The organism is Caballeronia sp. LjRoot29 (assembly GCF_964252755.1).
In the GTDB taxonomy this organism is placed as follows: domain Bacteria; phylum Pseudomonadota; class Gammaproteobacteria; order Burkholderiales; family Burkholderiaceae; genus Caballeronia.
Map to the genome: position 1 here is coordinate 1 of NZ_CAXUPU020000032.1, position 57,671 is coordinate 57,671.

Here is a 57,671-nt window from a genome sequence, read left to right on the forward strand (position 1 = left end):
GAAGCGACGTTCACTGGGAGACGCAGTTGGACATTCGAGCGTCCGTAGTACTTTAGAAGCGGCCTTAAACCTAGCAGAGTCGATGGCAGTTCATCGGCCTTAGCTGCCATTGGGCCGGGCCGGGTTCTACGTCGGCAATACGGCGGACAGCTGACGATGGCGGCATCAAGCAACTCGACGGCAGCTTCCTGCATTAGCGAACTCACACTCTCGACCCTGAACCGCCCTTCAGGCCATCGTACCCCAACGACCGCTTTCGAAGTCCAGCAGGCAACCGTTCATGCGGACTGCCCCAGCCGCTCTTCGGCCTTCACGACGATCCATCTGGCGCGCAAGAAGCAAACTCATGGACAAGATGGTCGAGAGCGTCCGGCGAAAAACACAGGCATCGCCGCGCTGCGTCACGCTCTCGGGCGCGAGCGGCCTACGGTTCGAAAAAGATCGGCCAAATCCCGCCATCCTTTGGCAAACGCTGATAGAAGCCGTGTGATCAGAGATCGGTCCCGCGCTTCCACGCTGCGTCCGGTCGAGCTATAGTCTGGCGCGCCGGTCGATCTTGGCTGAATGCACATCTTCCTGTCGGAAGCGACCTTCGTTTGCCTGTTCTGAAATGCAAAAACAACCCGAACAACATTGAAAATTTTCTATGTCCTTAGCGAATCTGGATCCGAGCATCTTTGACGAGTTTAACAAGCTGGCGCAGGACGGCATCGCATCCGCAAACTTGCCGGCCGAATCTTGGATAGCGGAGCAGACCGCAATCTTCCGCGACAATTTCGGTCCCGCCGTATTGGAGCGATGCGACGGTGAGACCCTTCTGCAATTGATGCACGGCCGCCAGAACAAGGGCACGCCCTGCATGGCATACTGGCTCGAGTTCAAGCACGACGAACAGTTCAAGGGCAACGAGTTTGGCGGCATACGCGGAGGTTCTGCGTTCAAGTTCGGCATTTATCAGCGCGATGTCGACGGCGTCTGGATCACCGGCTCGCCGCAAAAGCAAGAGGTTCTTTCGCAGGAGCGTGCGACCGATATCGCACGCTCACAGCGCGACGAGCTCATCGCAGGCGCGGACGTGCTCGATCAATTTGATCCCGCAGACGCCTCCGATGCCGTCTACGAGCGTCTCAACAGGGACATGCGCGTTGTCGCGCCGACGTTGTACCGGTCGGGCTGGGCGCACAAATACTGGTTCCTAATTTTCCCCGAGAAACTCGACGGTTATCACTCGTCGCGCATTCAGCGCTACCACCTGCTCAAATTGTTTCAGTTGCCGCCAGACGGCGTCGGTCTTCGTAACGACGATGGCGCTTCCTTGTTCGTCTGCGCGGGACGTTTCGTGCAGATCGCGCGCGCGTTTTCCATGCCGGTAGCGACGCTGTGCGTTCTGCTCAACCAGCGTAACGGAGGCTTTCACCGCTATTGGAGAGTCGGCACAACGGTCGGCAGCACGGGCGACAGTCAATGGACGGACATGCGCGACGGTGGGTTCGTCTCTATCGGCTGGCTGGATGAGGTGCCCGATCTGACACTGGATCTGTCGTCGATGAAAAGATCCGAACTGAAGGAGAAAATCAGGGGCCTGCTGCTGCCTCATTCGGCCAACTCGGGTACGGCAACGCGCAAGGCGGGCGAGATCGCAAACTTTGCGAGTGGCGTGAGCGAAAACGACATCGTGCTTGCGACCGAGGGCAATGCGGTACGCGGCGTCGGGCGTGTCACCGGCGCGTATCGGTATGACGCCAGGCTGAGGTTCCCGCACACGCGCGCTGTCGAATGGCTTTCGCTCGACGAATGGAGCTTGCCTGAAATAGATGGTCCGCGGACCACGGTGTTCGAACTCGGCAAGAATCCGAACAACATCATCAAGATCGAAAAGCGTCTTTCGGAGCATCCGCTCGTGGATGTGCCCGCGACGAGGACACAGTCGAGCGCCGAAACGGACCGACCACTCGCTCCGCTCGATCCCTTCGCGACGCGGATCGACGGAATTCTCCGGCGGAAGGGTCAAGTCGTGCTTTACGGGCCACCCGGAACCGGAAAGACCTATCGCGCGCTTCAGGTCACGCGCGAACTCGCCGCGCGTCATGCGTTCAGGAAAACGTGGAGCGCGCTGAGCGATGCTGAACGCGAGCGCATCGACGGCGAGCATGGGTTGGTGCGCATGTGCACCTTCCATCCCGGATGGGGTTACGAGGATTTCATGGAAGGGCTGCGTCCGCGCGTCACCGAGAGCGGCGCGATGGTCTTCGGGCCGGAAGACGGCGTATTCAAGCGTCTGTGCGGACATGCCGCGGCGGCACCAGACCAGATTTTCTTTCTCGTCATCGACGAAATCAACCGAGGCGACTTGCCGCGCATCTTCGGCGAGCTGCTGACGACCATTGAACTCGACAAGCGCCGAACACGCGTGACGCTGCCCGTCACGCGGGCACTGTTCGCGGTGCCTCCGAACGTGTTCATGGTCGGGACCATGAACACGGCCGACCGTTCTATCTCGCTTCTGGATGCCGCGCTGCGTAGGCGCTTTGGTTTCGTCGAACTGATGCCAGACAGCACGCTGCTAAAAAATCGCCGCGTCGGCAGACTGGCTCTCGACACTTGGCTCGATGCGCTCAACAAGCGGCTGCGCGGTCACCTCAAACGCGACGCGCGCAATCTGCAAATCGGCCACTCGTATCTCATGTCGGCGACAATGACCTCGGTGGGGGACTTCGCTCGCGTGCTGCGTGACGACATCATTCCGCTGCTCGAGGAGTATTGCTACGACGACTTTTCCACGCTGAAAGACATCCTCGGCCACGAACTCGTGGATGTCGAAAATGGTCGAATTCGCGAGGAGCTATTCCTGCCGAACCGTGATAACGATCTCATCGACGCGCTTTCCTTCTCTGAGATGCAATTAGGCGCACTCGGCGAGGAAGACGAGGACCCGCTCGAGAACGACGAGGGCGAAGCCGATGCAGCGGATTCCGAGTGACGAAGAGGCGGGTCTCGGCAGGCTTACGATCGAGCTGAACGAATGGAGCGAGATCGATCCGGGGCGCAATCCGAGACTAAAGAATCTCTCATTTGAAGGCCATGCGGACTGGCGCGCGCTTGCCGAATCGCTGCGCGGGAAGATCGAAGTCTACGAGCGCTACGACGGCATCTCCATCAAGACGAAGTCCTTTGTCGGGCGCGTGGATGTGGGGCCGTTGCACATTGTGGTGCGTCCGAAGCTGCCAGCTATGCCGCTCACACGTCTGCTGCGCTATGCCTACGGTCTGCGTGATCTGCGTTTGATCGAGGAGACCCGGTCGCCTATGCACGAAGCCGGAATGCATGACCTGTTGGTCGCGCTCCTCGCGGGTGAGATCGAAGAGCTTCTGTATCGCGGCTTGTTGCGTCGATACGTTGCCACCGAGGAGCGACTCACGAGCCCGCGCGGGCAGATTCTGGTGGACAGGATCATCCGGCGAGGCGGCGTACTCGAAGCCGCGTTGCCTTGCCGCCACCATGATCGTCGCAAGGACTGGAGTCTCAATCGTGTTCTACGTGCCGGCCTGGATCATGCCGCGCGCATGACCGAGGATCGCGAGTTGCGCCGACGTGTGCAAAAGCTGACGGCCCTGTTCGGCGATGTGGGCGAAATGGCGCGGCTGAAATTCGAGGACGTCGACCGGGTCGAGAGCGCGCTGACGCGCATGACCGAGGCCAGCCAGCCCGCGCTGACCCTGATTCGCCTTCTGCTTGACATGCAGGGCGTCGAGTTTGAAACGCGGGTCGGGTCAAACAAAACGCCGGGCTTCCTGTTCGACATGAACCTCTTCTTCGAACGCTTGCTATCGCGTTTCCTCGGCGAATATGTCACCGATGCGAGGATGCTGGATCAGCAGGCTATTCGAGGCATGTTCGTCTATGCGCCGGAATGGAACGTGGCAGGTCGCAAGGCGCCGTCGCCGCGTCCCGATTACGCGCTGTTGCGCGGGAAGGAATTGCTTGGCTTTTACGACGCGAAATACCGCGAGCTATGGCGGCAGACGCTGCCGCATGAATGGCTCTATCAGTTGACCATCTACGCTCTCGCTGCGCCGTCCGAGCGCAGCGTGCTGTTATATGCGTCGATGGAGCCCGCTGCGCGTGATGAGAAGATTGAGATTCGACGTCCGTTGGCCGGTGCGAGCAGGCGCCTCGGATCGGTGATCCTACGCCCCGTGTCATTACAAACGCTCGCAGCGCTACTCGCTCCCGGCGGCGATGCCGAACGTCTGCTCGCGCGCAGGCGTTTCGCCCAGCGGCTCACCAGCGCGTCGGTCGAGGGTGAGCCTAGGCGTTGAGCCACCAAGAAATCAATGTGAAAGTGGCCGTTGCTGATCATCGGTGTGTTGGCTTCGATGCACTGAACCTTGCGTCCCCCAAGGTAGGACGGCAGGAGGGCTCGATTTCACCCATTCACCAGTTTGGCAGCCCCCAGTCAGCGTGGTCGCACGACTTATCGCCGGTCCGGATCGTTGAACGGCTGTCTGAGCGTCGATCGCGAACTTCAGCAAAGACCGAGAAACCGATTCGGCTTTGCGTAATCGAATGGCCGCTCACTGGGGCGGACCCGTCTCCCAAATGTTCGAGCGACGCACCCTTCAAACGTCGCCTTCTGGCCGAGAGCACCAGTTCCGTGGATGTTCCACGTAGCCAACATTGGAGTAGTCAACGGCAGCTTTCCGACGAGGTGGGTGAATGCGTACTGCCGGCCAAGAAGGGACTTTCGACGGGTTCCGCGCACGGACTTTGAGACGACCGCGCCACTCAGCAAGCAGTCATTCGATCGTCGAGGGCTGGCGCCGGGGTCGTCGGCCTTTGCAGACGCTGGCCGATCGGCGCCATGACGGCAGCTCAATGCTCTCGACCGGCCATAAGTCGCGCGATGGCGTCGAACGGTAACTACATGTCGCAACAATAGCGCCGCGAAGAGGCGTCGCCGCTGCGCCGGGCAGGAGCCCGGCCCCGTTTTGCCTCAGACGTGACCTTCTGTTGCGCGATCGTCTTACGATCAGGCAGCGATTTCGTCGCATGCGAGCAACGCATAGTCCAACGTCATGTTTGCCGCAGGTCGCTGCTTCACCGTCGTGACAACGACAGGCTTGATCAACGAATTGGCATAAGCTCTCCGGTTCGGTGCGGCGTGCAGCAGTTCGAGTGATTTGTGTGTCAACGACTGATCCAGATTGGCGCGGATGGCTTCGATCTCGTCGGCCGTCAAAATAAAAGTGTGCGCCAGATATTCGATGTGGGATTGCAGAATCGCGAGCATCTTTTGACGGTCGTCTTCCATGAGCGCACCGGCGATCTTGTTCGAGAGCGCGGCCGCAGCCATGCCGCCGGCGATACCGCCGAGTGTGCGGCCGACGAAAGCACCCACTGGCCCGACCATGGCACCTGCGGCTCCGCCAACGACTGCCCCGATCACCCCGCCCGCAACACCTGAGGACACCACGGCAAGATTCTTCAGGAACTGCGCTTGAGACATGCGTCCACGAATCATTCGGATAAGGTCCGGCCCAGTGGTGACCGCGATCACGACGATCGACGTAACGATGGTGCCGCGAAGCGCCTTCGAGAGTGCGTTGCGGCCCGAGACGCCCATTCCCGCCTCGAGAAAATTAGCGACCGCGGGCGAGAAACTCCGCGCGTCGACGACGTTCAGGAGGATTTGCACCCCAGCGAGTCGGTGCAACTGTTGAGCGCCAACATAGACGGTCATGGTCTTGCAGAACGTCTGTGCCCCTTGAATCGCCGCTACGCGCGCGGCCTGCTTCGCATCCTTGGTGTTTAGATAGAAGATGCAGGCCGTAACGCCAAAGCTGATACCACCCGCGCCCAAACCGACGATCGCACCTTCATAGGCATCGAAGGCGAGCGATTCGAAGGTTCCGAACTTGACGATATTTCGCGCTTGTTCGTACGTCACATGCCCCTTGACCAACAGATCTTTCGCCGGCGTTCCTTGGGGGATGTTCGGCACCTTGCCACTATCAATTTTATTTTGAAGGATTTTCAGGGCCGCCTCATACTGATCCTTCGGCACCTCGAGTTGCATTCGGACGCCCGTCTCTTTATCGACGTATCGATACGCATTGGTCTTATCGGCAAAGGCCGAGTCGACACTTCCTCGTGCCGTGTTGTGGTATTTGGTCTGGATCATGCGACTGTTGACCAAGCGGTCTGCACCATCTTTGCCGTTATCGTCGCCAAGCAGCGTCACATCCTTTCCAAGGAGTTTATCGATCTCGTGGTTTGCGCGCTCTGCGGCTACACCGTGGCCTTGTCCTCCAGCACCGAAAAGCCGATGGTTCGCATCCCAGGCGTGGCCACCCGCCACGAGCACCAGACCGGCGGTCGCCGCGTCCGCGTAAAACTTCTCGTCCGGAGTGGCGTGAATCGTCTCGCAGAGAATCTCGGTCTCTCGACACAAGTCCGTGCAGAACCAGTCGCCACGATCGAACTGTTCATCGTTGGCGCTCGCCGCGCTGCCGCAACTCGCGCACGTCTTCACCAGCGATGTGTGAAGATGATGCACAACATAGTTGCCCTCCGGAAACGCATAGACCCTCGCAGAGGGCAGGTGTTGGTCGATGTAGTCGTCGGCTTCGGGGGCGGTAAGTGTCAGATGCGACTGCACCACGCGATGCGCCGCGTCGTAAGCGTGTCGGTCCAGCGCCGCGAGATATGTGTCCACGGCCGCGCACTCGCGGTCAAACCACTCTGCGGCGAAGAACCAGGTCTTGCCGCCAAGTTGCTTTTCGACAATACGCCCATCGAAAAGCAATTTCACGACAACGCTCTTGTAAATGGCCTCATAGCGCGCCTTCGTGAGACTGCGATTCTTGGCCGTCTGGCTGAAGAAGTCGGCACCGTCTAGCTTCTTGCTTGTGGTGAACGCAGCGTGGACGCTCCTGATCCGCTTGGCCATGACGTGTTCGGTTGAACCCCAGAAAATCTGCGCGAAAATGGCAATTGCTACGTAGCCGTAGCCCACAAACCAGAACCACAGCCGGACACGCAACATCTCGGGATTGATGAACACCGCAGCGATCAGATCAAGGAAAAGCGCTGAGAAGTACACCCGGAAGAAAGTGATGTCTTGCTGCTCGTAGAAAGTCGACGGCTCTGCGAGCTTCTGTGCCGCGACCCGCCGGCGATGCGACACCAACATGAAGATGAAGCCGAGGGCCGACGCCCCGAACGTCAAGGCCGTCATTTGCACGGCCACGTTCTCAGGATCCTTCGAGAGCGTGTCGAAGTAGCTCATCGTCACTAGCCCAACCACGAACGGGGCGAGGGCGCTCAGGACGAGACGGCACCGGATAGCGCGAAGCAGTCGTTCCGTTGCGTAGCCAACCCCGACCGGAATGCCAGCCACGACGACAAGCGCAAGTTGCAGGACAACCCCAACAATCTTCGCGCTTAGTTGAATCAACTTGATGGCAAGACCCAGAAGCATCAAGCCCACGATGATGTACAGAATAACTGCCAAATTTGCTCCCCTCATTATTCTGGCTCTGAGCGCGGCTTTCGCCTGCCGCTCCCCTGCGCCTTCCGCGCAGGTCAGCGGACGAATGTCTCAATTGATGGACCAACGCGCTGTGACCCATCTGGTGTTTATCGGCATTCGCTTACAAAAATTGAGGCAAAAGTGGATAACATAAATTGGAATTCGGCGCGTCGACCGGTTGGGATTGTAGGAGCGGACGACACTGATGTTCGCTGTAACAAAATCGGGAAACAGCATCGACTAGATCGATCAACCTGGACGCGTCTCAGGTAACAGGGGACGCCGCAGAGCCGTAGGTCCATTCGTGCGTTACGGATACGCGCCAGATCAGAAGATCCGGCACCGTGAATGTCCGCTACTGGGTGAATTGGAAGTCGCTTAAGGGTTGACCTGAGCCGGTGGCCGTCGAACCGGGTGGCGATCTGTGAAAATCGAGATCAATTTCTGGTCCGTATTCATTCGGTTCGCAACAAGAAAACAACTTTCGAGACCCGCTAATTTCGAATGTGGCGAACAGTCAGGCTGAAAATGAGTTGTTCAGACCTTCCTTAACCTGCTTTATCGGCGTGCCCATCGTCCCTTGCGCAGCCGACCACGGCAGTTCGCGGCAACGATTTGATCGGCTTTTTAGCGGCGATCTTGCGCAAATCGTACCGTTATAACGTATGAGCAGACGGACTGGACGGCGGTAAGTCTTCATCCGGCATCGACTTCACGCCAAGGGCGGGATCAGGTGCATGGTCTTGACCTGCCGGTGTCGGCTTTGCTGGCGCGTCGCGCCCGCGTGAGCGATCTTTCGATCCCGTCTCAAGCGCTGTCGCACGATCTGCGATCAACTCGACGCGCCGGGCTTGCATGATGTCGTTGAGCAAATTGTCGGAAAATTCCACATATAACCCCGTTTCGGCGGCGACTCTCGCTGCTTCCCGCTGCATCTCCACGGGCCCTTGCAACTTAAGTACGGGTCCGAACTTCGCTTGAGAAAGGCGCAATGCCGCTTCGATGGCTGCAGGATTCGTTTTCAGCACGCGTACAGCAGATCCGTGATCGCGAACCACGCTGCGCCCATCATGTTGATAGGTCACGATGCCGTCCCGATGCACTTCGTAGCTCAAGTGCGGCGCCCGGTAGATGATTTGGTTGTCATAGCCGGATTCGCTCGCGTCTGCTTTGTCCTCTGCGGTGGGCGCTTGTCGCTTCCCGCGCACGTGCTCCTCGCCCACTGGCATGATCCAGTTTTCTTCGGGCTGAGGTGGCTCCGGGGTCGTCGGCCGCATCCGGCGCAGCTCGACCAATGCGCGGGTGTCGCCGGCTTGTGCACGTGCCTGCAAGAACTCGCCAAACGACGCGCCTTGACGCGGACCGTACTTCGCTATCAGCGCATTGCGCTCGAGTTGAATCTGACCGCGCAACGTTTGTTCTGCGTCTGCCTTAGTCATTCGGGCGATCGACACCAGTGCGCGTCGGCCGGACGGTGGCAAATCAAGATTGTTGCGAGCTGCGTCGCGAGTGATATTGAAGGTCTGCTTGATCTGAGCGCGGCGTGATTGTTCGCTGGTTTGCTGTGTCGCCATGGCGTCCTGTCGCGCGCGCCTGAATACGTTCCGGTCGGTCGTGTACTCGCGCCAGAGGGCGGCCCGTGGAAGCTCGCGAGCCATGGGGAGGGCCGCGCCTGAAATCTGGCGCTGGTACGAAGCGTGGAGAATCTCGGACGCGTCGCGCCAGGGCAGGTGAAGTTCCTTGGTCAAAAAATCCGAGACGTTTAAATGTCGTGCGCCGGCGCGAATCCGGCCCGCACCATCTCGACCCTGCGTAATCCCGTATTTCTCCGGCCGCACGCCGTGGCTGTGCGAGAGCTCAGCAAGAAGACGACGCGGATCAAGGTTCAAGCGAATGACCGAATACTCGTCGCCGGCGGACCGCTGCACGATCCGTTCGCGCTCGTCGCGCATACGCTGGGACAGCACGCTATCGGCGCGTCGGCCGGTTTTCCTTACGCCTGCTCGCTCGCGATCGCTATTCCGTCGCACGCTATCCGATGGTACGGCGCGTTCGTGCTCCAGCTGGTGAAGTGCATGATCCGGCACCAGCACTGCACGTCGTGGGGTGAAGCGGTCCACAGGGACGCCGGACATACCTCGCATACCGTTGAGGGCCGGGGCCGCCGTTCCTTGGGAATCTGGGAAAGCGCCATGCTGCTGGCGTTCGGTAGCGCCGCGTGGTTCGCTTCGGACGTCGCGACGGGCATCGGGCGGGAGCCCCCCGGGGCTTCCTGATCCGGGGCCGCGTGGGTATTGGGCATCACTCCCGGCATCGAGCAGGGGATCGACTCGAGATCTGATTCTAGGACCTCGGTCGAATTCATGTAGTCGTCCATCGCCGCGAAAACGTCGGTCGCCGGCGCCGTGTTCGTCGACTCTTCGCGGACTGCCTGGTGTACTTCCGCCGGATGCGCTGCTTGGCGTGCCACCTGATCGTCCGCTTGATGGTCGTTCTGATCCTGACTCATGATGATCCTCCAAATGTTTTGAATAGAAAGCGTCGCGGCGTTGCTCAAGCATGGCCACGCGTTCATCGACGGACGCCGCCTGATACGCCGGGAAGCTTTTGGTGTTGCCGTTATTCAGATATTTCACTTCGAGCGCGCGGGTCATATGCCACCGCGCGAGCGTTTCGAGAATCGCCGGCGCCGTATCACGCGAAGTACCGCTCGATTCGTATTTAGGTTCAATATCGGCCGACAGGTGCAAAAGCTTGTCAGCGGTCGGCAATTCGACGAACGCGCGGGAGAACACGTGATCTTTCAAGTTCACGCCTTTCAACGCATCGGCCACCTTGACGTTCGGATACTCGTTTTCGCGCCCCCGGTTGCGCAGGCGCGTCTGCCCATGCTCAGCGAGCAACGCCATGAAATCGTCGTACTGCTCGATCTTCCTGTCGAGCATCGAATCCAGGAGCGTCTCCCTAAGTTCACGGCTCGAACCTTTAAAAAGATCACCCTTGTATCGACTGATCATCTCGGACGCGTCCGAGAATTTGATACGACGGTTATCTTTCGGGCTGGCTAGACCATATTTCGCGTTGATGTGCTCTTGAAACGCATCAATGAAATCGATGTTCGACTTAACGAAGCCCAACGGTTCAAGATGACCGCCAGAGATGAGATTTGTTTTCGGTATCACCACATGGATATGCGGTTTGCGCTCAACAAGCTTTCCCGACGCATCATCGAGATAGCTTTTGACCTTCGGCAAATGGGCTTCAGCGTAGAAATTGATTTCGTCCGGGCGATAGGCGGCAGAAACGAACGCACGAAATTCCTCGGTGATTGCGAGAAGTGTTTCGCGACTCACTTCGTCTTCCTTGAAGCTCAAGGTGACAGACAAATACCGGTCAATATTTGACGCGACGTTGATCGACTGAATGATCGAATTGGTTAGATCGAGATCGCCGACGAGAATGACGCGCTCGTCCATCTCATCACGTTCTAGCTCACGGCCGAGCTTGCGCCCATCCTCAAGATATTCTTTCACGCCATCGTGGCGTCCTTGCGGTCTAATCAACATTCTTCAGGTGTGCCCGTAGCAGCAATTCGATGCTTTCCAGCGTATCGAGCGCGGCCAGATACGTGGTCTCAGAAGCACTTTGATCAAGTCGGGCAGCGTTCAGCACGTGGGCGATCTGGTTCAAATTATTTCCCGCCTTGTTCACAACAAATACAGTGCGATTTCGATCAATGCTAGGAGCAGCTCGTGCGATAACCTTCGTGCGGTTCGTGAGCACGCATTGACGAAAGAACTCAGCCTGCGTTAATCCCGACTCATGAACCTTCGCGAGAAAAGCATCACGATCCGCAAGTGGCAACCTGAAAGCGATTGGCTTATCGAACTTTGTTTCTTTGCGTGGCCGACCGCGCTTGTTCTCAGCCGTCACTCGCTCAGCCGTCACTCGCTCAGCCGTCACTCGGTCAACCATCACACGCGCCCCATGTTGACTTCACGAATACCTTTGGCGTCGCGCCGAGCGATCGCTGCAAGATTCATCCACTCTCGCAAAACCTCGACATCAGGCATGCCACGCAAGATCCATCGCGGATGATTGACGTCGCTGCTCTCGACAACCAGCGTCCCGAAGCCCATTAGCCGTTCCCACCAACTGCTCACGCACTCAACGTTCTGGACCCGGTACATCTCAACGCTTGCGACGCGTCGGCTCAAAATGCCATAGCGCATGGTCATGCGAACGCTATCTATCACGATCTGTGTTTGCGCTGTAGTGGCCGCACGCACGCCAACAGCGATAGCGATCCCGACCGTCCCCGCCATCAACAGAAAGAGCGGAACGAGCGTGGGCCACGCGGCTGACTTCCAGACAACCGCCAAACCAACGATCAAGGCCGATGCGCACTTCAAATAGAATGGAAGGTTCACGGCCCAGCTTGGCGATCCATGAAACTCGACCACTCCGGGCTGATCGATCGACAGCGGGATTGCGATAGCGCGAACGTTTGAGCGACAATCGTGGTGTGTGCTTTTCATCTTTTATCAGTCTTCAGATATGAGGATCAGCGCCCGCCACGACGGTGGGTAATCGACCCCTTGATTCCAACGGCTCTGCCAGTGATCGAGGAACACCTTTGCGGTCGCAGGGCAATTCCAGATCGCCACTGCGTTTTCACTGTTGCGCCGTGCGGGCGAGTCGCTGAAGTTGTACGAGCCGGTTTCGACGGTCTCCCCGTCAACGACAAAATCCTTGTCGTGGGCAATGCGATAAGCAGCCAGCGTCCGAGTTGGAATGCCAGCGGCAACCAGCACATTGAGCGCGCCATGAGCGCGGCCCAAACGGTGCTCCTCGATGTTGCTGCGTTCATCGACCACTACTGCGACATCAACGCCACGGCGCTTTGCATCGATGAGCCGGCGCACAACCTCACGCGAGGTGAACGAGTACGCCGCCAAGCGAGTCGAGTGCTGCGCGCTTCGGATTCCGCGATAGACCCATTGCTCGGCACTTCCTTCTGGCGAGAAGCCCGAGTTAGAAAACCAAGCAGGCTTATCGGCGGCCGACACCGGCTTTGAGACGGTGGCCGCGCGCCAGTCCGAATAGCCCCCTATCCGCGCAATGCCTTGCCCGGTCGCCGTGGTCCGATGCGCTACACACGCAAGCACTGCACTGACACGGAATAGGTAACTCTTCACTTAGCGATACCCGGAGATAACTCCGCTTCGTCGTACGCACGAACCCATTCGTCTTCACCGCTTGGCATCGGCGCGCCCGCAGTGGTTTCTCCTTCAGGGTTTGCTTGACCACGGGGTGCGCCAATCATTTCGAGCGATTCGACAACGATTTCGGTGGTGTACCGGTCCTGGCCATTGCTAGACCACTTGCGCGTGCGCAGACGACCATCGATATAGATCCTGGAGCCCTTCACTAAAAAGTCTCGGGCGATCTCCGCGGTGCGCCCGAAAAATACAAGGCGGTGCCATTCGGTCGCCTCCTTCATAGTGCCGCTCGCCCGGTCTTTGTAGTAGTCAGTCGATGCGAGCCGACAATTTGCTATGACGCCCGCGCTGAGGTCTTTCACGTCCGGGTTGGCGCCCAGGTGGCCAGTCAGCGTTACTCGATTCACCATGATTTGCTCCTTTTGTAACTAGGTTGGAAAGCTACTTTCGCGCGGTGGCGATATCTTCCTCACGCGGTTCTACCGAGTCCGGGATTGCCCACTGCGACAGTGGTGCATTCACGGTCCACGGTTGCGATTCAGCGTATGTGCTGAACTGTTTTTTGGTAAAACGGGTCGTCCAAAAGTCAAGCTCCGGGCGCAGCTGACGTATGTAGAGGTACGTCAGGAACCAACTGTCTCCGGCGCGCGCCATATCGGCCCATGGGCTCGCGTGGATATCCGATGAGTACGCTTCCCACGCCACGCCCACCGCATCCACGCCCCAACCTTCGATGTCGGCGTGAAACGCCTGCAGGGTGGCGATCGTGGCGCGTTGAGCGACCGACCATGCGTGACCCAGGAGGGCCTGCGCGTCAAACTCGAATCCCGCGCGCGTCGCATCGAACTGGAATGGCATAGATGGGTGCATTAACGAAACATCATCCAGACACCGGCAAGCGTGCCGGCCAGCGTGATCGCACCGGTTGCGACGGCGACCACCAACAGTTCGAGGAAGCGCCGTTGTGACATCTCGGCGGCTGTGCGGGGCACGTCCTGCAACGTGTTTTCAAGCTTCCCGAGTAGCGCGCCCATCGACTCCTTGAACGCTTCTTGCGCTTGAGTGCGCGCTTGCAAGGCGATTTGCGCGAACGCCGCTTCACGGGCGTGGGAGAGCTCACTACTGATTGCGCGCAGCTCCACGACGCGGGTGGCGAGCCGCTGGTCGGTGTCGCTCACGATTGACGAAAGATCTTTCACGGATTTGTGCAAAGTGAGCACATCGCCCAAGAGTTCGCCAATCAGCGCATCCTTCTGCTGCTGCGATAGCGCTGTCGGACTTTTCGTGTCGTCGGAACCCGATGGAAAGGCGCTCATGGTCAGTCCAGCAGGGCGAGGTAAGCGCGATCGATTTGCGCACTAACGCCAGCGGCGAGAGCTGAGTCGGCAAGCAACTGAGTCCACTCAAACCGCTCGTCGGGATCAGTAATCGTGCTCAGCTTCGACTTCAGTTCATCGCGGCTTGCAGCGAGTTCACTCACTGTTTTTCCGGCAGCGCCCGCCGCACTGTAGGCGGGGCTTTGCATCAACACGGCTTGCTGGTTCAGTACAAACGTGCGCGCACGCTTGTGGTATTCGAACAGAGGTGCGAATTCATCGGAGAGCACACTGTTTTTCTTCGCCCGATTAAACAGGAGACGAATTTTCGAAGGCTCGACATCAAATGCGGCAAGCTCTTCAATCGTCGAACGCGTGTCTTTCTGTTGCTTCGCATCGGGCACGGTCGGCACGACGTACAAGTCGAATATGTCCTGCGATCCCGCATAGTCGGACATTAGCCCAATGAAATCCTCTACGTTGGATGCGCCGACATCGACCACGGCGTGGTCTACCGACAGCAACCATGCGTAGAGCTTTCCGAATTCTTCACCACGCAGCGTTTTTTGAGTCCCATCCTTCGTCTCATCTGAGTTGATTGACTCGATCGCACGCACTTGCGCGTGCGGCATACGGGGAGCAAGCATGTGACGTACGACGGTGCTTTTGCCGACGTTTCCAGAGAAATTGATCACAGCGATTTTCATTACATGTTTCCTCGTTAGCCAGGCGCCAGAGCTATCTACAGTTGCGCCCGGCGATCATCGGGATCAGCGAGCGACGCTCGGCGCGCTTTGTTTGGCAACGTCGCGCTCTGGGTTGCGTTTTGGTTTGGGCACTTCGGTGACCATTTGACGAGCCTCGCGGTCAACATCAACTTGCGCTAAGCGCGTGTCGATCGCAGGCTTTAGGTCCTGCGCGGCAGAGCCGGCTTTTTGGTGCTCAGCCTGCACCGCAACTCCGGCCTGTAGGCGTTCTGCCAGCCGGTCCATCACTTCGCGCACGACGTTATCGGGCTGACCCGCAAGCGCCTTCTCGACTTGCTCGCGCAAGGCTGCGACGTTCATCGCGACGGCGGCTGGCTCCTGGCTACCGGAGAACTGCTTTTCTTGCTTCTGTATCTCCCAGACGTTCAGGCGCGTATCGATCTGATCGATTCGGATGACCTTTCCGTCGACATCCTTGACTGGCCGGTTGACGGTGACGGGGCGGGAGCCAAGATTTTCAAGTGTCAGTGCATCGCCTGGTTGCACGCCTGAGTCGCGGACTGCTCGCTCCAGATCCTTGCCCCACACGGTCTTCGTTGCCCCGTCGGGATCGCTATAGGAAACGTAGTAGCTGTCAGCGTTGTCCTTGTCATTTTTATATGGCGCGGCACCATGCCCCAACAGCACGCTTTGACCAACTTGCTCTGGCGCGGGGGGCGTCTGCGCAGCGGTGCGGCCGACGGGCGCTTCAGGAACGAATGCCGGCGCTGCCACTGCTTGCGATGAATGAGCCACAGGAGCCGCAAGAGTTGCAGGAGAAGCAGCAGCGGGCGCGGCATCAGTTGATTGCCGCTCCGGAGATATCGCCGCTTCGGATGTGGCTACGGCTGGCGCGACATTAGAGGGTCCGCTTTGTGCGTTGTCCGCGGCCTGTTTCGGCGACGGAGTGGGTGTCGGTGCAAATGTTGCCGGCGACAGCGGCTGGGGGACCGGGGGCGAGCGCTTGCCGGCCGTGATGATCAGCGCGTCGCGTTCACGCCGTGCTTCTTCGAGCATCGCCCGATCCTGCCCTTGAGGCTCAAATCCGCGCGTTTTCATGCCAGCCAGTGTGGCTTCCATCCACGCGTTACGGCGAAACGCTTCGCTTCCCTTAAGCGTGACCTGTTGCCAGCCCTTCGCTTGCGCTACGGTCACCATGTCAGCCGCTGTACCCCGGTCCTCTCCACCAGTGGCTAAGCGGGGGCCTTTGTCGGTGAACTTCGGTTTGTGGTTATCGGAGTTACCGGGATCCTTTTCGTCGAATCGCCAGAAATCGCCATCGCGCACGACGTATCGCGAGGCAATAGCCTCAGGTATGGCGTAGCCGTCCTTAGTCATGACCGCCGGCGACGATATTTCGTTACCGCTGTCCGGGCGGTCACGACCAATAAGCGAGCGCGTAAAAGCGTCCAGCAAGCGCGCTCCAGCATTGCGACGCGACGCCTTGTCTTCCACCTCACGACGCTTCTCAGCGTCTGACACCTCATTGGGTGACTGCTCGAGCTTCGGTGCCGGTACCGTCTCTATGGCGTTTTCTTCGACTGCCTCACTGGTGGCCGCGGCCGGAGATCCGCGCGGTATTGCTTCCGGCGTCGCATCTGTGGCATTAATCGCCTGCAAATCCGCTGGGACGTCGACAGCTGAGACGGGATCGGAGGACGCGACGACCGCGACCGGTTCAACCTCCGGAGCGCTCGCGTCTGGTGTCGGGGTTTGCGTTGCTGGCTCCGACAGTACACCGCTCGGCGTCGTGTCCGCCACTGCGCGGGTTGCCTGGAATGGCGCAACGGGTTCATTCGAGTCGACGCTGGGCACACCACCGGGGGCGGCCGTAGCAGGTGCTTCCACAACGCCGTCGATCCCCAACGCCCGTCCTTCAACATCGACTTCGCTGCGTGCGTTGAACGCCCGCAGTGCCTCGCGCTCAAGACCATAATCGACCAGCGACAACGCTTCGCGGTATTGCGGTATACGCATGTTGTCGACAATCGTTTCAAAAGCCATCTCGCGCGCTTGCGGATTGGTGATCGCCTTCAGATCTTCGGAGTCCCCTGATGCCCACACCCGGTAGGCTCTTTCTTCGCCGAGGTCCGATAACACACCGACGGCCAGCAAACCGTCGCCGCTATTGCGCGAAGCGATCCGCTCCTGTGGAGCCGCGATAGCGCCCGGCAAGCCATTCTGACCAGTTTGGCGTGCTGGCTGAAGCGCTGGTGTGACATGCGAATCATTGGGGGCTGCGCTTTCAGGTGCTACGCGGCCGTCGCGAGCCCTTGCAAAGAACGCTTCGCGGGCATCCCTCACAGCGACCATTTCGGGCGTTTCAGGTGTGGTAGCCGTTGCACCGGTAGCATCGTTGCCTTCTCTCGATGCATCAACGGACTTGTTTTCAGCCATGAGTCAGTTCCTCTTGAATAGGCGAACGGGCGCCATCAGGCGCGCTCGCCTGGCTAGCTGTATCCGCAAAGTTAAATTGAATGCCGGTCAGTTCCAGCAGGTCGGCATAGATTCCATTCGCAAGCGCGGCCACGAGCGCGACCGACACATCTGCATCACGCATCGCAGCCAGATCCGTCGCGCGCGCGACTCGTGTACCGTCCGCCCGCCGTGCCGCGGTCGCGGCCCGGCGCTTGGCCTGCCATTCGACCGGATCGATGATCGGCACATCACTCGTGCAGAGCTCGTTTGCGCCGGCCGCCGCCTTAAGTTGCGTCTCGGTAGGCAGTTTCTCGTCCAAGGCACGCAGCGATGGGCTCATCTCCTTGAGCCGGTCCACAAAGAGGGGATCGGTGTAGTAAAAAGCTTTCTGACAGCGGATTGGCTTGCCGAAGCCCATCAGGATCTGTTCGTCTTGCGACATCTCCTCAAGCTCTTGGGGCATCATCAATGCGCGTCGCTGATCCGAATGGTTTTCGCCGCGCGGCTTGCCCGGGGTTCTGCTTTTCGATACCGAGGTCTCTGTGAAAAACCCAAGCGCGTCGGAAAGGTCCTTCGCTTCGCCGTGATCCTTGGGTGGATAGACGACCTTCGCGGCATGGTTCACCACCAGCGTGCGCGTTCCTTCTTTGCCATACAACGAGGGCCGCTCCATCTGCGAAATCGCCTGGATAATCGTCAGCAGCCGCAGGTTAAAGCCCGCGATAAAGGCGTTCGATGTATCGATGACGTTCACCTTGCCGATCGCCGTGAACTCGTCGAGAACCAGCGTGCACTGGTATTTGAGCGATGGGTCGTGCTCTGGCAGGATCGACGTGTTCAGATCGATCAGCTGCGAGAAGAACAGGTTCACTAGCAACGCGGCGTCTTCGAGTCGGTTCGGCTGAATGCCGATGTAAATCGTCATGCGCCGGCGGCGCACTTCGTTAATGTCGAAGGACGAATGGCTGGTTGCGGCGTCGACGATTGGGTTATCGAATATCAGCAGCGGCGCATTGAAGGTCGATAAGATTGACGACAACACCTCATCGCCAGATGCCAGGAAGCGATTCAATGCACCGGTGCACGCCTCCGACAGGCCCTTTGTAGCTCGCAGCTGCGCGATATGCTCTTTAATCGGCTTACCCATGCCCGATGACTGGCGAAAGATCTCGCCGAGGGTGCAATAACGCTCTCTGGTCGCGGTCTCCATGAGATACAGGCTTAAGCCCACGAACAGATTGCGTGCGAGGTCATTCCAGAACTTGGTTTTCGCCTCCACATTGGTCGGATAAAATTTCAAGCCGATCGCCTGCACATCGCCAATACGAAGATGCTCCGGCCGATTAGCAATCGAGTCGAATACGTTCCACCCGTGCGACTTACCATCTTCCGCAAAGGGAGCCCACAGGAAAACCTTCTGTCCGTACTTTTGCCGGTAGGCGGATGTGTATTTGTAGTTCTCCAGCTTCAAGTCAAGGACGACCATCGAATCCGGATAGGTGAGGAGATTCGGGATCGCCACTGCCACGCCTTTTCCCGACCGCGTAGGCGCGGCGAGCATGACAAATTGCTGGCCCGGAAAAGTCAGATATTTGCCTCGATACTTGCCGACGATCAGCGCGGGCTTGCCGTCTTCGCCATCGAGTAATCCGGTCTTGCGGATTTCATGCGCCTTCGCGAACCGGGCACTGCCATGAAGCTCGCGTTTGGCCGTACCGAACGCAGCAAAGCAAGCAGCCGTGATTGCACCAACGGGAATGGCCATCGACACAAACGTACATGCGGCAAGCGCTTTCTTGACGGCGGGCACATCGCCATAGGCATGCCAGTAGTCGCGCAACGTAAAGATGCCAACCACCGACGACGGCAAGTGCTGCATTTTTGCGAAGAGCGCAGCGCCCGCGTACTGGCCGCCCACCGCAACGGCCGCAACGCCGGCGGCTGCAAAAGCGCTCACGAGGATCTTTGATTGAATCGTCATGTCCTTGACCCAAACGCAGCTGGCTGCATCGCCGGGACCAAACATCCGAGTGGTCCAGTCACCGGGTGCGACCAACCCGGACGCAGCGTCAATTGGAAACAAGGGCCTATCGCATCGGTCATTTATGCGAGCCCCCGCAAGAGCTTCCACTTCTCCACGGGGTCGTAATGGATCTGGGTCAGGCGCTTTTTTTCCATGAAGAGCACCAGATCGATGGTCGTCTTCACCTCGTGCAGGATGTAGCTCCAGTCGAGCGTCTGGCCAACCTGGCTGGCCTTGACCAGTGTCGCGATCCGCGAGAAGGCAGACGCACAATCGTTCGCATGCACGGAGGTCATTCCGCCATCGGTACCGGTATTGAGCAGCGTGAGGTAATCCCACGTTTCATCGCCGCGCAACTCGGTGAGAAACACGCGGTCGAATTTCATGCGCAGCGTCGAGCGGACGATTTCTTTCGCTGGCAAGCTGTCGCTAAAGAACATGTGGACGTGGTTGGGATGGTTCGGCAACGACAGTTCGTGCGTGTCTTCGATCGTGCCAATGCGCGTGGTGGGTGGCACGAGATCGGCCAACATTTTCATGAGGGTCGTCTTGCCGGACCCGACACCACCGACCGTCACGATGTTGAGCTTGTGCTTGATCGCCAGTTCGAAGAGCCGCGGGACGTTCCGCGCCGCTTTAGCCGCAAGCATATCCAGCTCGAAGGGCGCAAGCGTGACGCCAGCCGGCACGAAATCGATGGGTGCAGCATCCTGAACACCGTTCTCGAACAAGCCAGGGAAACGGCGTACAGCGGCCGATGCCGAGAGCACCGACGGCGATACATCAACGAACCCCGTCAGCGTGCCCGCGCGAACATAATCGTCCTTAGAAAAGCGAACCGTGCTTGGGATCCGGATGGTCATGGAGACTGTGCCTGGCTCGCACGCGGGCGCAGTCATGACCTGGCCACGTTCGCCGTCGGGCAAGCGCACGGGCTTAATTGGCGCGAGGGCTGACAGAGGCGGGGTCGCCTTGTTGTAGATGGTCAGCGCGTCGGCTAACTTCTTACAAAGATCGAACGTGAGGGCGGGCGCCGCATGTTGCTTCCATCCATCTACGGTCTCGGTCCAGATCTCATGGGGACGATTAACCGTCACTTCCGTGACACCTTGTGTGACCATTTTTGCGGTAATGCCGGTTGACCCGAGATAGCTGCGGACGGTTTTGCTCGAATCGAAATGGGTCGACGCAGCATGGGTTGATACGGCATGAGTCGACAGAACACTACTGCTGCTGTTCGAGGTCATAGACGCTCCTGAAGTCCACATCGCGCGCCACGAAAATGTTCAACGCGGAACCCTGATTCGAGTACGCGGTCGGCGGGATATCGATGGTGTTTTTGAGGGTGTCGTCAGCCAGGCTTTGCCCAGCCGACGAGGTGTTGGAAAACTGAATCTGGTTGTTGCCGCTGCCAAGCGACCGGTTGCTCGCGGCCTGCCCAAAGTCGCCAATGAGGCTCACCATGATGGCGCCGCCGAAACGATCCCAGAAATGGGTATCGACGTAGGCATTAAGTCCGCTTGCGCCTAGCGAATCCGAGCCCGGCGAGTCCAATGGAATGGTGACGCCATTGGGCATATCGATGCGTGACCACAGCACGAATATGCGCGCCTGACCCTGCATGAGCGAGGTGCGCTGTTCACCGGTAGCTTCGCTGCCACGCTCGATCAAGAGTGTTCGACCGTCTGCCGAATACACGTCCTTCGTGACGATGCACGAGGTTGCGCCGGGATAGGTCGTGACGATTTTGGTTCTCTGAGCGCACGGGATGATGATCCCGCGCTTGAGCAGATAGTCCAGATCGGGGAGAAAGCTCGCTTTGACGCTGGGTAGCGCTGAGGGCGTGAGCCGGTCATCCAGACCGCCAGCAACGCCGCGCGCGACAACAGGGACGAGACCCGCGCTCTTGCCGTCGCTATTTCTGCTGCCATTTGGAGCGCTACCTTCGCCACTATTCAGCAATACATCGCCATCGAGACGTCGCTCCTCAACGGTCTCGACGTGTGGCGCGGGTTGGGCTGCCGCGCCCCCACGCGCGCCAGTGCTTGTTACCGCGACAGCACTCGCGGGCACGCCGCTCGGCACGGGCATCGATGCAGCTGACTGCGCGGCCGCAATAGATGCTTGTTCTGCGGCCGCCGCTTTTTCGCGCTTCAAACGGTCCGCATCCACTGCAAAATCGTGTCCAGTATCAGCGCCCATTTCTTTCGGTGCTGCGCGCGAATCAGCCTTGGCCTGGTTGTGCTGGTCCTGCAAACGCTTGGCAAACATCGCACCGCCCAATGTCACGGTGGCCAAGGCAATCACGGCAATCGCCACGGCGGTTAACTTGTTGACGTTCGCTTTCTTGCGCGTCTGCTTAAGGTTCGGCATCCCGCGATCGCCGGTCATTCCCGCTGCGGCCGCGCCCGCCTCGCTGGATATCGACGACATCCCGGACTCGCTGCGTTCATCGCCATTGCCTCCGCCGTCATGTCCTTGACCTTCACGCCCCGAGCCAGATTCGATTCCGCTCATTACTGATGCTCCTTCGTGATCCGCACGGTGCCGGGAACCGTGGTGCCGGTCGCGTTGAACTGCCCGTCGGGCGTGTAGTTGTTGTTGCGCACCCCCAGCACTGACTGCCCGAGGCGCAACATGAATTTGGCCGCTGTTTCGTGCGCGACAACCGTGTCACCATCCACATGCGAATTCACCAACGCTTCCGACCCGTCCGGAAGCACGCGGTTAATGTCCGGCAAATCACGCGTCGTCGCGTAACGGAAGTACGTGAAACGACCGTCGTCCCACATCGACGTGGGCGCACGTACGGTATCGCCCTGCATGTCGTAGTTCTCGTTCGCGTGAAGGGACGTCGCCGCGCTGCTACGCGCGCGGTCGGCGGCCAGCGCCTGTTTCTTGGCCGTCGCCTGTGCTTCACGCGCTCGCGTGTCCGGATACGTGAAATTCAGCGACCAGACAGCGGCTTCGCCCCGCTCAGCGGTGACCAGTTCGACCGCATAACGCCGGCGGTCGGTGACCACAATCAAATTGGTATCCGCATGCGCCTGCGTGGGTTTGAACAAAATCCAATTGCTCTTCGCACCCACTTTCCAGGCCTTCGAATCGCCCATACCCATCCCGGATGCGGGACCATCGATCACCTCGCCGGGCTCCAGCTGGATAAGTGTTGCGGTACCAGCCCGAAACGGCACGCGATAAACTTCCGTCGAATCGAACACAGCACAGCGAATATGGGCGTCCGTGCCACACGGTCCAGGTGTCGTCAACGCGTGAGCAGGGACCGCGCACACAGCGGCCGCGATCGCAGAAGAGGTGGCCAACGCATGTCCGCTGCACCCCAACTTCAATTTGAACGTCATTGCGCGGTACCTCGCTGAACGGCAGCGCCGGCGGCCGCGGGTGACACTGGTTGAACGCCTGACTGCGCGGGAGTCACCGGCGCAGGCGTGTCAGAAGCGCGCGTCCAGTCTCGATCTACGACATAACTGGTCACACGAAATCCTGTCGGATCTAACTCCAGCTCACTGGCTTTTTCCGGAAGGTGATCGTGCCGATAAGCGATGGTTGCCACCCAGTACTCCGTCTTGGGCGGCATGCTGCCGCTCAATGAAATGAGCTTGCGTGAAAAAAACACCTGCGCCGTGCTACCAACAAACGTGATTGCTCCCACACGCGCAATCACACGGTACTGATCCTTCAGTACTTTTTGCGGGGCATTAGCCAGCGAGTACATCGAGATGAACTGGTCACGCTCCTTGTCGGCGGACAGCAGCTTGACGGCATCGAACATGTCCTGGATCGTTTCCCAGTCGTAGCTCTCGCGCATCTCGACATAACGGCGCAAATCGGCGCGGTCGTTTTTCTCTGTGAAAATTTCCCGGTTACTGGGGCTCACATTCAGGACGTCGACCACCCCGGTCGTATCGTTCATACGCAACACAGCGGGCGGGTTAGGCCTCTTCAGTTGTACTAAAGCTGCCGAACCAATGATAGAAACCACAGCGATTGCGCCAGCGCCGATCGCGACACGCCACGCGATTTTGGTTTGCCTGGCCTGTTGCTCCTGCTTGGACGCTTCAAACTTCAACGCTTGTTGCAAGTACCAACGTCCGGTCGCAATGGCAGCGCCATTCTTTTCGGCAGGCTCTGTCTCGCTGGTACCAGGCACCGCACCGGCTTGGTTACGCATCGCGAGCTCGGGCGCGGGCGGGCGCTTGCGTTTTGAAAACATGATCATGCTCCCTTTGACGCAGTCGACAACGGCGCAGCGGATGACGACACTGACGGCGGATGATTGACAGGGACCCACGCGCCCGATGGCTGCGGTGGCTGCGGCGGCGAACACCCTGTCAGAAGCACCACGAGAAGTGTGCAGATTGAAACGGCTCTCATTGGTCAGCCCCGACATTGCGAGGCGCCGGTGCGGCCGTTCGACACGTGAGGCATGTTGGTCCAGCTAAGCGGCCAGATGCATTCATCTCAATCTCCTTAAGCGACTTGAATATCATTTATCGCGAGGCAGGCGACTTACGTCACCGCCCTGCATACAGGCAATAGAAAACGTCTTACTTTCCACTGCGCTGCAGCTCTTCGCCCGCAAGCAATAAATGGCCTGTCGATTTATCGATCACCACAGGAATCTCCCCGCCCACGCCCGCGTGTAGCACCAAGCGATCACCCACCATGTCAGCCGTAAATTGATCGAATTGCCCGGCCATCAAAACGCTGGGCTCTTTGATAATGAACACGTCTCCGTGCTTTTCGATCGTCAGATCGGGGCCTTGCCCAGCGACTTTCGTCCAATGGCCGAGGTACTCCTCACCCGAAGACTTCCCGCACGCGGAGATCAACACTGGGAAGAGTGCTGCGATAAAAAGCTTGTTCATTTTGTGTTCCTTCAAAGTATTAGGCGGAGCTGGACGTCTTGTCGTTCACCGCGCGTTGTGGTTACTGCGGCGTTTGCCAGGCGCTTCCCATCAGCGTGTTCTTGAAGGTGTCGGCATCCTGTTTTTCCGCGAGCTTTTCTTCGGCCCGCTGCAGCTGACCCACCAGGTTAAGCTTGGTCTGTTCGTTCTGGATCATTGCGTTCTCGCTAAGCAACCGATTTTGCAAATCGGCCTTCGCCGCAGGATCCTGCGTCAGGTCTGACTGCTGCATCAGGCTCTGGATGTTCTGCAGGCGATCGGCCGACGCTTGATAGGCTTGCGTCGCCATTGCCTTGTTCGTAGCAAGCGTGTCGTTGTAGCGCTGCTGAGAAGGTGTGTTTGCGGTCATGCCTTCCTGGCTTTCGATCTGCTGTGCGGCGCTGCTTAACCCTTGCAGTTGCCCCGACTTGATCTGGCTATAAACCGATTGCCATTGGGAAGGCAAATAGCTCGTCAATGACGGGTTGTTTAGGATTTGCCCGAATCCACGATTTCCAGTCAGTGCGTGGTATTGATCCGTCATGGTGACAAGCTGCGATTGGAGGTTTTTCGCCATAAGCAGGTCTTGCGCAAGTTCGCTCGTGCTGATGACAGGAATACCCTGTGCATGTGCGGGAGCGAATTGTCCTTCTATAGCAAGGACGCAACCGACGAGCGTCACCGTCTGCCGAAATTTACTGATTCGAGTTTTGACGTGTGCAAACATAAATACCCTTGGTATGAATTACCCTTCGATCGATCCGCCGGCAGCACGGCCCGTCAACTGTTTGGCAGCCCTGTATCCCGAGCTGATGCCTTTACCAACGCTCTTTCCGGCGAATCTGGCGGGGCCGCCTGCGTGCTGCGCCATCGCTGAGATACCGACACCACCGGCAAGTGCAGACGCCAGCGCAGGTAGGTTCAGCGATACGACGATGAAGGTGATCCCCATCATGGCGAGCTTGGCGGTGGTCGGAATGTCCGTCAGCGACCCTGCTGGTACGCTCGCAGTTGCGAACTTGACCTCAATGGCGCCGGCTGCCGCAAAAAGCGCTGTCAAAAACGCGTAATTGAGACATTGCGCGGTCCATGCTTCAAAGAACTTACGCGTTGCAGGAAACAGCGCTGCAGCGATGAACATAGGCCCCAACGCAAGCAACAGCCCAAGCGCGAACTTCGCAAGAATCAGATAGGCGGCCGCAAGCGCGAGAAAGGGGAGGGCGACCAATATGATCAGTAACGCGTTGGCGCAGGAAGCAACGTAGCCACCAACGTTGAACGGGCTCAAAGGGGCAAACAGGTTGTTGATCGCGGTGAGATAAGACGACAGCAAGGTGTCCAGGGCCGTACCTGTCGAGGGGCTATTCGTCAGCGCCTGAGCGATGTCGTCGCCGACGCCATTGAGGAATGGCACCACATACTCGGTGTAGTACTGGATGTTCATCCCGGCGGTGATGATGAGTCCCCATGCAGCGAACCGCATAAAGAAGTCGATCACCGGCTGGTCCGTCGCACCACGCCAGTAGGAGGTCATGATCAACAACATGTAGACGCCGAGGCCAGCCGCGACCAAAGGGCTGATCAACGTGATCAGGTTGGCAGAGCCCGTCATGATCGTCTGGTTGACGGTCGTGTCGAACATGGTCATGAGCGGCTGGAAAATGGCGACATTGATCGGAGCCACGCTCATGATGTTGCTCCCTCTTCGAGACTCGCTTCATGGGCTGGGGCATGCGAATGGTCCATGGCAAGCCGATCGAACTTGGCAGCCTTCTTCTTGCCCTTGCGCCGTGATTGGAAGACCGCCATACACTCGTCGATATCTGGCCCGAACTCAGCCCATACTTCGTCCCAAATCGGAATGTTGTCCGTCGTGCCGGAGAGAACTGCAAGCTCGTCCGACATGCCATATAGATCAAGCGTTGCAAACACTGACTGATTGCTCTGTTTGATGAGAAACGTCCGCGATTCCTTGTCGAGGCTCTTGAGGACGTCGAACTCCTTTCGGTTCATGTTGCACACCTCGTAAGCCTCGAACCGCGCGTCGGGGTTCGGCAGATAGATCTTGGTGGCCGTCTGCTGTTGAATTGCGGCAAAGATCGGGCTCGCAATGGCATCTTCCGGCGACTGCGACACAAGCAGCACGAACTCTTCAATCTTTCGACCGGTTTTGAGGGACTTCAAGATCAGGTCTTGCGTAACTGGATACTGCGCGGGCAACCAGAATTCTTCGACGATCGTAACCAGCAATCCGCCGTTCTCCTGCATCAGCTTCTTGAGATAGAACAAGTAGGCGAGGACCGGCTCGGTCGGCTGATAATTCTTCTGCAGGAAGTCCGTTACATCAAAGCCGATGCGGTGCTGCTTCGTGACATCGATCATCGAGTTCGGAACGTTGTCGAGCGCCCAAGCGAATTCACCGTCGGCTGCATGGCACCATTTTGATAGCCGGGTCCAGAGCGAATTGGGCGTGCCGTCATCTGCAATGTTTTCGAGCAGACGGCTGAACACGCGATCTTCGACCCGCTCGATAGCATAGATGGCGTCGACCGCGTTCTTGACCCTGATGGCATCGGTATCATTAATCTGTCCGGCCGCGTCACGCCCGCACGACCTCACTAAGCTGTACAGGAACTGCAGGTTCGCTTCGGTGGGCGGCAGTTCGAAAGGCGCAAGCCCCGTTTCGACACCGGCCTTCAACGGCAGATAGACACCGCCTAAGTTACGAATGAAAATCTCCATGCCCCGGTCGAGGTCGAGTGCGAAAATCTTCGGATCAAACCGCTCGAGAAATCCCACAAGGGAGAGCTGCAGCGTGGTCTTTCCTGTACCGGTCGCACCGAGCATCAAGGTGTGCCCTGCGAATTTCTCGCCCGTATTGTCCTGATCAGGCAGCGACGCGTGAAAATTGAAATCGAATCGACCCTTGCCTATGGTCGAGAGCGGCATCACCGCGGTGCCGTCGCCGATTGGATTGCCCCTCGCTTTGCCAGTTGAGTAGTTGTGCATGGAGGACGTCGACGCTAGCGTGCGCGTAGACCGCGGACTGGGTCGCGGCTTTTTGGTCGCCCCGGGAACTTGACTAAAATAGGTCACCGGTGCCGACAAAGTCGCAGGCATCCAGCTCACGCCGCATTCGTTGAGCGACTGCGCAGCAACGTAGGTCCCGTTTTCGATTGCCTTATGCGCGCTCGATCCGTACACCACGAGCGCACCATGGTAATCACCGAACGCGAGCTCGCGCGCAGCGAGCAGCGCCTGCGCATGGCTCAGATCATCGATCTGATGAACGGCCTTGTCTTGCACTGACGTAAGCTTGCCAATCTGTGTTTCGATCTTGGCGTTCGCCTGATGCGTGCCCAGAAATCCGAACGATTGCGTCAAGGTGAACTCGACTGGCACGGTCAGCAGCGAATTCATCTGGCCCCAGCCGCTCTTCGGCAAATCCTTCAAGTCATAGCAAACTGCGTATTTGGTGTTGTTGTCGGAGCGCACTTCCAAAACGTCGTAGCCGAAGTGCATCCACGCGTTCGGTATCGCCTGGTAGCCTGGCATCTCGGTCACCGGCACCCGACGCTCGACGCCATTGATCAGCTCGCCGATGAATTCAAAGGTTTCGGAAAACATCACGCCATTGCGCTCGTAAGCGCACAAGATCTCCGGGTCGTACGCGTTCAGGGCCTTTACGATGGTCTGCAAGAGCTCTTCCATCTCGGCCACGCCCTCATCGAGGTTGTCGTGCTTGAGCACAACGCTTAGGTAATATGTGTTTTCGAAATAGTCGGTTTTCTTGAAGCGCGCGAGATACTGTTCGCTAAAGTCCTTCATAAACGACGAGCGAAACCCGTACGTCTGGTCGTGCGCCATGCGCCGGCGCTTGAGCGTCGTAGTGATCGACAGTCGATTGCCTTTGGTCGCGCCGAGAGACGACAAGAAGCGATTGAAGGAGTCGAAGCGGTTTTCCAGAATGGAGTCCGTCGCCGACTCAAACGGGATGCCCGGCAGACGAATCACGCCCAATGTTCGATCGTTTCCGCAGCTCGTTACGTGCTCAGACACCGCATGGCCGACCTTGGGCATCTTGTCTTCGACTGCCGGTTGACGTTTCATTTTTTCGTAAATGGACATCAGTTTTCCTTGTGCTGCGAGAACGCGACGCGAAACTGCTCATGGGCCACCAGCGAAGGCGTGCGCTCAAATGCCGCTCTGAACGTGTCGAGCCGGTAGCCGTACTTCATCGGGCTGAGCGTGAAGGTATTGCCAAACATCCGGGCGTTGGTGCGTCCAAGAAAGCAACGCACTTCAAGCAACAAGATGTTCAGCGCCTGGTCGTCGGTCGCACACACCTGCTTGATGAACATCACGGGTGCGATGCAGGGGACGAACAGGAGAAAGCCCGCCGGGCCGAAGGCGAAGCCGCCCACCATGGCAATCGCGACGCTGATCCCGAAGAGCACCAAGCCCGCCATCAGGGGAACGCCCTCAATCATGGCAACGCGGCCAAGGCCCGCATACGACGAATACAGGGCTTTTTCGCTCATGATCCGAAAACAGTCCAGGCCCACGCTGCGAGAACCGGAACGGAGCCGACGGCCGCGACCTTGGCAATGGCGCCACCGAAGTCATGCACCCAATCCGCTTTGTTGCTCCAGCATTGAATCCCGACCCAGAGCAGGTAGCAAATCGCGAGAATTCCGCAAATCGTAAAGAACCAGACTTCAAAATTGGTGATCGCGCTGGTCCCGGCAGTCAGACCGCCGGCATGCGCGCTCGCGCTTACCAACGATACAGCGAAGCCAACCAACGGCGATACAAGCAGGGAGAATAGTTTGGTACGTTTCATAGTTGTCCTGATAACAAGTTAGTCATTTGGTTGAGAAGAAATAGAGTGCTGGATCAAAGGTTCAAAAATCCCCGAATGTGTCCCAGGATGGGTGGGTATGCTCGGATTGCGCATGCCGTGATGTCGAAGGCGTTCTAATTTCTGCCGGTGCCCCTGTATCAGGGTCGAGTCGCGGCACGGTTTGCCGCACCGTCTCGGGCGTCGCGACTGGCACGACAGCAATGGGCCGAACATCTCCCTTAGCCGCTTCCGGGTCTGTCGACGCTACGAAGGAAACAACGCGCTGGACGTAGCTCGATGTTCCGGAATCACGGACGAACCCACGCTTGAAATTCCCGCTGTAATAGCAGCTGAGCGCCGCGTGCAACGCGTTCTGGCCAGCACCCATACGGGCGGACGCACGGCTATAACAGTCCGACAAGATCGCCGAGCCTGCACGCAGATTCGTGCAAGGATCAAATGCGGCATTCGCGTCCATGCCATACCTCGCGAGGTTGTAGCGATTCACTTGGCTCAAGCCCATGCTGTAGTTCCAGCCTCCCGCGTCGAGCGCCGCAACAGTGGCCATCGCTTCATCTCGGTTCTGTGGCTGACGCACGAGGCGACCTCCTACAACACCGATCGCAAAGGGGTTGAAACCCGACTCGGTGCGAACAATCGCCTGCAAAGTCGTCGGATGAACTGCGGGCGCGCATTGCTGCGCGAGGCTATTGAAGTCAGCGGGCATCATTGCGCGGGTTCGCTGTCAACGTCCGGATCTCCGTCCGGACGGTCCGGTTCTGCATTCAGGAGCGTGTTCAAAGACGTCGTTTTCCCGAGGTCGGCCAAATCCGAAATGAGTGTTTTTCCGTTTCCAAGCTTTTCATCATCCGACGGCAGGTATGCTTCAGTCTCAAAATCCCACACGCGATCTTGTTTGGGTTGCTCAGCCATACATCGCTCCCACTCTCTTAAATCCAAAGCCCTTGTTCCTGGGCTTCAGTTTCGACGTGAAGTCTGGTGCACCGTCACGGTCCGGATAGGACGCGGTGCACTTGGGCTGCGCCTTGAAGTTCGAGCAACCCCAGAAATGGCCGTCATTGCCAAAGATTCGACGCAAGCGGCCAGATGCACATTGCGGACACGCCGGCGCGGGCGACATCGGCAAGTTCATCGGCGCAGTCCGCAAGCCCGCGATCACCTTGGTAATGAAAGCGACGTTGCGTTCGATGAACTGGTCGTACGTGATTTGCCCGCTCGCTACCGCGTCGAGCGCGATTTTGAACATGCCGGCCATCGTTGGATCCTTGACTGGGACGGGTAGTGCCGTAAGCAACCCCCGGCCGCTTGCGCTGCACGTCAGCTTGTTTTTGGTGCCCTTGGCGATCTCGAGGAAACCACGCTCGCGCAGGTCCTTGATGATCCCGGCGCGTGTGGCGCTTGTACCAATGCCTTTTCCCTCTTTCAGACGCGCTCTAGCAGCCGGATCGGTCGTGAATTTGTGAAGGTCAATCATGGCGCTCAGCAACGATGCTTCATCAAAGCAGGAAGGGGGCTTCGTTGCTCTGCTCGCGGTATCACATGCCGTGCACATCGCAGTGTCGCCCTGCGCCATGTCCGGAAGTGTTTGCTTACCGTCATCGGTTTCGCTTTCGACCGGCGTTTGCGCAGTCGCGTCCTCGTGTGGCGCATAGACATCACGCCAGCCGGCGTACACGGGCGTCTTGCCGTTGGCGGTCAAGCGCTCGCCGACACATACAACCTCAATCCGGGTTTGCATAAACACGGTGTGCTCGAAGAATTGGGCGAGGTAGCTCCGGACGACCAGGTCGTAGACGTTGCGCTCGATCTCAGTAAGCGCGGACAGGTCCGTTACGCATACGGTTGGCACGATGCCGTGGTGCGCTTCACCATTCATCTTCTTGTCGTCGAACGCAGCCGATTTGCGTTTCGTGTCGGCGCAGCTGATCAATGAGCCGAGTCTGGGCAGGTTTCGGCTAACCGACGCCAGAATGGTCGGCGCTTCATCGTGCTGCGCCTCCGACAGATAACGGTTCTCCGTGCGCGGGTAGCTTGTGACTTTGTAACGTTCGTACAGCACTTGCGCCGCGGCCAACACTTCGTCACCCGTATAGCCAAACTTGCCGCATGCGGCCACCGTCAATTCGTTCAGGGACAAAGGCAGCGGCGGCGCCTCTCGCTTGGGCGACTTGTCATACGCTGATATCTCTGCCGGCTGGTCTCGCATACGGACAACAAGCGCACGCGCAACAGATTCGTCGATCAAACGGCCCGCATCGTCGAGACCGGCTTGGTCTTCGCGCGCCTTCCAGTTGGCGACAAACAGGCCGTTCTCATGCCGTATCTTCGCCGCGATAGTGAAATAGCCGGCCGGCTTGAATGACTCGATAGCCCGATCGCGGCCATATACGATCATGAGCGTCGGGGTTTGGACGCTCCCGACGGTCAATACGCCGTCGAATCCGAGCTCAAGAGCGCGTAATGTGACGGCACGCGTCAGGTTCAGGCCGAAGAGCCAGTCGTAACGCGAACGCGCAAGTGCCCACATGAACCATGCGCGAAACTGCTGCTCCTCATTGCTGCGCATCGAGTCAAGTGCCTGACCGACCTTGGCCGGGTTGTAATCGTTGACGAGCAGCCGTAGGACGGGCTTGGTGTTACCTAGATAGATCAGAACTTCATCTACAAGAAGCTGGCCTTCCTCATCCGGGTCACCCAGATGCACGACTTGATCGACCTCGGACAATAGTTTTTCTACCGCGCGGACGTTACGCTCCAAATCACCACGGGGAGCCATCAGCCAGGCAGTTGGTACGATCGGAAGGTCTTGATAACGCCAGATCTTTGAACCGCTCTTGCTGCGTGGTAGGTCATCGGGAAGATACTCGTCTGGCATGGCCTGCTCGAGTGCGTGACCAGCGAGCGGCACGAAAGCATTGTCGCCGATATAGGTCACCACGCCGTCGCGACGCGGCGTGCCTGGCAAGACTGCGACCACGGCTTGCACAAGGCTTGATTTTTCGCCAACGAACAATCTACGCACCTTTATTACCTTTCAGTTGTACTAATTGGCTAATCGAGATCAAGCGCTGTTTCTTGATACGGTGCCTGACGTCGCACCAACTGCAGTGGGGATTACAGCGACAGTACGCGTGCGCAGGTTAGTGATTGCCGCCGGTATCTGCGCCAGGCGACTCGCCGGCCCCTGGCGCATCGGTCCTTGACAAAAATTGTTGCGCAGATGAGGCGGGGTCATAGGGGACTGTGGTCGACCCTTGCCCATAGAACTCGGTGATAGTCGCTTTGCCGTTGATTCCCCACCAAACACGGGTGAACAGCTTGTTGTCGATGGTGACGTTGATTGCACCACGAGCGCCGCATGTGAGCATGCTTTGCTCGGGTGGACCCCAGAAAAGGAGGTTTGGGCTGCAGTAGTTTGGGCCTGCGCCTACGCTTTGCGCGCCTGTGCCTTGGCCTGCGTTGCGCGAGCTCGCAGGCAATGAGCTCCTGACATCAGGCGGGAGGTCTGCCACGCTGCTATTCAGGTCGCAGGTGGGAAATGGTTTGCCGTGCTCAAGCGCATTCCAAAGCTTTTCGATGGGGGGCTTGCATTCTGACTCAGTCTCTGGCCCGCGAGGATCTGCTAGGCACAGCAACACTTGACAACCCCAATCGTCGGCGAAAACTGGGGAAGGCGTTACGAATGTCAACAGCGCGCCGCAAACCAAGAGGCTATGCACTCCGCTTTCCCAGTTCAACAGACGAGTTTTTCCACCTATAATGGGGTTAGCCATTTGAGCCTCAACAGTTCCAACAGTGGTTAGGTTGATGTCGGTGTTGATAGCACTGGCATCATCCGCTTCATCTCACGTCGCACTTACCTCGCACTCACGTCGATTCTTTACGCAGTAACACGTGTACCGTGCTGACGCGCGGGCAAGTCTCTTTGACGAAATCAACCGCAATATCAAGGCGCTTCCAAAGCTTCGTCCGCCCCAACGCGGTTTGGACGACGTAGACCTTCGATTCGCTGGGTATCTTCACGTTCATCAACCACCAGCCATCACGGTCATCACCAGTTTCGCTCTCGCTGGTCTCCACCAAAAACACTTCGTATTCAGGTTGGGCTCCGTCGAGGACCGCGAGGTCCCGTTTTGTCAGCGTGTGCATTTGCTCCCTTGCAATCGTTCGTACAGCAAGGAGTAATGCCACGAGACAGCTCAGTTTTCCATGATTCAACCTGCCAATCTCACGAAAAGCATCGAGTGTTTAACGTTTGATATGATTTGTTGTACATGAAAATACATTTATGGATTCGATTCAACAGATTTAATTGTTGAAGGTGTGTCGCTTCGTAACGAAATGCGACATAGGGTGGAAGCCTGCAAACGATCCCTTGCGATCCGCACGCATCTCTTGCGGTACGATTGCAGACTGCTGTCGCGCGGAGGACGGCGTTTGCTAGTAGCCCGCTTGTCTTGTCTTATGGTAGCCCGACCTTGATTAGTAACGGTGCAGGTGCGCTTAGTATTGACTTACTTCAGATGTTATGGTGGTGGAACCGACTATGTATGACTTGCAAACGTTGACGGGCTTCGATTTGATCATCGACGCAAGGAGCCCGCGTGAATTCAAGGAAGACCACGTGCCGGGAGCTATCAACCTCCCCGTGGTATTCGATGAAGAATACGCTGAGGTCGGGACCACTCATCGGACTGACCCAATGCGGGCTTATCAGATCGGGGTCGCGTACTCGCTTAAAAACATTGCTCGTCATTTGGAGCTTCCGTTTTTCCAGACAAGCAAGCGAGCGACCATCCTTGTGTACTGTTTTCGCGGCGGGAAACGGAGCAAGCTTTGGACGGATGCGCTGGAGACAATTGGCTACAAGGTCGAACGTTTACCTCGAGGGTGGAAGGGCTATCGGAACTGGGTGAGAGAGACACTCGAGCAAGTGCCTACCAAAATGACTTTTAATGTGCTTTCTGGTCCGACTGGATGCGGAAAGACGAGTCTGCTTCACGCGCTGCGAAAAGCGGGAGCCCAGATGCTGGATCTCGAAGCGCTCGCTTCACACAGAGGTTCCATAATTGGCGGCATCCCCGGGCATCCCCAACCCAGTCAGAAGTACTTTGACACGCTTCTGCTCGATGAAATAAGTCGGTTTGACTTAGCAAAGCCTATCTGGATCGAAAGCGAGAGCAAGAAGATCGGTCAGGTACAGTTGCCAACTTCATTATTCGAGGCGATGCATCGCTCCCGTTTGTTTGTTGTGCACACACCGATGTCAGAGCGTGTTGCGATGTGGCACCGAGAATATCCACATTTTGCAGAAGACCCTGTTGGGCTGATCGAAAAACTAACCTACCTGAAACCGCTGGTAGGTGGGGTCACGATCGACAGGTGGAAGGAACTCGCTGAGCGTAGGGAAATGGATGCGCTTTTCGAGAGCATCATGATTGATCACTACGATCCCGCTTACACGCGGTCAACAAACAAGAACTACGGCAAGACCGGGGAGACGACTGCAATACACTTGGATTCTCTCGACTCAGACTATCTTGCCGCGGTCGCGGAGGGACTGCTCGCGAAGGGTGACCAGTTGTCGGCGCCGTCGCTTGTTTAGGACGTTTACGCGTCTATCCATGACGGAGAACCAAGCCGGCGGCACAAGGCTCAGCCAAAGCATGTGGAAATAACCCCCCGGTAAGGCGGCTCGGGTTGGATGCAGTTGAGTGTACGGCGACCGTCCGTTTTCGTGGTGTGCCCCATGGTATCCGTTGTTGACCAACAGGCAATTTGAAAGCCAAAAATCAACATCCCAGGAGTGGATAGCGTCGTGTTGGCTTTGGTGGTCAAAGCCGTAGTGCTGCATGTAACCTACAGTCTCGACGATGAAGACGCTAATTGTCGCGTAACCAAACACGAACAGTGACAGCCGCCAAGCGTGCAGCGTTAGCGGCAAGATCACCAGCAGAAAGGCGATCAAGATATTTGCATACAGGCGCCGAGGGACGGAGCGATCTCGATACGATGTTGAATTCAGCGAGGCCCTCAGCGCGCTGAGATACGACCGGACCACGTGAGCCCATGATGACGTGCCCACGGAAGCAGTGGACCCAAACAACGGGTCGCCGAGATGGTCGTGGTGTAATTCATGCGCGAACCTGTAGTGAGGGTAGCCAGCGACCGTAAAAGCAAAGTCGCTAAAGCCGCGCCAGAGCCGTCCGGTTCGATGGGTCAATTCGTGCAGATGGGCCATAGCGGTGGCACTTAGCACTCCGCAGGAGATAACCAGGCCAACAAATTCGACCGGGCCTGCAGTTGTGGCTTCGCGAGCCGCAATTGCAAGCGCCATCGCCCAACTTAATGCAAACCAACAAGGGATTTGGCGCTCGGACAACCTCTCGATTGGAGCGGCACTCAAAGGTGGGCCGCGGCCAATACATGCGTCGAGAAGTGGCACCAAAACTAGCGCAATCGCTACAAACATCCACGCATAGCCGGCAGCAAATAGCACGGCGCCTGACAAAGGAAGGCTCAGCGAGAGCCAGAAGCTCCGTCTTGGACTAGACGAGCAGTCCATTGACTTCCGCGAATTTGACTACCTCGGATATGTGGGAAGCACCAACCTTGTCTTTGATTTTCTTGTAGTTGCCGTAGATCGTCTGCACCGAGACATCCATCTCCCTTGCGATATCCTCGGCCGTGAAGCCGTCTTTTAGGTAGCTGACGACTTGCAGGTCTTTACCCGTGATCGAGCGAGACTCCATGATTTCGAGCTTAGCTACGCGAATAGACCAATCAAGCAGCTCCACGGCAAGTGCACGAAAATACATGCGACTCACAGAGAAGATCTTTTCGCCTTCCGCCTCAGTCTTGTCAGACCCCAGGTAAAGCACACCGATTCGCCCCTTGTCGCTCGCGTGTACCGGCACGACGAATCCGCTGCGGAAGCCATGTTCGTGAGCTGAGGTAAGCATATCCCTCTGCCCTTGAGTCGTTACCTCCACTTGGGAACCGAAAATCGGTTCTGTATTGCTGACTGAGTAATCCAAGAACGGATCCGTCATGAACCATTTGTTAGCGTTGTAAAGTTGGCACCACTCGGGCCGACATCCTATTAGAAACCGGTGTGAAGCACGGCTTTCAGAGGACTCGGCTGGATTCATCGAGACGAAGACATACGACTCAGCACCCAACGTCGAGACGATCGCCCTTACACAATGCGCCACATCGGACTCGTCCTGCGCCGATATAATTTGGTCAAAATACTTCAAAACTGATGCTTCGGATTGGGTCGATTCCATGCCTCAGTCTCCTTCGATTACCAGTTATTGCTTTAAGCCATCATCCGTAAGTTTGCGTCGTATCTCATTGTAAAAAGGCGCAATCTGACTTTTGTACGGGTCGGCATTTGCAAAAACGTCAAATTCGTCAAGCTTGCTGATTAGCAAAACCTGGACCGATGCCGCGTCATCTTTCTCAATGATGCGGCGTTCCAGCGAATATCCACGAGATACCTTGAAAAGCTTCAACGTCACCTGTTCGGTGTCGACGTTCACGGATCGTTCAAATGCCAGAGTCTTCGCCATCATCGACCTCGCCGCGATGGTTGTGATGTCCGCACTTCGAACAAACGACGCTCTCTTGATCGATATCTGTAAGGCTCGATACAAACTCGTCGGAGCCACACGCATTGCATTCGACGAGCAACGCTTCGAATTTCGTGCGGCAGAATTGGCAAGTAACATGATGCACTTCACCCTCGGCAAGGACTTCCCATCCATCTGCCATCGGGATGCTGCATCGTGGGCAAACAAAACCCCGGTGTTCGATTTCGTTCATGTTCTCGAAAGGACAAAGTAATAAAACCATACTCCGGTTGCTGTATAGCGAATATGGTAGCGCGGGATCGAGATACGTGTTGGCCGCTGAATCTTTTGCCCGACGCAGCGGTCGCGCCAACTCTGCGATTGGAAAAGCTTTTTTCAATTGGCGTCGACGTGATATTTAGGTTACGTGAGTGTGTTCTTACCGCGCTGAAGCGTGCACGCAAATCGCCCCTCTTTAGTACCGGTAATAACTTCGCGCTTTGATTATGACCGAAGGACAGGTTGAGGCGCCCGCGGACGTGGCGCTCGCTACATAAGAAAAAGGCCCTGGACCCACTTATGCTCTCCGCTCGGGGTGCGCGACCGCGTGATCCCGACCGCCTGCCCGGGGAGGAGACGGGCCTTCCGGTGCTGGTCGCCGAATCGCCGCGCACTCGAATCGCCGACGAGAATCGTTCGCGTAGGCAATTGCGGTGAGCCTTCGAAAGTTCACTTCCGCGGGCTGGTAACTGATTGGCTTGCGTTTTCTGACAGGACTTGCCTTGGGCGGCCTGATGCCGCATGTCATAGCCGCAATCTGGCATCGCAGGCTGGATCACATGGTGGGCACTGCGCTTGGTTACTGCGTGTCCGCGCAATTCGCCGGACAGGACGCGGGACCGCTAATGGGTGGCTTTGTAGGCGGTCATATTGGCACGGGCGCGCAGTGTTCCTCGGAACCTTCGTGCTGCTTGCGCTGGGCGCTGCTTTTAATTGGCACGTGGTCCGTCGCGCTAGTGGCGCGCGACTGGACACCATCTAGCAAGAGAGAATGCACACACATTGCGGCAAGCGAAGCAAAAGCTGTGTCAACAGCCATAGCGGCTTTGCCGAGGCATGCTCCGGTATTCTGAAATCATCAAAGCCACGGGCGTTGACTCAATCTCTTGTCTTCGAACGCTTTTATTTCTTCCGAGAATAATAAGGTCGCACCTACTTCGTCGACGCCTTCAAGAAGATTCTTGCGCAGCATTTCCGGCATGTCGAATGAAACGTGCTGACCATTCGCCCAGCTCACCTGACGCGTTTCCAGATTGACAGTGAGACTAAAACCCAGGGTGTCTTCAATCTCCGCTCGTAATGCCTGGATTTGTTCATCGGCCAATATGACTGGAAGGATGCCGTTCTTGCAGCAGTTATTAAAAAAGATGTCAGCAAAACTGGTTGCGATCATCACCCGAATGCCGAACTGATAAAGCGCCCACGGCGCATGTTCGCGGGAACTTCCGCAACCGAAGTTTTTTCCAGCCAGCAGAACCGACGCATGGGCGAAGCGTGGGAAATTGATCGGGCATTTGGGGTTGGGAATGCGCTCGGATGAAGCCTTGCCGTAATAGCCTTCGTCCAAGAAACGCCATTCGTCAAAAAGATAGGGACCAAATCCGGTCCGTGCGATCGATTTCATAAACTGCTTTGGAATGATCGCGTCGGTATCGATGTTGTCGCGGTCTAGTGGCAATACAATCCCGGTGTGTTTGGTGAACGGTGTCATGGCTGTACCCTGCTTTCTCGGAACAAGGCGCTGACGTCGGTGAAGCGGCCTCGCAGCGCAGCTGCTGCGGCCATCGGCGGACTAACCAGATGAGATCTGCCGCCGGCACCTTGCCGGCCTTCAAAATTACGATTTGATGTCGACGCAACGCGTTCGCCCCGGTCAAGCCTGTCGGCATTCATTGCCAGGCACATCGAGCATCCCGCTTCGCGCCATTCGAAGCCGGCAGCCATGAAAATCTTGTGTAGCCCCTCCAACTCCGCCTGACGCTTGACGGTAGTAGAGCCCGGTACTGCAAGTGCGAGCTTGATGTTTGGCGCGATCCGTCCGCCCAGTTTCGTCAATACTTCAGCCGCAGCGCGCAGGTCCTCGATGCGGCCATTGGTGCAGGAGCCAATAAATATCTTGTCCAGGGAAATGGACGTTATTGGCGTTCCGGCGTCGAGACCCATATAGCTGAGCGCGTTCATATACGACGTGGACTTAGCCTGGTCTCCACCTGCAATGGGATCGGGGATGCGGCCGGACACATCAACCACCATTTCGGGAGACGTTCCCCAGGTGACCTGAGGCAAAAGTGCGGTTACATCCATACGCACTTCTGCATCGAATACGGCGTCGTCATCTGATTGCAGTGCCAACCACTCAGTTTGCGCACGCAACCAGTCCTCGCCGCTGGGTGCGCGCGCACGCGTTTTGCAATACGCCAGCGTGGTCGCGTCCACCGCGATCAGACCGGCTCTCGCGCCAGCTTCAATGGACATGTTGCACAGGGTCATGCGCGCTTCCATTGAGAAAGCGCGCACCACCGGGCCCGCGAATTCAATCGCGTGTCCGGTCGCACCATCGGTTCCTATATGGCCGATTATGGCGAGAGCGACATCCTTCGCTGTGCAACCCGCAGGCAGCGTGCCGTCAACGGTGATACGCATTCGTTTGCTTCGGCTTGTGACCAGCGTTTGCGTACTGAGCACGTGTTCGATTTCCGACGTGCCAATGCCGAATGCGAGAGCACCAAACGCGCCATGCGTACTGGTATGAGAGTCGCCACAGACAATCGTCATGCCGGGAAGGGTGCTGCCAATCTCCGGTGCGACAACGTGCAGGATGCCCTGTTCGGGATGAGTCATGCCAAAGTGATCGATGCTGGTCGCGCCGGTATTTTCCTGCAAGGTTAGAACCTGCGCGCGGGAAGTGGCGTCTTCAATGCCGTGGGACCGGTCAGTCGTGGGCACATTGTGATCTGCCGTTGCAAGATTGGCGCGCGGACGCCACACCACACGGCCCTCCTGACGCATCGATTCGAACGCCTGGGGGCTCGTGACTTCATTCACGAGGTGGCGGTCGATGTAGAGAAGGGCGGTGCCATCAGCCCTGCTTCGGACTACGTGAGCGTCGAAGATCTTGTCGTAGAGCGTTCGGCCCATTTTCGCTCCTAGCCTTGAACAGCGTTCGAATTTTCAGGAAGCGCATCTTCTGGTAGACCGAGGTCCTTTGTTTCAGGAAGAAACCAGGGAAGAATCATGCCGATGACATACACGGATCCAAACATTAATGCCGCATGAGATACGCCGCCCAGCGACTTGATCATGGAGCCGGACAGAATCGGGAAGACCCAGGCAACCAGGCGGGCAGAGTTGAAAACAAAGCTTGTAGCGGTCGAGCGGACAGACGCATTGAACAACTCGGCCGGGTAAATGGCCAGCCAGGCGAACGTACACCCCAGGGTGAAGAAGCCGTTGATCGCGGCAATGGCCAGCATGCCTTCGACGGAACTGATCCAGCCGTAAGTCAGGACAGTGGTCGCCAATGACCCGGCAAAACCCAGGAAGAGGAACCATCGGCGCCCCACGCTATCGATGATGAAGCCTGACAGCATGTAGGCAATGATCGCACCGACCGTGTAGACAATCGATACCGAAGAGATCCAGTGACCGGCGTTGACAACATGTTCCTGCTTGGCCAACTCTGCCGTGCGTGCCGGAAGCCAACTGGAAACAGCCCACCAGCCCACGATCGTCACAATGGACAACACGGTTGTCAGGACGATCCGGCGAACCGACTCTCGCTCGCTGAATACCTGCTTCAGTGTGAACGGGCGCTTGGTGGGTTGGTCGCTCACGGCGGCGGAGCCGGTTGCGTTCCATTGTTTGTTGCGCACGGCTTCCTGCCATTGTTCCGATTCGTCCACGCCGCGCCGGATATAAAGAACAAAAAACGCGGGCAACGCGCCAATCACGAACATAACGCGCCAGTTGTCTGCACCTAACGGGTCGGCGCTGGTTAAGGCATACCAGGCCACGGCGGCGATCAGCGTGCCCCATCCAAAACCCGACTGCAAAAAGCCGGCACCCTTAGCCCTCGCTTCACGCGGCCACGTCTCGGCAATCAACGCGATGCCTGTGCTCCATTCGCTTCCCATGGCAAGGCCCGTCAGGAAGCGCAGTACGCACAGATAGACCAGGCTGCCTGAGAACGCTGTGCATCCTGTCAGTATTGCGTATGCGAGAACCGACCACATCATCATCGGCTTGCGTCCGACATAGTCGGCAAGAACGCCGCCCACCAGGCCGCCAATACCCCAGCCGAGCAGGGTAATTCCGATCACCAGTCCTGCGTAGAGCGGCAGCGAACTCATCTGGCCTGGCGTCAGCACCGAATGCATCAAAGCGGGCAGCACCATGATGAGAGCGAGCGCCTCATATCCGTCAAAGATCCATCCGAGAAACGCACCATTCAGTGTGAGCCAGTGTTTCCTCGTCAACTTTGCATACCAGCGGGGAGATGGTGCAAGTTGCGCCGGAGAATCGTTCACCATGTCGTTCATGGATTTGTCTCGATTTTATATTTTGAAGGGTTTGCCAGATGACCGCTCTTTGCTTTAGAGCGTGCCAGCCCTCGGCAGCATCGGAATTGAACCCAGAAGTGCTTGCCGAGGCTGGATTATAATATTGACAAATAGTCAAAACTACTGCTCTCTCACGAACAGAGCCATCGTCCATGACGATGCGTGACACTGCTTTTTTCCAAGGGATCCATGCGCATCGATATCGAGTCCCTTAGAGTCTTCTTGGCAGTGGTGGAAGAGGGGAGTATTGCAACTGCATCCCGGGCACTGCATCTGGTGCCTTCTGCCGCTAGCAAGCGGATCTCGGATCTCGAGAAAGATGCTGGCTCGCCCCTTTTTTACCGTCATAGTCGCGGTGTTTTGCCTACGCCAGCCGGCATCGCCCTGTATGGCCATGCAAAACAGATTTTCGAGCAGATCAGGCACATCGATACGCTGTTAAGCGAATACTCTGGCGGTATCCGGGGTCACGTGCGGCTGTCCGTGACCTACACAGCCATGGTGCATTACTTGCCGGCGGATTTACGCCGTTTTGCGAGCTTGCATCCGGAAATCAAAATAGATCTGATTGAAAAGCCAAGCGATGTGGTGGTAAGAATGGTTGAGAACGGGGTCGTCGATTTCGGCATCTGCGCCATTCCCGACCCGTCCTTGAGGTTGACTTGCTTGCCATACAGGATTGACCGGCTGTTCCTGGTGGTGCCCGTCGACCATGCTTTTTCCAAAAGGAAGTCAATTAGCTTTGAAGAGACGCTAGATTGCGACTATGTTGGCATGCAAGAGGGTGCGTCGATTCATACGCTTTGTACACGCGCGGCGGACGCTGCCGGCAGACAACTGAAGCTCCGGATTCAGGTAACGAATTTCGAGGCTGTTCGCAACATGGTTGCCGCCGGTCTGGGGATAGGCATCTTGCCCAAGGTGGGAATACCCAAGCACGAAAAAGCGCGATTAGTCAATATTCCTTTGGATGAACCGTGGGCGGAGCGTCCCTTAAGTATCGTATGCCGTGAGCTTGAAAACATGCCAGCTCCCGCTCGCATGATGGTTGAGCAACTGATGCAGGAAAGGCCTGGATTCGGCGCTGCCGATGCGTTATCGATTATGTAGATCAGGAAGCGGCGCATCGTTTCGCTCCTGTGCAAACGCCTCCTCAATCCACATTGAATACACGGTGTTTGGCAAGCACGCCGACTATCCGGCCAAGCTGCTCGAGTCGGAAAGTCATGTCCCAGCATACCAACGCGTGCGTGAACGCGCGAAAGGAGTTCAATTTCCTCATCATTGCTCGCACGGATGCTACTTATCTCAAAGACAATCCGGAGGGAGTGGTTGCACGCGTCAATGCCTATCTAGACGCGAGAGCGGACGCGCATTTCATCGTATTCAAAGGTTTTATTGGTACGCTCGCGGAGTTTTGTATTCGCGCTGTTGGCGTTGCAAGTGGGCGCATAGTGGGTACGGGCGCGAGAGATGGCGCCGAAAGTGGCGCCGTTGCCGCGCATGAAGACCAGCAATTCAACCTGCTGGCCAAAAAGCTGCAACACGGCAGACAAATAGGTGGCGCGCTAATTTTCGTCCATCACGTATTGGCGCCGTGTTTCAGAAAGCACGGCGGTCACCTTCGTCATGTCTTCCATGTCGCCCGTCAAGACATCGATGAAATGCCAGTTGTGACCATCAGGCGCTGCGGGCACAAGCTTCACAGGTAGCCCCACACGGTAAGTTGGGCTGAGTCCGGCCGACTCCAGTTTCTCGTTGATTACCTGCTGGATCTCCTTGGCGGAGCGTGAATCCTTGATCATGCGGATACTCCTTTGCGGTTTCCGGGATTAGTCCGGGCGCGGCGGCTAGATTGCTGCTTTGTCGTCTGGTGCACTTTCGGTATTCTCTTTTTCATGCTTGATGGCGGTTTCTTCCCTGGTTGCGGAGCATGTTCCGCAACTGGGCGCAATCTTCTCGCCGTGATTTTTCTTTTCCTGCTGCACTTTCTTGTCATGCGGAATGTTGCGGGGATCGGTCGTGAACGTTTCTCGGATGTTGGTAAATAGGCCGCGTGGGCGTGCGGTCTCCTGAAGACGTGCGCAGGTTTCGGGCCCGTCCTTCGATTAGATTGTGCCAAACAGAGTTTGGAAGAGAAGCGATCCGGAATGGCGCGATGCGGTTCGTTAAGATTTTGCTCAGCTCATGATCGCTCGCCGAGATGATCAAACATTTGCGCTTCCGAAAAACACTGCTTTACAGCAAGTCGGAACGAAGTTCCCGGACGCCGCACCCAAGACGTTCCCGCAACAGCGAACGTAATGTCGCGCCGGTTTCGTAACCCACTTCTGCCGCAATCGATTTGAGATCGAGGTAGCCGCTGCGGATCAGCGACTGAGCATGTTTCACGCGCCAGTCCTGAGAAAAAGCGAGCGATGATTGCCAGAGCACTCCCTGACAGCGACGCTGCAGCGAGCGCTTGCTGGTGGCAAGCGCGCTCGCAGCATCCTGCAACGGAAACCCGCGCGCAGATTCTTCCGTGACCATTGCTTAAAACGCTGGATCAGTGGATCGGCCCGCGCGAGATGATTCGGAATAATGTATCCGCCTGTGACGAGCGGATATCGGCGAGCAGATAGCGGGACACCAGTGCAACAAGTTCAGGGCTTCGTCCGGATTAGCCACAGCCCAAGGTCACGGCGCCTGCCGTTGCGCCAATGTTCAAAGGCACTAGCATTCGCGATTTATCCACGGAGACTGCCGGATAGCGCTGCCGGAAGAGCGGTGCCAGCCCCCAGTTTGTAGTGACTTCGCGGCCGTCGAACAGCCCCGCCTCGGCAAGGATGAAAGTGCCAATGCACAAAGCACCCAGACGCTCGCTCGCGGCCCGCCATGCCACCAAGTGCGTCTTGGCATCGAACACATCCGAACGTTCGACCAAGGCCAGCATTGCGTCTGGCATGTAGGTAGCGAGCGCGGGCACGATTACCTGCCGCAATGCTCAATCTTGCGTACGGAAAACTTATCTCCCTCACGGGTGCTTGGCTAGATGAAGTCCAAAACATGGAAAAGAGGGTAAAGCATCAACCAAGCATTGCAGCACCCGATGATTCCCTTTGATGACGGGCCATGCTACGCGATCATTTGCCTCTCTCGGACCATTAGCGAGCGACCGTTATTGCGAATGTCGAACGTCCCTTGTGGAGTCGATCATAGTTAATCGTGCTCGTGTATTTAGGTATCCTATCAAAAAGTGATTCTTGGCACCTAGGGTGTGGTGTTGCGAAGGTCTGTTCTTCGACTCTTCCTTTATTTATAGGTGACAAGTTATCCACAGACGCACAGTATCTGCGGAGGTGCTGTTGCGCTAACGAAGAGCGGCCTAGCGTTGCGCGCCAAAGCGCGTAGTGACGCAACACCCGTGGCACACCGTCGACACAACATGCTTGGTCGTTGTTGCGCTCACACATGTCGATCCCCGGCGGCTCTGGTCCCGAGTCGCCACAGCATGTCGATGTTTTTCAGATATGTGGCGACGTCCTCAGGTGCCGCGTGGATGATTGGATGTCGCGAACTATCAACGCTGTTCACTTCCGCCGTCCACGGATCCTCGAGGCTCGTGCAAACGCTTTCGACATCCTCACGATAACGCTGGACTCTCGCGCCATCCCACGCTTCAATGACGCCTGGCGCCAGGAGTATCGAGAGCACGCCTTTCCGTTCGCCGATGAATCGAACCGGAGCCAGCAGCCCGGCGAGGTAGAGGATCAGAATCGCATCAATGATCCGCTCGTCGTGGTCCTCATCCCAGACAATAGCGAAGTCAAGGAACGTGGCGCTCTGGAGCGGATTCAGCAGCTCATCGTGCCACGTCGGGACTCGCAGAACGGAGTAGTGAGTTCCCCGACCGAGATGGCCCACGGGACGAGTTTCATCATGCAGCGTCTGGAAGAACGGGCAGTAGGACATGTGACACTCCTTTCGGGAGAGGGCGGCGCCAGCCGTGAGGCTCGGCCATTTCGTGGCAAAGCGTTCGACAACGTTAGCATACCGCTGTAACGCTAGACCACGAATTCAGCGTCGCTTCTTCGCCGGGCCACGTACCGGCTCGACGCGAGAGTCCGGGGGCATCGCAGACACTGTCGCCTCCGGCAGCGCACCAAGCTCGGCGAGTTTGTCTCGTGCTTCCCGATACGGCTCGTAGAACTTCGCCCACTTGCTGAAACCACCCAGTTCACCAACGGCGCGTAGCATGGCGAGGTGCGATGCCGTTAGCAACTCAACAGTCGACTCAAGCTCTGCGATCTGGATATTCTTGTCGGCTAGTGATGTTGCCGTGTCTGCGCCGGACCGTCTTGCAACGCGAGCGCGCCAGCGCCGATACTCCGCCTGACGCTGCTGATATTCAGCAAGCAGCTTACTTCTTGGTTCACTGCGCGTGATAGATGATGCAGCATTGATGGACGGGTGCCGTCGGGCGACGGCGCGTGCCGTAATGTCTTCGTCATCGGCCAGCAACCTTTCGAGGATCTCGCGCATTTCGTTGTTGTTGGAAGGTGCAATCTCGTTTGGTTTAGTCATCAAGTACTCCACGTTCCCGGGGCTGTGACAGGTCCGGGCCATCCGGAAAGGGACGTTCTCCTGGTGGCGTCGTGAGAAGCTTCCGTACGCCGGCCAGGCGCTTTTCTGCATGGTCGAGCTGATTCCTCCAGCCGATGCTCGTCGACGGCCGGGTTTTGATTGTTTCCACCGCGAGCTTGAATTTGCCTTCTAAGCGAATGAGGTTCCGTCGATTCTCCGGCAGATCAGTTGCCGAGAGATGGCGGCAATCCGCGAAGCATTCGAGATGTTTGGGGCACGGGTCAACCGTAAATGAATTGAGGCAGTGCCCGTACGGCGTAGCATGGAAACCGTCCGCTTCAGCGCGCAGGTACTCATACGCCGCGGCATCACCCTGGGTTGCCTGGATGCGGTGGAACGCATCGACGATCGGACCGTTGGCTTTGCCGCCTTTGATGAGCCGGGCAACCGTACTTGCTTTTTCACCGAGCATGATTTCGATGTCCTGGGGGATCTCGATCTGATCGAGATCTTCTGCCAGGCTGCGATGATCGTATTCGTAGCTTTGTGCGACGCTACGCCGGTTGAAGCGTTTCGAGATGATCGTGTCGGCAACGCCCAGCCGAAACAGCTCCGTGTTTTGCAGATGACGCAGCATGTGCGACTCGAGCTTCAACCCGCGATCCTCGTCCGACTCACCGTATTTTTCGAATAGCGATGGTATTTTCTTGTCATCACCAAGCGCAAGGCCAATGAACCTTGGATCTGGCCGGCTGACTGCCATGTAGCGAGTTACGTCGCACAGCCCATCGTTGCGCTCCTCGGCGAGCGAGCGCTTCGGCTGAACCAATAGAAATTCCCATGGCTGCGCAGCGCCGATTGCCAACTGCAGTGGCGTCGTATCGGATACCTTCGTCGGCGTTGTGGAGCGGATGTGATCCTCCAGTTCGCCGATATGCAGGTATGTGCGGTGCCAGTTCATGCGTTCGCGCAGCCCGACGACCTTGCCGTCTGCATGACGGAAACGCAAAGTTATCTGTCCGCCGCCCATCTGTTTCTGCAAGCGATGGCCAAGCTGATACACGGCCATATCCAGCGTGAGCTGATCACTGCGCTGCAGTTCCGTTTGATGGCGATGCAAGTCAGTCAGTACGGTCGGATCGAAGCCGTCTCGATAGCGTTCAATAAACTGCTCGCGCGGGATATTCAGCCAGAATGGGTTACCCATCAAGCATGTGTACATTTCGGTGAACGGTACAAGCTCATCGAGCTGGTACCTTGGCAGGAGTCGACCAGTTTCGCATTGCAGCTTCAACGTCGCGCGCAGCGGCCTGGTGAGTTTTGCCACATGCTCGAGGGTCTCGGTGAGCAGTGCCCGGAACATCTCCGGCACAGGTTGAGCTTTTTCAACCAGAACCCGGCTGTCCGATTCCCCGATCTGCTGCTTTTCGGCAAAGTGGCGAATCATAAGCGACGATGAGATTCCGCCGGCTTCCCCTGCCGAGCGCCCCTTTGAGTCGAGGTGGGTGCGCTCTCGCTTCCAATCGGCAGGTAGCAAAGCCGCTTCGCCAACGCGCAAGCCCGTCACGATCATGGTGCGTATGGCGGCAAACCGCACGTCGTCAATAAATGTGCGCGGCTTTTCTGTCATCACGATGCGGGTCAATTCCCAGAACGCGCGCCGCTCTGGCAGTCGCTCGACACGCTTGCGCGCTTCCAGATCGGCACGCAGCTCATCTTGCGACCACGTATGCTTGGCCTTGATTGCGCTTTTTCCGCGCATGCGTGGAACGTCGAGCGCCGAGTACAACTGTCCGGCATCGCAGAGGTGCTGGGCATCGAATATCACTTTAGCAACACCAACGACCAGATCACCCAACTTTCCGCTGGCCTGTATTGCCTTTGCAACGCGAGCAGCCAGCTGCAGGTCATCGACCGTCAACTGCCACGGTTCCTTTCTCGCACACGTGGCAACCACTCGCAGCGGCCTGGCAATGCATTGCAAGACGTATGCTGTCGTATTGCGTTTGAACAGCAACTGTTCCGCCACGGCCGCCTTGATGAGATCCTGCCAAGCAGGTGACAGCGTCGCGCGAGCACGCCGTGTCTCGCCCGTCGCAACGAGTTCGGCATTGATGATCGCCAACGCCTTTAGTTCGGCGCCAAAGTCTCTTAGATAGTGCGTTGGAGGGTGGACATCGCCGGCAACGGCAGTGAGATCCCAACCGTTCTTGTCGAGCGCGGAGCCTGTTTCGTCGAGAGGGATTTCCCACGGCAGCCCCTTTTCACTAGCCAGTGTTCTGCCCAGTTCGACGAACGCGCAGTAGTGCGGATTCATCGTCCATTCCCTTCCATTTCAGTGATCACCGCTTGTATCTCGGCAATCGTGCGTTGCAATTGCAGATAGGCTGGCGAGCTGGTGTCACCGCGAGAACTCTGATCGAAGAACATGACCACTTCACGCATCTCGACCAGCACGCGCTCATGCATCGCCTTGTCGTGTAGAGGCATGAACTTCGGGCAGCCATAGCACGAGGTGATCGGGTTGTAGGGGCAAGCCGGTTGCCCGGAGGTGCAACCACCGATACCGGCGATCGGAACGCCGTGCGGTACGCCTGCAATTTGCTGTTCACCTTTGAGACTGGAGAGCTCTTCCTGCGAGATGAACCGGTCGTGTGCAATTTTCGCCACGCGGCGGTATAGATCAGAAGCCCCTAGCGCGCGGTTCACGCGTTCCGCATGGGATGCCGATGTTTCGTAGTACACCAGCCCGGTCTGCACGTGCGAATGGCCCATAAACTCGGCGAGCTCTTCGTGGCTTGCACCGGCGTCAACAAGCCGTTGCGCTGCAGTGTGGCGAAGGTCCGTAGCCGAGCCGAGATCATCAGAGCCGATCAGTTTCCTCACAAGCGAGGCGATCCGAACTCCCGCCTCGTAGTTGGACTCGACAGCGAAGAAGCGTGTGGGACCGGCAACGCCCTCGGCTTGTCGTCGCGCGCATATCGCAACGAAGATCGGAACCCATTCACGCTTGACGCGCCTGGTCAGCGGCTTTCTTTTCGAATTGCTCCGCTGCTTGGCCATGTGGAAGGTCAGATGAACTGTGGGGAGCGCCTCCGGTGCCTCCTGCCAGATACGCACATTTCGTATGCTCAGCATTGCGATCTGGATTGGGCGCATGGCGAACTGATAGGCACACAGCAACATGCCAGCGTCGCAGACATTCTCGTGCACCGTCTCCACGGACGATGTGAGAGCCTCAGCCATTTCATCCAGATGCCGCACAATCGCGGCCTCTTCGTCTGCGCTCAGGAATACATCACCAGACCGGACTCCAGCATAGGCATCTCTCGCTGGCAAGGGAAGGGCGGTGGTGATGTAGATGTCGTAGGTATCGGACCAGCCTTGCAGCCTGTGACGGCATAAGAGCCGAAGCAGCGCTTTTGCCAGGATATAAGCCAACAGAGGCATCTCGCGCACCCGCAGTCTGGTCCAGACAGCAGTGATTCCGATGGGACCAGCACGAACGATGTCAGTGACATCATCGAACGCCAAATGCAAGGCAGCAATCACGTAGTTCGCCGCGGTCGATACGCTGAGATCTTCGCCAAGCAGGAACAGGAAGACGTGCTTCAACAGTACGGCGTGAGTGTCCGCAAAGCGCGCAAAGTCGACCCTGATCGTCCTGCCGTTGATTGCCAGTTCAAATACCGCTCGATCCGCCGGGTCCCGGATCGAATGCTGCACGTCATCGAAGTCGTCGTAATAGCGAATGACCGACGGCAGTACCGGCAATCCCGCCACAACCTGATCAATGACGTCATCGACAGGAAACCGACCCGGAAACAGGCTCGACTGCACTGGAGGCTTGCCCATATCAGACGCTCTTGGGCAAAGCGCGCAGCAGCGCGACCCGGTCATCGAAGGCGTCATTCCAAACACCCGCCAATCGATCCTCAAACACACCGCGCGCATACCGCGACGGCATGGTTGATGTCTTTGACCAGCCGAAGAACGTGCGCAGCTTCTGGAGGGCTTCATCCATCGGATCACCATGTTCTAGCAACTGATGGAGCCGGACAACGACACATGAATGTCGAAGGTCGTGCGGCGTGACAACGGTTTTTCCCGTCCGGTCATTCAGTTCTTTGACCGCCTCAATCGGCAAGCACCTCGAAATCTGCGCGAATACCTTCGTCAGCGTTTCAGTCGACAACGGTGTGTTGGCCTGTGAGTTCAACAGAAACGAGTGACCAGGCCGGCCCCGATAGTTTTCGACATAGGTTCGCACCACATCGGCCGTCAACTCGCTGACTGGCACCTGGCGAATCGAATGCACAGTCTTGATGCTGGGCTTTGAATAGCGAGGGTCACGGTCGGCTTCCTCGTACTCGTTATCCTGCACATTGAGCCAGTACCTCGTGCGTCGTTGCTTGTGGTCGTAGGCACTTTTCACCGCGTCCGCCGCAAGCAACAAAACTTCGCCGCGCCGCAATCCCTGGTGCAGCATCAACACAAATGCGACGAAGACCCGCCACCGCGTCTTGTCGCGTCCAAACGGATTGTGCGGGGATTTTGGGTCAAGCAGCGCATATAGCGCTTCGATGGTACTCGCCGGCAACGAGCGAACCGTCTCCACCGTATTGTCCTTGCGGACATGGAGCTGGCTATAAAGCGTGGAAAGCCTGTGCAGTCGCTGCTCGATGCGCTGAAGCCGCTCATCAGAGGTCTGGCTCGTGGATAACCAGGTCACGATGGCCGTCACGAAGCCAAGCCCCGTTTGCCAACGTTTCTCGTCTGCGCCGCTCACCGCCGATTGATTGCGAATGGAGACGAACCATGATTCTAGAATCTCGGCGAGGACTTCGTCGTTGAGCTCGGCCAACGCGTCATCCAAGGCGTTGGCCCCACGGAGACGGTCCGCATGTCGATACAAATCTTCGAGATACCGCAGCTTCTTTAAATGTGTCGATTCGGCGAGCTGCGAAGCGGATACGACTGACCAGACTGCAGCCCAGTATCGTGGCACACCGAAGTCGTCGACCAATACCGGACCACGAAGCACAGCGGGCGCTGAGGCACCGAACAAGTGTTGAAACACGGAGACCGTCCGCTGAAGTACGCAACGCACAAAGATACCATTTATCGAAAATGCCGTTGCGTGACAAACCGGATAAAGACCATCAAAAAACAACAAACTCAAACATACCAGTTCAATTGATAATTCTTTTTATGTAAAGTTTATGCAGGAGCAGCTCCTAGTTGAAGCAGCAAGCCTGCTTTGCCGATGCAGAGCGGCGGCTCCAACAGGACCCGCTAAGAAGCGGTCGAGATTCAGCGCAATGCCTAGGCACCCACGACGCGTCCACGGACTGAGAAGCGTCGGTTGACGATTGGTGACTCCTTTTTAAACCTCAAGGTCAACGATCGCGACCAGTCGAGTCGCTTCGCCATCGGTACGAAGAATCTCCGTGCGTTTTCCGACGTCTTTGAGTTGCATCAAAGCCACTACCGGCTGCGCTACGAAACGAACAATTTATCCGTTGCTACTAGCAATGTTGCATGGTCGGGCGAGGAGCCAGCGTTCATCTTGACGACGTCCGAATTCGGTTGGAACTCGATGCTGCTATGGTGGGCATCATGACAGCTCGGTTGGAAGTTTGGAGCGATGCCGCGTTGGTGTTTTTTCGACTTTCAACACAGTGATATTGCGGGGTTCTACTGGAGACGAGCTCGCCAAGCTGCAGCTTAGCCGCGCCAAGCTGATCCCGAGAAGACCCGGCCAAGAGATAACTCGGCCCATCGCTAAAGCCTCCCGCGGTCGGAGAGGGGCTGTCTAATCGCGGTCCATTCCGGTGTCAGAAGGACATCGGCCCACGTAAACCATATGCACGTGGGCGAGGTCACCTGAACCCATCTCGTTATACAGAAGTGTCGTAGCCGTCGCGCAAGATCTGGATGGTGATCACGGCATCCATGACTCGCTGCATGCCAATCCATAGCGTCTTCGCGCCCGGTTCGCCGTCGCTCTTGCGCCCGAGAAATCCGCCCAGCGAGGCGACCATCCGTATCATCTGGTTAAGCGTCGGCGGCTTTTTTGGACGCGCCTTCTTACAGAGCACATGGGCGCCGTGTATCTCGTCAGCCGCAAAGAACAGCGACGCGTTCAACTCCGGACAGGTTCTGCCCACACGCATGAGCCGCGCGATACGCCACGAAACGACCATATACAGCACGAGCGCCTTTTCCACCCGCTCCATCTGTGAGAGTTGCAGTGCCTCGACCCCGCAGGCGTTCTTCAGGACGTTGAAGAACATTTCTATTTCCCACCTCGCGCGGTACCAGTCAACGAGTTCGATGAGGGCATGCGCATCACCTGCTTCGCGGTTGGTCACAAGACGCCAGATAACGGGCTTCACACCCGCTGGCGCATCCACTTCATACGCCTCGACGCAGGTTAGCTTGACACCGGCACGCCCGGGCAGCGTGACGCGCTCGCTACGCAATTCCTGCCTCACTTCACGCGCCTTCTGTCCGCTGCGCCCGGGCAGCACGAAGCTGATATGGCCGAGCACCCTGCTGGCGTGCACCGTCTCCCACAAACTTGCTTCGCCCTTGAGCGCGCGATTGTGTTGCGAGCGCATCAGCCAGTCCGCCGGTTCACCCAGTTCCTGCGCACGCTGCATGAGCGCGGCGATGTCGCCTTCACGATCGGCCACATACACCAGCCGCGTGTCAGGCAGGGCCCGTGCCTGTTCGGCCACGATCTCATAGCTTTCGATCCACCGCGCACTTTCCTTAACGCCCCCACGCTTGCCGTTTGCATCGCGTGGTTCGCGCGCCCACATCCATGCGTTCATCACACCCAGCGGCTCCCGATCCGGTGTCACCGCATAGGTCGCGTGAAGATACATGCCTACCTGTGCTTCATAGCAGAGCGGGCCAGCCCCTTCGATATCCTGACCGTTAAAGTTCAGCTCTGTCGTATCGGCAATGCACAGCACCACCGGCAACTGCCCCATGCGTGCCGTGGTACGGTCCCAATGCGGCTGCATCATGTGGCGCCAGTCGATGTGCTCATTGCCCAGAAAGCGATATGCAGCGATCGTCTCTGACCAGCCTTCGCACGCGCCCGGAATGCTGGCCGTGGGCCGGCTGGCGAACCGTTTGAGCAGTTCCTTCGCGCGCCGGTCTCGCCGTGGATCACCCAAATCCAGCGTCTCAAATTCCTCGTCCACCCATGCTCCTGCGTCGTCTCGGATCTTCATGCTGAAAATCCGAGAGTAAACGCGAAATCCGCACAGTTAACAACCCCCTTGTGGCTTCTTTTTTACTCCACCATCGTTGCCGCAAGTGTCGAGTTGTGTATAAAGAGATGACCTGAACCCGCTTAAAGTTACACCGTCACAACGATTTTGCCGAACTGATTGTTCTTCTCGAGATAGCGGTGTGCATCGACTATCTCATCGAAAGAAAAGATTCTATCGATCATTGGTTTCAAGGCTCCCGAACTAAGGCCCTTAGTGATGAATTCCACTGCGGCCTTTTGCCGAACTGCATCGCCCGTCGTGTTCCAAATGGTGTAGCCCATGATCGTGGGCAATTTTATTAGCAGATCAAGATACGAAAGTTGCGCGGGCTCCTCACTCAAAGCTCCGTACGCAAGAAGAATGCCCCCGGTTGTCATCGCCTTGATTAGCTTGCCAAAGCTCGGGCCGCCGACCGGATCAAACACAACTCGTGCTCCAACGCCATCGGTGATCCGCATTACTTCGCTCACCAAATCCTGCTCATCCGTTACGATAACGTGGGTGGCGCCAGCCTCTACCAGTTGCTGGCGTTTTGCTTTCGTACGAGTTAAGGCGATCGGCGTAGCACCGAGCATATTCACAATTTGAATTGAGGCTAGCCCCACGCTGCTTGACGCCGCAGGAATTAACACAACGTCACCAGTTTTCAGTTTTGCCGCTTCGACAAAGGCGCCATATACCGTAATAAACATCATCCAAATCGACGATGCCTCTTCAAAAGACAAATTAGGTGGATGCTTTACCACGGCGCTCGCTGGCGCAAGCACGACCTCACCATACATTCCATACTGATTTTGCGAGAACGCTGGTACTGTGTTGACCGCGTCGCCCTTCTTGAAACCGGTTACACCGGAGCCTACCGCGTCCACGAATCCAGCGGCTTCGTAACCGAGCCTCGCGGGAAGCTTGACCTCTTCGATATACTCGCCAGTACGCCACATCGATTCCGCGCGATTTAGCCCAATCGCCTTGACGCGGATTCGAATCTCGCCTTCCCCGGGCATAGGTACATCGATATCTTTAAATTCCAACACTTCAGGGCCGCCTGGGGCGGTAAATTGAACAATGCGCGACATGATTGAATCCTCGATATTTTAAAAACGGAAGTGAAGTCACAACTTTGCGCACCTAGCAAACCAAGTGCGAAATGCTTTATTGGAAACGTCGACAACACGTAAGAAACAGACGGATGTCAATTAGTACAACGTACTATCCACGGTTGCAGAGATTAGGTTTCATCTGCTTACTTCTATTTGATCTCTGAACGCGTCAAAAAGGACGTCCTTGCGGTCGAAATTCCTGCAAGATGAAAGGCCGACCATACGCTTTACAGGAGCGCTCCATGCTATTCAAACGTCCACGCATTGCCATTCTTTGAATCACGGAACTTCCCAGTCAACCGATAGGCTGGGCGGCTGTAGGTCTGGATTATTGCGTCGTGTATCCGCCATCGACCAGGATCGACTGTCCATTGAAGTATGCTGCCTTATCACTTCCAAGGAAGACAATTGCGTCGGCGATTTCCTCTGTAGTTCCCGCCCGCCCCGCAGGAACTGAGTTAAGGAAACTAGATCTCGTGTCGACGTCCCGTCCAACGAAGCGCTCCATCATATCGGTTTGAACGGGGCCCGGTGCGATTGCATTAACCCGGACACCCGACGGGGCGGCTTCCAATGCTGCCGACTTGGTTAAGCCGTTAACTGCGTGCTTGCTCGCGACATAGACAGAAGCCCCGGCGAAGCCTACCTTGCCGGCGATCGACGATATATTAATAATGCTTCCGCTGCGCTGTTTTAGCATAATCGGGAGCTCGTACTTTAGGCAAAGGAGTGTGCCCAAAACATTGGTGTCAAAAGTGATGTGGAAGTTCTCCACCGTCTGTCCTGGTATATGCCCTTGCTCACCTTCGGTGCCAGCGTTGTTCACCGCGACGTCGAGGCGCCCGAAACGTTTCAAGGTAGCGGCTACGAGGCTGCGAACATCCTCTTCGGCCCTCACATCGGCCTTAATAAATTCCGCTTCGGCTCCGAGCGCCTCGAGTTCGACCCGAACCTTTGCCCCAGCGTTCTCGTGACGGCCAGAGACGACGATTTTTGCACCGAGCTTCGCATACGCGACGGCTGTTGCGTGGCCAATGCCTGTTAAAGCACCGGTGATCAATACGACTTGCTTGGCCATGGCCGACCCTGCCTGGAGATTGGTCGTCGAGACGGTTGTTCCGCACGAGTATGACTAAATATTTGCCTCTCAGTCGGCAAGCAACATCTACATAACACAAAGCTCGTAACTCGCATTAAAGAAACAGCGTCAAAATCGCAGGGGATTGACCTTGTATCGACAGCGTGACAGAGTTAAGCGACGAGCTCTTTGGCCTCGTACTGCTCGATGCCCTACATCGCAATGCGACACCTTGATTTGTCCCGGCAAAATGCAGGTATGTGTGAGCAAAGAAGAGATCCGACGCCCCTGGTGTGACCGAGGCGCTTGCACTTAAACGGTAACGACGATCTTGCCGAACTGGCCGTTGTTTTCGAGATACCGGTGAGCTTCAACCATATCTTCGAACTTAAAGGTTCGATCAATAACCGGTTTGAGCGCACCACTTTCAAGGCCTTGCAGGATAAATTGCACTGCGGCCTTCCGCCGAGCTTCATCACCACTTGTTAGCCAGATGTTGTGCGCCTTTATGCTCGGCATTTTCGCAATCATTGCTAGAACGGGGATTGGAGTGTCGCCATCTGCGAGTGCGCCATAAATGTAGACTGTGCCTTGAAAGGCCAGCGCGGATATCAACTTCGGAAAGTTAGGTCCACCTACAGGGTCGAAAGCGACGCGCGCGCCCTTGCCATCAGTGATGCTCATCACTGCTTCAACGAGATCGACTTCATCAGTGGCGATCACATGCGTGGCGCCAGCCTCGAGCAATTGCTTGCGCTTGGCCGAGGTTCGCGTCAACGCAATGGTCGCAGCCCCTGCGTAGTTTGCGATCTGGATCGCGGCGAGCCCTACGCTGCTGGATGCCGCCGGAACGATAACGAAATCCCCTTTCCCGACCTTGGCATCCTCTATGAGCGCGCCGTAAGCGGTGACGAACATCATCCAGACCGACGCTGCTTCGACGTGCGACAAAGACTTCGGATGCTTCACCACGGCGTAGTCCGGCACGGTGATGATTTCGCCATACGTGAAATACTGATTCATCGAGAACGACGGGATCACGTTGACCTCCTCGCCAACTGCGATACCCGTGACGTCTGCGCCGACAGCATCGACGATACCAGCGGCTTCATACCCCAGTCCAGCCGGAAACTTGACGGGCTCAATGTAGTCATCAAGTCGCCACATCGACTCGGCGCGGTTGATGCCGATAGCTTTGACCGTAATGCGTACTTCACCAGTGCCAGGCTCCGGCACTTGCGTCTCGATAAATTCGAGAACTTCCGGACCACCGGCTTGTGCGAACTTGATAGTGCGTGACATGTAAACCCCGTCTAGATGAATGGGAAAAGCGTTAACTCAGGCGGTCGCGGTCGCTTCGTAAGTTGGGAAGTCCGAATAGTTCCGCTCGTCGCCGCCCCAGAACGCGGCGCGCACATACGGAGTCAAGGGTAGCTTGTTCTTCAACCGGTACGCCAGGTCAGGATTCGACGTGAAGTGGCGTCCGAAAGCCACGAGATCCGCATCCCCAGACGCTACGATAGCTTCCGCGCTATCACCGTCAAAGCCGCCGGCGGCGATGATTGCACCCGTGAAATGTGGACGCAGATACTTGACCGCGACAGGCGCATGGTCTTCGTGAAGTGTGTCGTCACCCTTAATACGCGGTTCGATAACGTGCAGATAGGCGATCTTGTAGTCATCCAAAACGCTGGCCACGTAGCTAAAAGTAGCTTCGGGATCGCTGTCAGAGATACCGCCCCACTCGCCGGATGGCGAAATCCGAACACCGACCCTGTCGGCGCCCCATACTGAGATCAGTGCTTCAACGGCTTCACGCAGAAAGCGCACACGGTTCTCGATCGGACCTCCGTAGGCGTCTGTGCGCTTGTTCGTTCCGTCCTGAATAAACTGGTCGACAAGGTAGCCGTTGGCGCCATGCAGTTCAACGCCGTCGAACCCCGCGTCCTTCGCGCGCTGAGCGGCTACGCGGAACTCTTCAATGATGCCGGGTATTTCTTCGATGTCGAGTGCGCGGTGCGGCGATGCCGGCACAAAGCCGTCCTTCGTGAGCGCGACTCCCTCAAATGGCACAACCGATGGCGCGACCGGATCAACGCCGCCGGTCATCTCAACGTGACTTTGACGTCCGCCATGGATCAACTGCATGAAAACGACTCCGCCTTTGGCGTGAACAGCATTGGCAATAGCTTTCCAGCCGTCGACCTGTCCGTCGTGATAGAAACTTGCCGCGCCCAAGTAGGAACGAGCAACGACCGAGATGCTAACGCCTTCGATAATCTCAAGGCCGCCTTCGGATGCCCGTTGACCATAAAAGTCTGCCATCATCGGACTCGGAATATCGCCGGGTTGAATGGTGCGAAGGCGCGTCATTGGAGCCAAAACGACCCGATGGGAGAGCGAATAAGCACCAACCTTTTT

51 protein-coding genes (1 of these 51 running past the window's edge) are annotated in these 57,671 nt (G+C 57.3%); 6 read left to right on the forward strand and 45 right to left on the reverse strand.

Annotation, left to right across the window (positions count from 1 at the left end):
• The first annotated feature begins 646 nt into the window (after window positions 1-646).
• Window positions 647-2,980, forward strand: a complete 2,334-nt coding sequence (locus tag ACSQ83_RS27435) for an AAA family ATPase (RefSeq protein WP_436230339.1) — start codon at window positions 647-649, stop codon at window positions 2,978-2,980.
• Window positions 2,961-4,319, forward strand: coding sequence for an McrC family protein (locus tag ACSQ83_RS27440; protein WP_436230340.1), 1,359 nt, complete (start codon window positions 2,961-2,963; stop codon window positions 4,317-4,319). The genes ACSQ83_RS27435 and ACSQ83_RS27440 overlap by 20 nt, the downstream gene beginning before the upstream one ends.
• A 710-nt stretch (window positions 4,320-5,029) precedes the next feature.
• On the opposite strand, the gene ACSQ83_RS27445 is transcribed toward ACSQ83_RS27440, so the two are convergent.
• The 26 genes from ACSQ83_RS27445 to ACSQ83_RS27570 all read right to left on the reverse strand — a co-directional run bounded on the left by ACSQ83_RS27445 (window position 5,030) and on the right by ACSQ83_RS27570 (window position 33,176).
• The gene (locus tag ACSQ83_RS27445; protein WP_436230341.1) at window positions 5,030-7,513 is read right to left on the reverse strand and encodes a hypothetical protein; all 2,484 of its coding nucleotides are present in this window, start codon (window positions 7,511-7,513) and stop codon (window positions 5,030-5,032) included.
• A gap of 674 nt (window positions 7,514-8,187) precedes the next feature.
• Window positions 8,188-11,064 carry an LPD7 domain-containing protein gene (locus ACSQ83_RS27450; RefSeq protein WP_436230342.1) on the reverse strand — a complete coding sequence of 959 codons (2,877 nt, stop codon included), beginning with the start codon at window positions 11,062-11,064 and terminating at the stop codon, window positions 8,188-8,190.
• A 22-nt stretch (window positions 11,065-11,086) separates the two neighbouring features.
• Window positions 11,087-11,506 (reverse strand): plasmid mobilization protein, encoded by a 420-nt coding sequence (locus ACSQ83_RS27455; protein WP_436230343.1) that lies wholly within the window; start codon window positions 11,504-11,506, stop codon window positions 11,087-11,089.
• Window positions 11,506-12,069: a PH domain-containing protein gene (locus tag ACSQ83_RS27460; protein ID WP_436230344.1), complete on the reverse strand. Its 564-nt coding sequence runs from the start codon at window positions 12,067-12,069 to the stop codon at window positions 11,506-11,508. Before ACSQ83_RS27460 ends, ACSQ83_RS27455 begins: the two co-directional genes overlap by 1 nt.
• Window positions 12,070-12,075: 6 nt before the next feature.
• Complete coding sequence (locus ACSQ83_RS27465; protein WP_436230345.1) at window positions 12,076-12,729, reverse strand: phospholipase D family protein; 654 nt, start codon at window positions 12,727-12,729, stop codon at window positions 12,076-12,078.
• Window positions 12,726-13,163 (reverse strand): single-stranded DNA-binding protein, encoded by a 438-nt coding sequence (ssb, locus tag ACSQ83_RS27470; RefSeq protein ID WP_436230346.1) that lies wholly within the window; start codon window positions 13,161-13,163, stop codon window positions 12,726-12,728. The genes ACSQ83_RS27465 and ssb overlap by 4 nt, the downstream gene beginning before the upstream one ends.
• Window positions 13,164-13,194: 31 nt before the next feature.
• A complete protein-coding gene (locus ACSQ83_RS27475; RefSeq protein WP_436230347.1) occupies window positions 13,195-13,623 on the reverse strand; it encodes a hypothetical protein in 429 nt (142 codons plus the stop codon).
• Window positions 13,623-14,069: a hypothetical protein gene (locus ACSQ83_RS27480; RefSeq protein ID WP_436230348.1), complete on the reverse strand. Its 447-nt coding sequence runs from the start codon at window positions 14,067-14,069 to the stop codon at window positions 13,623-13,625. Before ACSQ83_RS27480 ends, ACSQ83_RS27475 begins: the two co-directional genes overlap by 1 nt.
• 2 nt (window positions 14,070-14,071) lie before the next feature.
• The gene (gene stbB, locus ACSQ83_RS27485; RefSeq protein WP_436230349.1) at window positions 14,072-14,776 is read right to left on the reverse strand and encodes a StbB family protein; all 705 of its coding nucleotides are present in this window, start codon (window positions 14,774-14,776) and stop codon (window positions 14,072-14,074) included.
• Window positions 14,777-14,839: 63 nt separating this feature from the next.
• Window positions 14,840-17,212, reverse strand: coding sequence for an LPD7 domain-containing protein (locus tag ACSQ83_RS27490; RefSeq protein ID WP_436230350.1), 2,373 nt, complete (start codon window positions 17,210-17,212; stop codon window positions 14,840-14,842).
• The gene (locus ACSQ83_RS27495) at window positions 17,205-19,214 is read right to left on the reverse strand and encodes a type IV secretory system conjugative DNA transfer family protein (RefSeq protein WP_436230351.1); all 2,010 of its coding nucleotides are present in this window, start codon (window positions 19,212-19,214) and stop codon (window positions 17,205-17,207) included. The genes ACSQ83_RS27490 and ACSQ83_RS27495 overlap by 8 nt, the downstream gene beginning before the upstream one ends.
• A 122-nt stretch (window positions 19,215-19,336) precedes the next feature.
• Window positions 19,337-20,503 carry an ATPase, T2SS/T4P/T4SS family gene (locus ACSQ83_RS27500; RefSeq protein ID WP_436230352.1) on the reverse strand — a complete coding sequence of 389 codons (1,167 nt, stop codon included), beginning with the start codon at window positions 20,501-20,503 and terminating at the stop codon, window positions 19,337-19,339.
• Complete coding sequence (gene virB10 / locus ACSQ83_RS27505; protein WP_436230353.1) at window positions 20,481-21,773, reverse strand: type IV secretion system protein VirB10; 1,293 nt, start codon at window positions 21,771-21,773, stop codon at window positions 20,481-20,483. Before virB10 ends, ACSQ83_RS27500 begins: the two co-directional genes overlap by 23 nt.
• Window positions 21,773-22,618, reverse strand: a complete 846-nt coding sequence (locus ACSQ83_RS27510) for a TrbG/VirB9 family P-type conjugative transfer protein (protein WP_436230354.1) — start codon at window positions 22,616-22,618, stop codon at window positions 21,773-21,775. Before ACSQ83_RS27510 ends, virB10 begins: the two co-directional genes overlap by 1 nt.
• Window positions 22,615-23,667 carry a virB8 family protein gene (locus ACSQ83_RS27515; protein WP_436230355.1) on the reverse strand — a complete coding sequence of 351 codons (1,053 nt, stop codon included), beginning with the start codon at window positions 23,665-23,667 and terminating at the stop codon, window positions 22,615-22,617. Before ACSQ83_RS27515 ends, ACSQ83_RS27510 begins: the two co-directional genes overlap by 4 nt.
• 157 nt (window positions 23,668-23,824) lie before the next feature.
• The gene (locus ACSQ83_RS27520; protein WP_436230356.1) at window positions 23,825-24,145 is read right to left on the reverse strand and encodes a hypothetical protein; all 321 of its coding nucleotides are present in this window, start codon (window positions 24,143-24,145) and stop codon (window positions 23,825-23,827) included.
• Window positions 24,146-24,206: 61 nt separating this feature from the next.
• Window positions 24,207-24,890: a type IV secretion system protein gene (locus ACSQ83_RS27525; RefSeq protein WP_436230357.1), complete on the reverse strand. Its 684-nt coding sequence runs from the start codon at window positions 24,888-24,890 to the stop codon at window positions 24,207-24,209.
• Window positions 24,891-24,908: 18 nt separating this feature from the next.
• Window positions 24,909-25,811, reverse strand: a complete 903-nt coding sequence (locus tag ACSQ83_RS27530; RefSeq protein WP_436230358.1) for a type IV secretion system protein — start codon at window positions 25,809-25,811, stop codon at window positions 24,909-24,911.
• Between the two features lie 38 nt (window positions 25,812-25,849).
• Entirely contained in the window at window positions 25,850-28,291 is a 2,442-nt protein-coding gene (locus ACSQ83_RS27535) for a transporter (protein ID WP_436230359.1), read from the reverse strand.
• Window positions 28,291-28,704, reverse strand: a complete 414-nt coding sequence (locus ACSQ83_RS27540; RefSeq protein WP_436230360.1) for a VirB3 family type IV secretion system protein — start codon at window positions 28,702-28,704, stop codon at window positions 28,291-28,293. The genes ACSQ83_RS27535 and ACSQ83_RS27540 overlap by 1 nt, the downstream gene beginning before the upstream one ends.
• The gene (locus ACSQ83_RS27545) at window positions 28,701-29,006 is read right to left on the reverse strand and encodes a hypothetical protein (protein ID WP_436230361.1); all 306 of its coding nucleotides are present in this window, start codon (window positions 29,004-29,006) and stop codon (window positions 28,701-28,703) included. Before ACSQ83_RS27545 ends, ACSQ83_RS27540 begins: the two co-directional genes overlap by 4 nt.
• A 61-nt stretch (window positions 29,007-29,067) precedes the next feature.
• Entirely contained in the window at window positions 29,068-29,736 is a 669-nt protein-coding gene (locus tag ACSQ83_RS27550; RefSeq protein ID WP_436230362.1) for a lytic transglycosylase domain-containing protein, read from the reverse strand.
• Complete coding sequence (locus ACSQ83_RS27555; protein ID WP_436230363.1) at window positions 29,733-29,939, reverse strand: hypothetical protein; 207 nt, start codon at window positions 29,937-29,939, stop codon at window positions 29,733-29,735. Before ACSQ83_RS27555 ends, ACSQ83_RS27550 begins: the two co-directional genes overlap by 4 nt.
• On the reverse strand, window positions 29,932-32,049 hold the full coding sequence (locus ACSQ83_RS27560) for a DNA topoisomerase (RefSeq protein WP_436230364.1): 2,118 nt from the start codon (window positions 32,047-32,049) through the stop codon (window positions 29,932-29,934). The genes ACSQ83_RS27555 and ACSQ83_RS27560 overlap by 8 nt, the downstream gene beginning before the upstream one ends.
• A 118-nt stretch (window positions 32,050-32,167) precedes the next feature.
• On the reverse strand, window positions 32,168-32,395 hold the full coding sequence (locus tag ACSQ83_RS27565) for a hypothetical protein (protein ID WP_436230365.1): 228 nt from the start codon (window positions 32,393-32,395) through the stop codon (window positions 32,168-32,170).
• Window positions 32,396-32,894: 499 nt separating this feature from the next.
• Window positions 32,895-33,176, reverse strand: a complete 282-nt coding sequence (locus ACSQ83_RS27570) for a hypothetical protein (protein WP_436230366.1) — start codon at window positions 33,174-33,176, stop codon at window positions 32,895-32,897.
• Between the two features lie 397 nt (window positions 33,177-33,573).
• Between ACSQ83_RS27570 and mnmH the strand changes: the two genes are divergently transcribed.
• The gene (gene mnmH, locus ACSQ83_RS27575) at window positions 33,574-34,632 is read left to right on the forward strand and encodes a tRNA 2-selenouridine(34) synthase MnmH (RefSeq protein ID WP_436230367.1); all 1,059 of its coding nucleotides are present in this window, start codon (window positions 33,574-33,576) and stop codon (window positions 34,630-34,632) included.
• Here mnmH and ACSQ83_RS27580 read toward each other — a convergent pair.
• Entirely contained in the window at window positions 34,558-35,592 is a 1,035-nt protein-coding gene (locus ACSQ83_RS27580) for a fatty acid desaturase (protein WP_436230368.1), read from the reverse strand. The genes mnmH and ACSQ83_RS27580 overlap by 75 nt on opposite strands.
• The gene (locus ACSQ83_RS27585) at window positions 35,576-36,316 is read right to left on the reverse strand and encodes an autoinducer binding domain-containing protein (protein ID WP_436230369.1); all 741 of its coding nucleotides are present in this window, start codon (window positions 36,314-36,316) and stop codon (window positions 35,576-35,578) included. Before ACSQ83_RS27585 ends, ACSQ83_RS27580 begins: the two co-directional genes overlap by 17 nt.
• A gap of 214 nt (window positions 36,317-36,530) precedes the next feature.
• Between ACSQ83_RS27585 and ACSQ83_RS27590 the strand changes: the two genes are divergently transcribed.
• Entirely contained in the window at window positions 36,531-36,875 is a 345-nt protein-coding gene (locus ACSQ83_RS27590) for a hypothetical protein (RefSeq protein ID WP_436230370.1), read from the forward strand.
• A gap of 864 nt (window positions 36,876-37,739) precedes the next feature.
• On the opposite strand, the gene leuD is transcribed toward ACSQ83_RS27590, so the two are convergent.
• From leuD to ACSQ83_RS27605, 3 genes are read right to left on the reverse strand one after another with little or no spacing between them, the layout of a single operon-like run.
• Window positions 37,740-38,372 carry a 3-isopropylmalate dehydratase small subunit gene (gene leuD / locus ACSQ83_RS27595; RefSeq protein ID WP_436230371.1) on the reverse strand — a complete coding sequence of 211 codons (633 nt, stop codon included), beginning with the start codon at window positions 38,370-38,372 and terminating at the stop codon, window positions 37,740-37,742.
• Window positions 38,369-39,799: a 3-isopropylmalate dehydratase large subunit gene (leuC, locus tag ACSQ83_RS27600; RefSeq protein ID WP_436230372.1), complete on the reverse strand. Its 1,431-nt coding sequence runs from the start codon at window positions 39,797-39,799 to the stop codon at window positions 38,369-38,371. Before leuC ends, leuD begins: the two co-directional genes overlap by 4 nt.
• Before the next feature lie 8 nt (window positions 39,800-39,807).
• Window positions 39,808-41,199 carry an MFS transporter gene (locus ACSQ83_RS27605; protein WP_436230373.1) on the reverse strand — a complete coding sequence of 464 codons (1,392 nt, stop codon included), beginning with the start codon at window positions 41,197-41,199 and terminating at the stop codon, window positions 39,808-39,810.
• Between the two features lie 210 nt (window positions 41,200-41,409).
• Here ACSQ83_RS27605 and ACSQ83_RS27610 point away from each other — a divergent pair, with 210 nt between their 5' ends.
• On the forward strand, window positions 41,410-42,330 hold the full coding sequence (locus ACSQ83_RS27610) for a LysR family transcriptional regulator (RefSeq protein ID WP_436230374.1): 921 nt from the start codon (window positions 41,410-41,412) through the stop codon (window positions 42,328-42,330).
• A 242-nt stretch (window positions 42,331-42,572) separates the two neighbouring features.
• Here the strand turns inward: ACSQ83_RS27610 and ACSQ83_RS27615 are convergent, their stop codons facing one another.
• From ACSQ83_RS27615 to ACSQ83_RS27655, 9 genes are all read right to left on the reverse strand, one after another.
• A complete protein-coding gene (locus tag ACSQ83_RS27615; RefSeq protein WP_436230375.1) occupies window positions 42,573-42,776 on the reverse strand; it encodes a hypothetical protein in 204 nt (67 codons plus the stop codon).
• 12 nt (window positions 42,777-42,788) lie between these two features.
• Window positions 42,789-43,025, reverse strand: a complete 237-nt coding sequence (locus ACSQ83_RS27620) for a hypothetical protein (protein ID WP_436230376.1) — start codon at window positions 43,023-43,025, stop codon at window positions 42,789-42,791.
• Between the two features lie 433 nt (window positions 43,026-43,458).
• The gene (locus ACSQ83_RS27625; protein WP_436230377.1) at window positions 43,459-43,749 is read right to left on the reverse strand and encodes a helix-turn-helix domain-containing protein; all 291 of its coding nucleotides are present in this window, start codon (window positions 43,747-43,749) and stop codon (window positions 43,459-43,461) included.
• Between the two features lie 130 nt (window positions 43,750-43,879).
• Window positions 43,880-44,185 (reverse strand): hypothetical protein, encoded by a 306-nt coding sequence (locus tag ACSQ83_RS27630; RefSeq protein WP_436230378.1) that lies wholly within the window; start codon window positions 44,183-44,185, stop codon window positions 43,880-43,882.
• Between the two features lie 479 nt (window positions 44,186-44,664).
• Window positions 44,665-45,171, reverse strand: coding sequence for a hypothetical protein (locus tag ACSQ83_RS27635; protein WP_436230379.1), 507 nt, complete (start codon window positions 45,169-45,171; stop codon window positions 44,665-44,667).
• A 105-nt stretch (window positions 45,172-45,276) separates the two neighbouring features.
• Window positions 45,277-45,783 carry a hypothetical protein gene (locus tag ACSQ83_RS27640; RefSeq protein WP_436230380.1) on the reverse strand — a complete coding sequence of 169 codons (507 nt, stop codon included), beginning with the start codon at window positions 45,781-45,783 and terminating at the stop codon, window positions 45,277-45,279.
• A complete protein-coding gene (locus ACSQ83_RS27645) occupies window positions 45,776-48,100 on the reverse strand; it encodes a hypothetical protein (RefSeq protein WP_436230381.1) in 2,325 nt (774 codons plus the stop codon). The genes ACSQ83_RS27640 and ACSQ83_RS27645 overlap by 8 nt, the downstream gene beginning before the upstream one ends.
• The gene (locus tag ACSQ83_RS27650) at window positions 48,097-49,695 is read right to left on the reverse strand and encodes a site-specific integrase (RefSeq protein WP_436230382.1); all 1,599 of its coding nucleotides are present in this window, start codon (window positions 49,693-49,695) and stop codon (window positions 48,097-48,099) included. Before ACSQ83_RS27650 ends, ACSQ83_RS27645 begins: the two co-directional genes overlap by 4 nt.
• Window positions 49,640-50,647 carry a tyrosine-type recombinase/integrase gene (locus ACSQ83_RS27655; protein WP_436230383.1) on the reverse strand — a complete coding sequence of 336 codons (1,008 nt, stop codon included), beginning with the start codon at window positions 50,645-50,647 and terminating at the stop codon, window positions 49,640-49,642. The genes ACSQ83_RS27650 and ACSQ83_RS27655 overlap by 56 nt, the downstream gene beginning before the upstream one ends.
• A 501-nt stretch (window positions 50,648-51,148) precedes the next feature.
• Between ACSQ83_RS27655 and ACSQ83_RS27660 the strand changes: the two genes are divergently transcribed.
• Window positions 51,149-51,406 carry a hypothetical protein gene (locus tag ACSQ83_RS27660; RefSeq protein WP_436230384.1) on the forward strand — a complete coding sequence of 86 codons (258 nt, stop codon included), beginning with the start codon at window positions 51,149-51,151 and terminating at the stop codon, window positions 51,404-51,406.
• Between the two features lie 277 nt (window positions 51,407-51,683).
• Here ACSQ83_RS27660 and ACSQ83_RS27665 read toward each other — a convergent pair whose 3' ends face one another.
• The 5 genes from ACSQ83_RS27665 to ACSQ83_RS27685 all read right to left on the reverse strand — a co-directional run.
• Complete coding sequence (locus tag ACSQ83_RS27665; RefSeq protein ID WP_436230385.1) at window positions 51,684-53,030, reverse strand: IS4 family transposase; 1,347 nt, start codon at window positions 53,028-53,030, stop codon at window positions 51,684-51,686.
• A 128-nt stretch (window positions 53,031-53,158) separates the two neighbouring features.
• Window positions 53,159-54,148, reverse strand: a complete 990-nt coding sequence (locus tag ACSQ83_RS27670; protein ID WP_436230386.1) for a zinc-dependent alcohol dehydrogenase family protein — start codon at window positions 54,146-54,148, stop codon at window positions 53,159-53,161.
• Between the two features lie 352 nt (window positions 54,149-54,500).
• The gene (locus tag ACSQ83_RS27675; RefSeq protein ID WP_436230387.1) at window positions 54,501-55,250 is read right to left on the reverse strand and encodes a glucose 1-dehydrogenase; all 750 of its coding nucleotides are present in this window, start codon (window positions 55,248-55,250) and stop codon (window positions 54,501-54,503) included.
• A 312-nt stretch (window positions 55,251-55,562) separates the two neighbouring features.
• Window positions 55,563-56,552 (reverse strand): zinc-dependent alcohol dehydrogenase family protein, encoded by a 990-nt coding sequence (locus ACSQ83_RS27680; protein ID WP_436230388.1) that lies wholly within the window; start codon window positions 56,550-56,552, stop codon window positions 55,563-55,565.
• 36 nt (window positions 56,553-56,588) lie between these two features.
• On the reverse strand, window positions 56,589-57,671 hold the 3' portion of the coding sequence (locus tag ACSQ83_RS27685; protein WP_436230389.1) for an alkene reductase. 21 nt of this gene lie beyond the right edge of the window; 1,083 of the gene's 1,104 nt are visible here — the last part of the coding sequence; its start codon lies off the right edge, out of view; it ends in the stop codon at window positions 56,589-56,591.

What these genes read in the sequence shown, in the direction of transcription:
- ACSQ83_RS27640 (WP_436230380.1), bottom strand. Translation starts at nt 45,783, where the DNA reads ATGACTAAACCAAACGAGATTGCACCTTCCAACAACAACGAAATGCGC.
- ACSQ83_RS27500 (WP_436230352.1), bottom strand. Translation starts at nt 20,503, where the DNA reads ATGACCTCGAACAGCAGCAGTAGTGTTCTGTCGACTCATGCCGTATCA.
- ACSQ83_RS27510 (WP_436230354.1), bottom strand. Translation starts at nt 22,618, where the DNA reads ATGACGTTCAAATTGAAGTTGGGGTGCAGCGGACATGCGTTGGCCACC.
- ACSQ83_RS27580 (WP_436230368.1), bottom strand. Translation starts at nt 35,592, where the DNA reads ATGGACTGCTCGTCTAGTCCAAGACGGAGCTTCTGGCTCTCGCTGAGC.
- ACSQ83_RS27555 (WP_436230363.1), bottom strand. Translation starts at nt 29,939, where the DNA reads ATGGCTGAGCAACCCAAACAAGATCGCGTGTGGGATTTTGAGACTGAA.
- ACSQ83_RS27530 (WP_436230358.1), bottom strand. Translation starts at nt 25,811, where the DNA reads ATGACCATGTTCGACACGACCGTCAACCAGACGATCATGACGGGCTCT.
- ACSQ83_RS27535 (WP_436230359.1), bottom strand. Translation starts at nt 28,291, where the DNA reads ATGTCCATTTACGAAAAAATGAAACGTCAACCGGCAGTCGAAGACAAG.
- ACSQ83_RS27540 (WP_436230360.1), bottom strand. Translation starts at nt 28,704, where the DNA reads ATGAGCGAAAAAGCCCTGTATTCGTCGTATGCGGGCCTTGGCCGCGTT.
- ACSQ83_RS27665 (WP_436230385.1), bottom strand. Translation starts at nt 53,030, where the DNA reads ATGAAGATCCGAGACGACGCAGGAGCATGGGTGGACGAGGAATTTGAG.
- ACSQ83_RS27460 (WP_436230344.1), bottom strand. Translation starts at nt 12,069, where the DNA reads ATGAAAAGCACACACCACGATTGTCGCTCAAACGTTCGCGCTATCGCA.
- ACSQ83_RS27625 (WP_436230377.1), bottom strand. Translation starts at nt 43,749, where the DNA reads ATGGTCACGGAAGAATCTGCGCGCGGGTTTCCGTTGCAGGATGCTGCG.
- mnmH (WP_436230367.1), top strand. Translation starts at nt 33,574, where the DNA reads ATGTATGACTTGCAAACGTTGACGGGCTTCGATTTGATCATCGACGCA.
- ACSQ83_RS27490 (WP_436230350.1), bottom strand. Translation starts at nt 17,212, where the DNA reads ATGGCTGAAAACAAGTCCGTTGATGCATCGAGAGAAGGCAACGATGCT.
- stbB (WP_436230349.1), bottom strand. Translation starts at nt 14,776, where the DNA reads ATGAAAATCGCTGTGATCAATTTCTCTGGAAACGTCGGCAAAAGCACC.
- ACSQ83_RS27650 (WP_436230382.1), bottom strand. Translation starts at nt 49,695, where the DNA reads ATGACGCCTTCGATGACCGGGTCGCGCTGCTGCGCGCTTTGCCCAAGA.
- ACSQ83_RS27515 (WP_436230355.1), bottom strand. Translation starts at nt 23,667, where the DNA reads ATGTCGGGGCTGACCAATGAGAGCCGTTTCAATCTGCACACTTCTCGT.
- ACSQ83_RS27620 (WP_436230376.1), bottom strand. Translation starts at nt 43,025, where the DNA reads ATGATCAAGGATTCACGCTCCGCCAAGGAGATCCAGCAGGTAATCAAC.
- ACSQ83_RS27605 (WP_436230373.1), bottom strand. Translation starts at nt 41,199, where the DNA reads ATGAACGACATGGTGAACGATTCTCCGGCGCAACTTGCACCATCTCCC.
- ACSQ83_RS27565 (WP_436230365.1), bottom strand. Translation starts at nt 32,395, where the DNA reads ATGCTCACATGCGGCGCTCGTGGTGCAATCAACGTCACCATCGACAAC.
- ACSQ83_RS27635 (WP_436230379.1), bottom strand. Translation starts at nt 45,171, where the DNA reads ATGTCCTACTGCCCGTTCTTCCAGACGCTGCATGATGAAACTCGTCCC.
- ACSQ83_RS27455 (WP_436230343.1), bottom strand. Translation starts at nt 11,506, where the DNA reads ATGGTTGACCGAGTGACGGCTGAGCGAGTGACGGCTGAGCGAGTGACG.
- ACSQ83_RS27495 (WP_436230351.1), bottom strand. Translation starts at nt 19,214, where the DNA reads ATGACGATTCAATCAAAGATCCTCGTGAGCGCTTTTGCAGCCGCCGGC.
- ACSQ83_RS27435 (WP_436230339.1), top strand. Translation starts at nt 647, where the DNA reads ATGTCCTTAGCGAATCTGGATCCGAGCATCTTTGACGAGTTTAACAAG.
- ACSQ83_RS27610 (WP_436230374.1), top strand. Translation starts at nt 41,410, where the DNA reads ATGCGCATCGATATCGAGTCCCTTAGAGTCTTCTTGGCAGTGGTGGAA.
- ACSQ83_RS27475 (WP_436230347.1), bottom strand. Translation starts at nt 13,623, where the DNA reads ATGCACCCATCTATGCCATTCCAGTTCGATGCGACGCGCGCGGGATTC.
- ACSQ83_RS27570 (WP_436230366.1), bottom strand. Translation starts at nt 33,176, where the DNA reads ATGCACACGCTGACAAAACGGGACCTCGCGGTCCTCGACGGAGCCCAA.
- ACSQ83_RS27680 (WP_436230388.1), bottom strand. Translation starts at nt 56,552, where the DNA reads ATGTCACGCACTATCAAGTTCGCACAAGCCGGTGGTCCGGAAGTTCTC.
- ACSQ83_RS27670 (WP_436230386.1), bottom strand. Translation starts at nt 54,148, where the DNA reads ATGTCGCGCATTGTTCAATTTACCGCCCCAGGCGGCCCTGAAGTGTTG.
- ACSQ83_RS27545 (WP_436230361.1), bottom strand. Translation starts at nt 29,006, where the DNA reads ATGAAACGTACCAAACTATTCTCCCTGCTTGTATCGCCGTTGGTTGGC.
- ACSQ83_RS27520 (WP_436230356.1), bottom strand. Translation starts at nt 24,145, where the DNA reads ATGAACAAGCTTTTTATCGCAGCACTCTTCCCAGTGTTGATCTCCGCG.
- leuC (WP_436230372.1), bottom strand. Translation starts at nt 39,799, where the DNA reads ATGGGCCGAACGCTCTACGACAAGATCTTCGACGCTCACGTAGTCCGA.
- ACSQ83_RS27480 (WP_436230348.1), bottom strand. Translation starts at nt 14,069, where the DNA reads ATGAGCGCCTTTCCATCGGGTTCCGACGACACGAAAAGTCCGACAGCG.
- ACSQ83_RS27585 (WP_436230369.1), bottom strand. Translation starts at nt 36,316, where the DNA reads ATGGAATCGACCCAATCCGAAGCATCAGTTTTGAAGTATTTTGACCAA.
- virB10 (WP_436230353.1), bottom strand. Translation starts at nt 21,773, where the DNA reads ATGAGCGGAATCGAATCTGGCTCGGGGCGTGAAGGTCAAGGACATGAC.
- ACSQ83_RS27675 (WP_436230387.1), bottom strand. Translation starts at nt 55,250, where the DNA reads ATGGCCAAGCAAGTCGTATTGATCACCGGTGCTTTAACAGGCATTGGC.
- ssb (WP_436230346.1), bottom strand. Translation starts at nt 13,163, where the DNA reads ATGGTGAATCGAGTAACGCTGACTGGCCACCTGGGCGCCAACCCGGAC.
- ACSQ83_RS27550 (WP_436230362.1), bottom strand. Translation starts at nt 29,736, where the DNA reads ATGATGCCCGCTGACTTCAATAGCCTCGCGCAGCAATGCGCGCCCGCA.
- ACSQ83_RS27525 (WP_436230357.1), bottom strand. Translation starts at nt 24,890, where the DNA reads ATGTTTGCACACGTCAAAACTCGAATCAGTAAATTTCGGCAGACGGTG.
- leuD (WP_436230371.1), bottom strand. Translation starts at nt 38,372, where the DNA reads ATGACACCGTTCACCAAACACACCGGGATTGTATTGCCACTAGACCGC.
- ACSQ83_RS27440 (WP_436230340.1), top strand. Translation starts at nt 2,961, where the DNA reads ATGCAGCGGATTCCGAGTGACGAAGAGGCGGGTCTCGGCAGGCTTACG.
- ACSQ83_RS27645 (WP_436230381.1), bottom strand. Translation starts at nt 48,100, where the DNA reads ATGAATCCGCACTACTGCGCGTTCGTCGAACTGGGCAGAACACTGGCT.